The sequence below is a fragment of the Cuniculiplasma thermophilum genome (genome assembly GCF_052315355.1).
Taxonomy (GTDB): domain Archaea; phylum Thermoplasmatota; class Thermoplasmata; order Thermoplasmatales; family Thermoplasmataceae; genus Cuniculiplasma.
Genome location: NZ_JBLSDF010000013.1, coordinates 1 through 43,497, shown reverse-complemented (window position 1 = coordinate 43,497; position 43,497 = coordinate 1). Strand labels below are relative to the sequence as shown.

The window sequence follows — 43,497 nt, the reverse complement described above, 5'->3', positions numbered from 1 at the left end:
TGCCTCCCTTGCAAATGCAAGTGGATCATTCACAAAATATTGCCTGTACTTTTCCCTAAGAACTGTGTCGTAAAGGTCACTCACACAGTAGCATGGCTATCCCATGAATAAATGTTATTGTTCCCTTATCTGTTCAGGGAATGGGTTTTTAGAAATCCTCTGAAATCTATCAATACTTAACAATGGATATCTTTTCTCGCCCAAAATTTTGAGACCCTATAAATTTATAAAGCAGACTAAATAAACGATGTAATGTGGCATCCCTAAGCAATAAAAATAGTTAAATTCGCATTGGCATATGTGCTTTTACTTATTGAAATATATCAAGGCACGAGTGCAGCTATTTTGCCAGTTTCCTGTGGAAAAAAGTCTGAATTCAGCATTTCGAGCTACCTGTGGGTAAAAATTAACGGGTGTTAGGAAATGTCACGTCTTAGATTTTGTTGAACTCATTACCTATACTCGTCATCCATCAGTATTCCCCTGAGCAATTTGCCAACCAGGTAGATAGAAATATAGGATGCTGTAAAGACAAATGCTCCCACTACAATTACTGCAAAAATCTCAAGACCAAGCTGATGCAAAGCTGTGATTCCACCATCAAACAGTATACCATTGGGAAGGTTGGGTGATCCAGATGCATTTGCAAATGAGGTTTGAGTGAAGAAACCGATCATGAAAAGACCAAAGATACCACCAACCATATGGCCAGGGAGAACTCCTATTGGGTCACTGTACCATTTTGCCCTCGACAAAATTTTTTCTGCATATACAAATAGGGGCCCGCTGATTAAACCAAGAATTACTGCACTTCCTGGACTTACATATCCTGCAAGAGGAGTTATAACTATAAGTCCCATCAATACACCATTCACACCGTAAGTCAGTCCTGGGTCCTGTTTTGAAATCAGGTATTTTGTTCCCATGGTTGAAACCATCGCAGATGAAGCTGCCAGGAATGTTGTAATCACCACTATGACCGTCTCGGTGGTGAATCCAAGTTCACTTCCAGGGTTGAATCCAAACCATCCTACCCAGAGAAGAATGACTGCAAGAGCCAGCCAGCCAGAGTTAACGCTTGGATGCTCTCTTTTCGTTTCTGTCAACCCCTTTTTCTTTTCTTCCTGCCATATCCTAACCAGTATGGCCAGCGCTGCAAATCCCGCAGCCCCATGAACCACCAGGCCACCTGCAAAGTCACGCACTCCCATCATGTATAGCCATCCAGTCGGATTCCATATCCATGCGGCAGGAATTGTGTATATAAATATGAAGTACGCAACTGAGAATAAAACGAAGGCTGACATCTTAATCTTTCTAAGAACTACAACGCCAACCAGTGCAAGGGTTACTGAAGCGAAGGCTGTCTCAAATAAAAAGTAGGTGCCCGTGGATAGACCTGTGTTGAAGTAGTTTTTTCCAGTTAGCCAGAAGACTCCTGTGAGTCCACCAGAAAGATTTGCGGAAAAGAGACCAAGGAAAACATTGCTATAGAAAGGATTTCCAATCACACCGTCAATGGTGGGTGCAAAGGCGATGTTAAATCCAATCAGGCCCATGAAGAACAGAGATAGCCCTGTTATTATGAGAGTTTTATACAAACTTCTGTCAATCTTGTGATTGAGTTCTCCAATTTCAAGGAAACCCACAGAAATAGTCATTGTAAATACAAGCAAGGCGGCGAGTAATACCCACATATCATTGATTAAATTAGGCTGCATTAGAAGCACCTAAGTGAGGTATGGGCAAACTGTATTTTAATACTAGTTGCATATATATAGTTATCCAGTTTATAATTACACAAATTTAAAATTAATATTGAGCTGATACTTTATATAGTTTCTAATTTCAGATCTTAATTGGAATCATTGATGTAAATTTCATAAACACGTCGTCATAAAGGGCCAGAGTAATGAAGTGGAATCGAAGATCTTTGCCTTGTTTCAGATCTTTAAATAAAACACTAGAACATTGAAAATGTTAGTAATTGATTATAAATTATATGAATAAATTTATAATAATATAGATCTTATAAAGGATTATGGTTTACTATTTGTAATGAGATATACTAATTAAACCAAACTGACTGATTATATGAGAGTGTATCTTGAATCATCGAACATGTTCACATTGATTCTCACGCTTTTTCATTCTTTCTCCTATGCATTTTATTTGTTGAGGAAATTACAAAAGTGCCGGATAGATTCATGAAGAGAGAATCTTTTTTCCGCAAAAAAATTGAAATAGTATCGCAAAGTCTTAATCGATGTCAAATTGGTACACATTGAAAAATGCAGTTTATAGTAATGACAGGAGCATTATCAATTCGAAGACTTGAGTGTTCTAAAATCAGTCATACAAAAAGAACCCTCTAAGCACATTTAAAATAGCAATTTAAAGGACAAAAAGATATTTTGAATATGGTTCTACAGGTTTTTCAATCATACTGGAGAGGATGGGAATTTCTCCTTTGCCTCTTCGATTGTATGTACGACCTTCTTCTTGAAGGAATCAAATTCTTTGGGGCTCTTCGGATAATGGGCATAAAGATCATTCATCTCCTTCATCTTTTTGACTGTGTAAACCAGATTGGTGAATGCAGACATATTCTTCATACCCTTTATGACCATTTTTGCCTTTTCAGTCAGAGAGAGCTCAGGTACCATTCCAAGAGTAAGGTCAGAAGCCTCCTTTCTTGTAAGAAAAGTCTTCATTCCGTAATTTAATATGTCGTTGTTTAAGGATTGAAGATATATCCTGAACACTTCCATTCCTGCAGTCCTCGAACCGTACACTTCATTGAAATCAAGATTGTAGCTCCAGAGCCCTGAAACAGATGTATCATTATTGTGAATTGCCTTTGCAGCGTTCTTACCTGCAAGTATTCCAGAGAGAAGTGCAGGGCCGATTCCTCCCGCACTTATTGGATTTGGCATTGTCATACTGTCTCCCGCACCCATGTAGTTATCATAAACAAGGCTCTCCATCTGTCTCCTTACGGGCACAGACCATATGCCCTTCCCGTTATTGTCCTTCTCATCTATCTTGAGGCTTTTGAATACTGGAAGCCATTTCACGTAGTTATCAATCAGAGTCTGGAGATTGTCGTTCTTTCCAAATTTCTTGTTTCTTATGTCCAGACTTCTCTTCTGAACTCCCAATCCTATATTCACCTTGTTATTGCTTTTGGGGAATACCCACCCATAACCGCCAGGTGCGATCTCGTTATTAAGGTGAATCAGAGCATACTGGCTGTCAAAGAAATTTGAATCTTCGTGATCGAGTTCGTACTGGTAGATGTACCTTCCAGTGCTTTCAATATCGTCAATATCAACCATCCTGTCAATAAAGTTGTTCTCCGGAAGTTTTCTTCTGATAACTGTTGATACTCCAAGGGAATCAATTACAAGTTTGGATCGGAACTGAACCTTCTTTCCATCCTGATCTCTGCCCTCTATTCCGACAATTTTCTTCTCTTCCATCACTGGACCGTCAACCTCAAAGTTGTGCATATAGTCCACTTTCTGTGATAGTGCATATTTGAGTAATTTTCTTTCAAACTCAGGCCTATCAAGTGAATAACCTACACCATCAAATGGATACTTTGTCTTAAGATCGGGTGAAAGGGCAAGAACACCAGTAACTTTCAGATCAAGTTCTGGTTTTCCGAACTTTAGCCCTGTGTTCTTTTCAACAAAATCTATATGGGAACCTGCTACGGCGTCTCCGCATGTCCATCCCCAGACTGTTTTTCTTCCAACATTAATTTCGTCGTTTCTGTCTACCATAAGAACTGATGCCCCATCACGGGAGGCAATAGCTGCGGCAAGCATACCTGCAAGACCTGCACCAGCAACAATCACGTCATAATCCTTTGAACCACTCATGATAACACTTTCAAACTGTATAATTGATATGATTTAAAGATTTTTCATACCATTTTTCACTACAAATAGATTGTCAAACCCTTTTGCCCTCAAAATAGCCTCTGAACCATTCGGAATATGATGAATCCGGTATATCTCCATGTAAAATGATGATCTCCGGTGTCTCATAAGGGTGATTTTTCTTAAGGAATTCGATCACCTGTCCTTCATTTTCTGTTTTTATCAAAAGTATGATCTCATCATCAATGTTCAATTCCCCCTTCCAAATGTAAACGGATTTTACGTTTCTGACCATATTGACACACGGGGAATATCCTGAACTTACAAGTGCCCTGGACAATTTTTCACCATCATCCGGATTGGAAACGGTTGTCATGACTATTTTCATAAATAAGGGATCACAACTACTGCCTTAATTCCTTTCTCATCCTTGTGAATATATCTGTAGGGTCCCTTCCAGGGGAGGCCACACCATTGAATATTATGGATGTGTCTTCCATAATAAATCTCGGGAATATCATTTCTACTCCGCAGGAATATGCCTCAAAAAATGCAGTGGAAAATTTCTGATCTGTTATTTTGTTAGGATAAAAGTAATCGGCTCTTCCACGGAATAAGAGAAATACAACTCCTGTATTTCTCCCATCCTTTTTCAAATATGATAATTCCATGAGATGCTTGGCGCCCCTTATGGATGGGGCATCAGGAAATATAACGTAATTGTCAATCTGCATGGTGCATCCCTTGATCTCCACAAATCCATTCTCTATGGAAAAGTCAAAGCGCGAATCTTCATATTTGACCTCTCTCCCGGTAGGTTCAACTATGAATTTTTCCCCTATTTGATTGTGGAATCTTGTGTCAAGGAGTATGATTTCATCGTTCTTCAGTGCAGCAGTTATGGAATAATTTGTTCTATCTCCATGGGTCTTTCTTATCAGCACTTCTGATCCGGGATATATTAATTCTCTCAGCCTTCCTGGATCGTGGAGATGAACGTCCAGTTCCTTACCTTCCATCCTTACCTGAACCAGAAACCTGTTCTTTCTCTTAATCACCGTGGCTGGAATCATTCTCTCTCTTATTTTTAATACTTCCTCACCAATTTCCGGATACATGAAAAGAGACAAATATATCTACAACAGCATCCCGTCATCATAATTTAACATGCTGTTAACATATGCAGGTTTCAGGGACATTAGCTTCATGTTGCTCTTCATTTACGATTTATAAGGGCCACATAAAATTATAAGTCCTCAAACATTTTCATTTTATGGAAACCGTAGATTCCATAATGACTGTGGATCCTGTAACATTCAAGATTCCAAGTAATGTGTCCGATCTTGTAGCAAATCTGATTAAATACAAGATAACCGGAATGCCAGTGGTGGATGGTAATGGAAGATATGCAGGTATAGTGACAAGAAGGGATGTGTTTGCAAAGCCTGAGGAGACACAGGCAGCCCTCCTGGTGAGAAAGCAGACACCTGTTGAAAAAAATACATCTATCATGGACGCTGCCCGTCTCATGGCCAAAGAGAGAAGAAGGCATCTTGCGGTTATAGATGATGATAATAAGGTTGTGGGAATACTCACACCTCAGGATTTTCTTAAGATAGTAGAAAGGGAATATGGCTCAATTCTGGTAAAGAATGTGATGAAAAATATATCCTTCCCTATCTGGGAGATGACTCCCCTTCCCGTTGTTTACAGATCGATGAGAATGACAGGTATATTCACCTATCCAATAACTGATTCACAGGGAAACTTCAGAGGCCTTGTAACTGACAGAGACCTGTTTGACAAGGTTCAGGTAGGTACGATCAGGAGCGACAGTTCCCAGACCCTCGATGAAGATGATCCATGGTCATGGGATGGCGTAAGGAATGTGGTATCCTATTTTATCGAAAAGAATCATCTCAAGATACCGGAGGAACCCGTAAAATCCATTACCATATACAATCCAGTAATTGCAAATGCAAACGAAAAATTATCTCTGGCCGCCAGGCGTATGAGGGATGGAAATTTTAACCAGCTTCCCGTGACATCAAACAGAAATGGACTTGAAGGAATACTCCTGGATCTTGACATAATGTCAGTTTTTGGAGATAATATAAAATAAGGTGGAAAGTATCCCTTCTGAAAAGGTAGAAGCATGGGTGAACTGGACGAAATAATTGAAATATCAAAGAGAAGGGGTTTTTTCTGGCCATCATTTTCAATTTATGGAGGGGTTGCAGGATTAAACGACTACGGTCCTCTTGGTTCAATCTTAAAGGACAGGATATACAGGGAATGGAAAAGCGTCTATGCGGGAATAGGCGGAATTGAGATCGATACACCTTCTGTTACTCCTGAGAATGTACTGAAGGCATCAGGGCATGTCGATCGTTTCCTGGATCTTGCAGTAGGATGCAAAAATTGCAAGACAAAGTTCAAAGTGGAAAGTCTACTGTCAGATAAGGGAGTTGAAAATGTACCAGAAAGTGTGGAATCTGCAAGGGAGATGATTGAGAAGATTAAGATAAGATGCCCAAGATGCGGAGGAGATCTGGGTGAACCTTTTGAATTCCATCTGATGTTTCCCATAGATTCCAATGGAGAGCGCTACTATTTGCGTCCTGAAACTGCACAGGGAATATTTGTTAATTTCAAGTTGCTTCTAAATTATAACAGGGGAAAACTTCCAATGATTGTCTATCAACAGGGTAAAGGGTACAGGAATGAGATATCCCCAAGGCAGGGCCTGATAAGGCAGAAGGAATTCAACATGGCAGAGGTTGAGGTCTTTCTTGATCCGGAGGTCAGTGGAGCCTTTACTCCCGATTCTCAGGAGAAATTAACTCTCCTGGACAGAGATGGAAAAACCCATGTGAAGAGCCTTGTGGAGGCTGTGAAAGACGGGACCATAATGTCAGAGGATCATGCCTATTTTCTCCAGAAAACATTTGAGTTTGCATTAAGGATTGGAATAGACAGAGATCGTTTGAGATTCAGGCAGCACAGGAAGGATGAACTGGCTCATTATTCAAAAGACTGCTGGGATCTGGAATTCAGAATAGACAATTCATGGGTTGAGATTACGGGTATTTCAGACAGAGGTACCTTTGACCTCGGAAATCACCAGAAGTCCTCCGGCGAGAATCTATCCTTTGAGGGTGAAAAATTAGCAAGAGTTATAGAGCCTGCCTCTGGAATTGACAGAATGTTCATGGCTGTCTTAATATCCTCCATGAAGAAGAGAGAAAACGGATACAACGATTTGAGTATGCCTGACTACATGGCCCCATATCCAGTGGCAGTACTTCCCTTACAGAAGAAAGACGGACTTCCAGAGAAGGCAAGGGAATTTTTCTCAATGCTTAAGTCAATAGAACCATACGCATATTATGATGAAAGTGGGGCCATAGGAAGAAGATATGCGAGGCAGGATGAGATAGGTACCCCGTACTGTATTACCATAGACTACGATACTCTTGAAAAGGGTGTTGTAACCATAAGGGAAAGGGATTCTACAGAGCAGATAACCGGCGTTCCATACAAGGATCTACTTACACATTCACCATTCCTGGCAAATCCAATCCTGAAAAAGGTAAAAAAATAAATCATTTACAAGCAAAGAACACTTTCCAACAAACTTCACATAACTTTCAATACAATTGAAATTAAATTATCACTTTTTCAGGAATCCTTGTCTCAAAAAATTTATCTAAAATTGAAATTACCCCATGTAACCTGATTCAATATGAAAACAGATTTATTGTCATGTTTCTGTATTCCTGAGACCTTAACCTGTTTCATATCTCGGATGATTTGGTAATAATGCAGATAACCCATGAAACAGAGCAGAATTTATTCCATTCCTGTTATTCCTTGAATGCCATCAACTGAAATTTCAAGGGTTTCCCAGATTTGATTGTATTATTCATTCATGGTAATCACGCCAGAGACATCCACTTCCTAAAATAACACCGGCGAATCTAAAAATTGATCATTTGTTTTCTTTGAAGGGCATTTCAGAATTTTGTCTCATCTCTGAACTTCCTATTTAACGCTTGATCTAAAGCAAATTGTTAACTGCATCCTTCTATACGGACTCAGAATTTATGCTGCTGATGACAGGAAGACTAAACATTCCAATAAGTCATACAATCATTATCTAAATTGAGATACATGAAAATCCACAGGATGCATCATGCCCCGGATTATATCCACTCCCTTGAGGAGATAGGAAAAAGAAGCTAAGGGCAAACGAAACGACCATAAAGAACAAACTGAAATTGGCAAATATCCTGCTCTTAAGTCCTTTCTCCATCATACTAAGAAAGGACAATTATGTTCCATTTTTATTGAATATTCCTATGATTATGATGTGTCAGCAGATTAAAGATTAACCTTAGCCTTTATTGTTTTGAGTCTAATTAATGTGCACAGGACTTATGCATTCATACTAGAAAACTGGGTCAGCAAAAATATGCACACTCAAATCCACTAGGAAAGAAGATATAAAAAAGGGACATAATTAATGTATTTTTTAGAAGCAAAAATGAACGATCAAAATGAAATGTTTCAAAATTCAATATCCCGTCAGAAGTTATAGTTTCTATTTATTATATTAAGCACATTCCTTCTGGCGTCAACTTCCTTCAACTTTAAAAGTGCCTTTCTTGCTTCCGCAGGATGATTCCTAAAATGTATCTGGGAAGAATACACATACCTGATTATTCCCTGCGTGTCAATTACATAAGTTACTCTCTGGTTCAGGTATTGAAGAGATCTTGCCTTGACATCGTACATCTTCCATATTTTTTCATCAGGATCGGAGATCAGATGAAATGGAAGATTTCTCTTCTTTCTGAATTCAACATGACTCTCAACTGAATCAACACTAACGCCTAGAACAGTTGCATCAAGTAATTTGAACTCATCAAATTCATCTCTGAATTCGCAGGCCTCCCTTTTGCAGCCAAAGGAATCATCCTTTGGATAAAAATAGAGAATAATGTAATCTCTGCCTATTAAGTTCTTAAATTCCATCTTTTCTCCTGTTTCAATATATGCTGAAAAAAGGGGTGCTTCCCTTCCTACCTCAAGTGTCATTAATGTTCTATTGAAATATTGGCAATAAATAGGTGTCAGAAATTTTTTTACAAATCTAATTTATAAATGGAATAATTATATGATAGGAATTTTAAAACATCATCAAATATAACTATTTCTTTGACTCACTTTCAATTTTCAACAGAGCTTCTTTCGCAATTTCAGGATGTTTCATGTAATTCATCTGGGAATTGTAAACTTCCCTGATGATACCCTCCTTGTCAATAACATAGGTCACCCTTTCACTAATTAGGCCAGCTTTAACATCGTATGCTCTGTATATTTTTCGATCTCTGTCGGATATTATGGTGAACGGAAGGTTTCTTTTCTCCTTAAATTTCCTGTGAGATTCAACATCCGCAGAGTTAACACCTATTATAACAGCATTTAGCTTGTTGAACTCATCAAATTCATCCCTGAATTTGCAGGCCTCCCTTGTGCATCCCGGAGAATTATCCTTTGGGTAGAAATAAAGAATAACATTACTCTTGCCAAGATAATCCTTGAGATTCACTTCCTTTCCATCATCTCCCATACCAGAAAAAAGCGGTGCCTTGTCATTAACCTTAAGTGTCATGAATATGCATCTTTTTGTCCCTATTAAACAATTGTGATGAATTTTGGTATATGTATAGCCATAATTCTCCTTGAAAAATAAAAAATATTAATTAATTCATCATCGTGACTCCTGCCATATGATATGATCAAGGTGCTGTAATAAGGCATATAGTTCATATTCCACAAGGTTAAAATATAGTTTATTAATCTCTGTTTGCGACGGCCATAGTGGCGAGGTAACACCCGGTCTCATTCCGAACCCGACGGTAAAGCTCGCTACGTTTCAAGTCTGTACTGTGTTCCGCGAGGGCACGGGAACCTTGGATCGCTGTCGCTTTTTACAGTTTCTTATGTGTCTTAGAAGGTCACTTATTGTAACATTAATATATGAGGTTAATTCTACGGTAAATTGGTCTGTTATTACATGGATATTAGCATTGTCATTCCCACAATGAATGAGGAACATACGATCGGGCAGGTCATTCAGTCATTGAAATATCTGGATCCAATTGAGATTATTGTTGTTGACACGGACTCCAGGGACAGGACAAGAGAGATTGCAACTTCTCTTGGAGCAATCGTGATCGATGAACCGAGAAGAGGATATGGTATTGCATACAAAACAGGCATAGCAAGAGCAAAAGGTTCTCTCATAGCATGTCTGGACGGTGACGGTACCTATCCTGCCAATATAATAAAGCCCTTGATTGAGATTATGGACATCAACGGTGTGGATTTCATTTCATGCGACAGGATGACTCTTAGATCACAGAACACATACACAAATCTTCATCTTATCGGAAATAAGGTTCTTAATTTTGTTATATCAACACTATACGGATACAGACTTTTCGATTCCCAGAGTGGAATGTGGATTTTCAAAAAAACCCTCTATGATAAGATGAAAAATCTTAGTGATGGAATGTCCTTTTCCCAGGATATAAAGATAGAAGCATTCCGTCACGGAACACTCATAGAGGTACCCATAAGGTATGGAATCAGGATAACGAAACCGAAGTTGAACACCTGGAAGGATGGTTTCTCAAATCTGTTCGAACTATTTGTCAAATACGTGAGAAAATAAATTGTTAGTGTAAATTAATCATCCATGCCATATTTTTAATATATTTTCCAAAGATTAAAATATACATATTACCTATTCCATTGAAAACTATGTCAGATGGTAGTTCTGTCAATGTCATTGTTAATGGGAAGGCAGATTTTAAGAATCCAGTTGTTATTGGTGGTTTTGTAGGTCAAACACCTCTGGGCGTTACGACCACAAGTTACATCGTTGAAAGTTGCCAGATGCACCAGATTGCAATGGTAAAATCACATCATATACCTCCAGTAACAGTATTTGTAGGAGGCAAGATGAGGAATCCATTCAGAATATATTCAAACAAGGATGGAAGTGTAATGGTTATTCAGGCCGAAGTTCCTGTGGATGATGAGGGTCTTTATGAGATTTCAGAGGCACTTTTCAGCTGGATAAAACAGTTCAAGCCCAGAGAATTTGTAGTAATCGACGGCGTTCCTGTGCAGGATATCCCGGAGAAGAGACAGGCCTTTCTTGTGGCTGGCCCTGAAAGAATAAGGGAACTGGCTAAAAAGGAAATACCAACAGCTGAGGCAGCATTAATTGCAGGATTTGGCGGGGCTCTGCTCAACGAAAGTCTCATGTCAGGAAATAATGCTATCGCATTGCTCACACATGTGTCAGTTCAGATACCGGATCCAGATGCTGTACTTGCAATCATTGACGCACTAAATTCCATATATGGACTGGGAATTCAGACAGAAATACTTGAGAAGAGTGTTGAAAAGATTCACGAGCAGATAAAGCAGATAGCAGAGGAGTATAAAGCGTCACAATCTCCTGATTCTGATAGCGTAGATCCAATGTACAGATAGGTGGAGGTAGCGGTTTATGATTAAGGTTGGGATTAACGGATATGGGACCATAGGAAGGAGAGTTGCAGATGCTGTGAGGCAACAGAAGGATATGAGTGTGATAGGCATTGTAAAGACCAAGCCGGATTATGTGGCTGAAAACGCCTCAACCATCTTCAAGATATATGCAGACAGTCCTGAAAACGTTAAAAAATTCAATGAAGCGGGGATTGAATGTGAAGGTGACGTGCAATCTCTTCTTGATAATGTTGATGTAATAGTGGATGCCACTCCTGAAGGTATGGGTGAAAAGAATATGGAGATGTACAAAAAATCCAAGGTAAAGGCCATATTCCAGGGAGGTGAAAAGGCCAGTATAGCACAGGCAAGTTTCAATGCCTACAGCAACTTTACAGATTCGTGGGGAAAGGATTATGTACGTGTAGTTTCATGCAATACAACTGGCCTGGCAAGAACGGTATCTGCAATTGACAAGAAATTTGGGGTGATGAGGGTTGAGGCAACGCTCATAAGGCGAGCTACTGATCCAAATGATAGTAAGAAGGGGCCCATAAATGCCATTGAACCATCCCTCAAGTTTCCATCCCATCACGGTCCTGACCTGAAAACGGTTATGAAGATACCTGAGGTGGATACAGTTGCAATAAAGGTGCCAACTACACTGATGCACGTGCACACTGTAAATGTGAAGACTGAAAAGGATGTGTCTCAGGATGATCTGAATGGTCTGTTCAAGCCCTACAGGAGAATAATTGAGGTATCAGGGAAATCGGGAGTAGTGTCTACAGCACAGATAATGGATCTTGCAAGGGAAATGGGAAGAAAGAGGGGCGATCTCTTCGAGATTGCAGTATGGAAAGAATCCATGTATGCATCGGGGAATAACATAAGATACATACAGGCTGTAAATCAGGAGAGCGATGTTGTTCCTGAGAATGTTGATGCAATAAGGGCAATGATGCAGGCCTACGACATGGAGAAATCCACAGAAGAGACCGACAGGGCCATGAATATTCAGGGGAGAATTTAAAATGGAAAAGCCGGAGAAGCAGAAGAAGGAGAAGGAATTAAAGGAAAGTGAATCCGAAGAAGAGAAGCAGAGGATAGAAGATATCCCGGGTGTTGGAGAGGCTACGGCAGAGAAATTAAGGGAGAGCGGGTACGACGATGTTATGGCCATAGCAGTGGCCGCACCAAAGGATCTTGCTGATCTTACAGGCATCGGCGAGGGCGCAGCTGCCAAGATCATAGGGGCAGCCAGAAAACTTGCGGATGTTGGTAATTTTGAAACTGGTGAACAGATATTCCAGAGAAGAAAGGACGTACTGAAGTTGAGTACGGGAAGCCAGAATCTTAACAATCTGCTGGGTGGCGGACTTGAAACTCAGTCTATAACAGAATTTTTCGGTGAGTTTGGTTCCGGGAAGACTCAGATCATGCATCAGCTTGCAGTCATAGCAACCATGCCACCTGAGAAGGGAGGTTTCAATTCAGATGTTATGATTATCGATACTGAGAATACATTCAGGCCGGAAAGGATAATCCAAATGGCAAGAGCCAGGGAACTGGACTCAGACGAGGTACTTCAAAGAATTCACGTGGCGAGGGCTTACAACTCTCATCACCAGATTTTACTTGGGGAGAAAGCCGGTGAAATGGCAAAGGACTACCATGCAAGGTTGCTGATTGTGGATTCACTCACATCCCATTTCAGATCGGAATATATGGGAAGGGGCTCCCTTTCTGAAAGGCAGCAGCTTCTGAACAGGCATATGCACGATCTCCTGAGGTTTGGTACTCTTCAGAATGCAGTGATAGCTGTAACAAACCAGGTTTCTGCGAGACCTGACGTTTTCTTTGGAGATCCGATGGCCCCAATAGGGGGAAACATCGTTGGCCACACTGCAACATTCAGAGTATATCTCAGAAAGGGAAAGGCAGGAAAAAGAATTGCGAGGCTTATAGATTCCCCCTATCTCCCTGAGGGGGAAACTGTAATACAAATATCAGAGGAAGGTGTATCGGATGGAACATAGAGGTGAAAAAATGTGGGATCTTATAAAGGAAGCCTTCGGAAAATACCCATCACAGGTTAAGGTTGCAAAATACCTTATAAATTATGGTTTTTCCGTGAAGGAAAAGTTTGACAATGAGTATGGTATGTTTGCAGGTGCGGTCGAAGTAAGGCCAAGTTCACTTGCTGGGGCAATTGGTGTTGACAAGCGTGTTGTAATGCAGGTCATGAGAAAGATTATTGAGGATCCAAAACTCTTTGAATTCTTCTCTCTGCTTGGACCAATAGCAGATATGAGCAGGGCAAGTTCAAAGATACTTGATCTTGGTGTTGTTGAGATAACTCCAGAGGATGCCTCTGAGCCTGGCATAATTGCAAGCATTATCAACATCATATCTTCAAATGGCATTGGAATAAGGCAGGTTATTGTCAAGGATCCTATCATATGTGAGGAGCCCAAGGCAAGAGTGGTTACAGACAAACCAATACCACCAGAGCTCTTCACAGAGATGAAGAAGGTCAAGGGAATAAGGGGAATCACACTGCTCTGAGGTGTTCGGGATGGCCCTTGTAAATAGAAAGGCACAAAGGAATTTGCAGGACGACGATCAGGGTGTTATAGAGTTCATCAATCTAGCAGAATACAAGGTTGCGAGGGAGAATGAGACAAGAGGCATGCGATCCCTGAAGGTCGTGGAACTGGAGAGGCCTGAAAATATTTCAAGAGGCGCTAACTTCGTTTACACTGGAAACATTGTAATCTTTGACGCAAGCAATGCCCCGACCGATCAGATGAATATAGTAAACATTGAAAGAGCCATAAAGACACTGGCCGACGAAACAGGGGGCCAGCATGCAAAGCTAGGCCAATCCTACTATATTGTGACTCCAAGAGACATATACCTGGATAAGAAAAAGGTAAGAGACGATTTCTGAATCTGTAGATTTTAAATATTCTTCATAATTTAAAGAGTTTATTTATCATTGTTTAATGGCGATATTATGGCCATATGCATAAGATATTCAATAGTAACCAAAAAAATACCGGTAGATATTAAGGCCTGTCCATCAGTATGATTCATTGGATCGAGTAGATTTATCTTATTCACCTATGTTTCCCATCTAAATTTATAAACAGAATTCAATGGATGAAAAAATTTTAAAGTAAAATCTAAAAGAGGATGTTTCAATTTAAACCCACTCCTATGATAAACACCTTTCACCAACCTTCTCCCTACATCCTTTTTCCACTTTTCTTGTATTTCAGAAGTTCTTAAGTCTACAATTTATGCAGCAAGTAAAGCCTTGGGTTTGGATTATCTCATAAAAATCTTTTGTTTTAGTCGCTGCAATCAAAATATGAATGTCACCATTCAGATTCAACTACCCTATCTTCCAGATCAGAGAATATTTCATCCCTTAAACCGAGACATAATTCAAGGAACATACACATACGCTAGATCAACTTCAAGATGCCGTTCTAATCAACAAGAACATTGTCAAACCTCATCAGAATTCTTCATGGATCCTTACATGATCTTTCAGTCATGTAAAGGACTCTTGACGTGTCATGAGTTTATCTGATAATATTATGAAAGTGAAGAGTAAACATCTGTGATATAATTCCTTTGAGAAGAAATTCATCATTTATTCCGGAACAGAATCACTTCATGGGCGAGATCATGTATGACAGTAAGCCTTTGAAATAGGGGCAACCCGAAGATAATGTTTACCATTATGAAGATCAAATTCAAGAGAGTGATGAATAAAAGGTTATCCTATTAGGGTTGAAGATAATAAGAAAGGCAAAAAACAGTAGAATGAAAAAGAGATGAACTTTGGAAAGATGTATTCTCTATGAGATCTCAATGAGGAACCCTATAGAATATACAGATTAGACAAGCAGTGTGAATATGTGGAATATGAATTTAATATTTCAAAGAATGATCTTGTGGCTGATCATATGCTATTCACCGGCATGTATCCCAATCTGCTTACAATGTATATGCACTTCCAGATACTTAACGGGATACATGAGAAATACAGTGTTAGGGATTTTATCCACATACCGTAAAGGACCAAAATCTATGAAACGGAGAAATTAGAGATTACCAGCAAGGTACCAAAAAAGTCAAGGGAACTTGTAGAAAAACTTGGTGTCGATCTGGACGTATCATGTAAAACTCGATGAGTTAAGTTTTAAGTCTGACTGGATATGAGAGCGTGGGAAAGATCCGTGGTAAAAGAATACCCATGTAGATCAGAGAAAATTTTAATATTATGCGTGAATTTTAGTTATATGACCAAAAACCATTTAAGCCAAAGGCAGAAAATGGTTATAGCAATTTTAAGTGCAACAATGATTATATTGATACCCTTTGCATGGTTTGATGTATATTCTTCTCATGGTTCTATGGAAAATCTCACCATAGGGCCAAAAATAAATATAGCTTTTCCAAAGAATCTTAATTTCAATGGAAATACAAATATAACGGAGAACGTTCAGATCATGGGAGCAAATCCATCTTATTTTCCATCCCAAAACAATTTAATAGTTGCCAATTACTCACTTCCCTCACAGGGATATGTTACGCTTTTTAATATGACTCTCTTCCCTAAAAACCATAAGAATTCATTTTCGGGCTTCCTAAATTTCAACAGATTCTCTCCAATTGTAATTGGGTGGCAGAGATATTACCAGGAAGAAGGATATTCTCTGGGAACCAGAGGTCAGGAGGTATCATTGCAGGTTGAGGCAACTCTATCCATACTCTCCAATGGAAATCTTTCTGTATACTCCTATTATAACAATATGCCCTTCAACCCGCTTTCTCCTTCCTTAAGCGTAGTGAATTTTGTTAACGGACTTTCTAATTCCAACAACAATCTGAATCAGTGGGTCAATAACACAGGAGTCGATCTGCCATCCTACTCCGTGATTTCATATATACCCTATTCCTTCAATTTAACCCCATCTTATAACATGGCAAAACCAACCTATGTTACAAACATAAATGAATCTGTCCAGAACGATAATGCATATGCAAAAGCATCTCCCAATCGAATTGCACCTCCACCATGTTACATTGGAACCAAATACATAGGAACGAGCGTAAATGTTATTCACGGCCCATTTCCTCTGCTCAGTATTCATGATAATGCGACCTCTAATATGACAACTAATCCATTGTACATCTCAGGTAGTTTGGCGACTTCCAGAGTGACTCTTTGCATTACATCCGATCAGACAGGTGTAACTGCGGGAGGAAGTATAACGGATCAGATGTCGACAAACCCGTCATGGGGAGGAGATGGTGCATTCATAAACGATGGGGGAATTGCCCAATGGCACGCTTATCCTCTAAACTCTGAATATTTTCTACCAAATGGAACTATAATGGGAACTGGAATAAATGAAACAACCTCCATGATATACATTTCAAACGCGACCTTTACTGTGACACATTACAATATATATTACTCATGGAAGAATAGTCAGGGTCAATGCTTAGATAAATACCTTGGCAATACAACCTCAATAGCCCTGACATCTATATACTCACAGGACGGAAATTTTGAGATGGGGTATGGATATGTTCCCATAGAATATTTTTATATAATGCAAAATGCCACAAATGGTGAAGTGAAGACCAATCTTGGTTCCCTTGCGCCCGGAGCAGAAATAAGTGGAGGAACCATAATGGGAAAGACAACGGGTTATTCCACTGCGGCCTCCGAGATGACAAAGGTAACTTCAGCATTGAAGACCTTTGCAGCAGGACTTGGTGTTGCCCTTGCATTCATTACTCTCGCATCGGCATTAAATGGTGCTGATGGAGATGCATCGGAACCTGCAATTGTAGATGTGGCACTTGCAACACTTGATTCTGTTCTGGAACTCTCCGTTACTTTACTTACAGATTTCTCATCCATTTCTTTCTCCACAAATTCATCTTTTGTGGCTAACTTATATGCCATAACCAGTGGAGATCGTTACTCAGGTTACTCATACAGCCTTGTTGATTACCAATCTTTCAATCAAATCACCTTCAATGCTAACGGAGGAATGTACTCTTTTTATGGCCCTTCCAATTTTGTGGTGGCATCGTAAAAATTTTTCGTTCTTCCCTCTTTCATTTATGTAATTTTCCCTATTATTTGAATATATTATGCCATGGACGAATGTCATCTTTAGATCCTATGTACTGGTCACGTCCATAATTTTGGTCAGCATTGTCTCATAGTATTTCATTGGTCCCGAACCTCTTCAGCAAATCTCCTGTGGCATTTTCCAATTCCCATTGTTGTGGAAATGCGTGTACCTTCTCTTTGTGGATTTTACCTGTTTTGAGACAGAAAACATATCCTTATTATGTTCAAATGTGTTAGAGAGGAATCAAAATGATTAATTTCAGTTTCTGGAAAAAAATTATCTATTAATGAATCTATCTCTTTGCTATGAAAAGAAAATTTGCAGCTGTAATGATAGTGATCAGCATAGTTGTCATTTCATTATCCTCCTATGCTTCAATTCAGCTTCAGACCATTAATCCTTCAACAGGTGTTTTTCAAACGATCCATGGGGCCAACATAAGCTCAGGGACATATATAATTCCGGGTTTAGATCAGAAGGTAACCGTTGACATCGATACCAGTGGTATGGCTCATATTCATGCATCCAGCCTTCACGATCTCTTCTATGCTCAGGGTTATTATTCAGCCTCTATGAGGCTCTTCCAGATGGAACTTCAGTCATCAATTGCGGCAGGTAATGTAAGCCAGTTTGTTGGAGCAGCCGGCATTCCGTCGGACCTTTCCCTCAGGACAGTCGGTCTTAACACTGATGCCATGATACTGGTTCAGTACATGAAGCAAAATTATCCCCAATACTACTCATATTTGGAGGATTATGCATCAGGTGTGAATGCATACATAAATCAGACCGGAGGCTCAACCCATCTTGGTTTCAAGCTCCTTGGGGTTTCACCATTCAGGTGGACCGTCTTTGATTCTCTGGTCTGGCAGGAGTATATGGCCTGGTCACTTGCAACTGGATCATGTTCTGTACTTCAGAGCGACATTTTCTACAATGCCATGGGCTTTCAGAACTATTCAACCATATACCCATATTATCCTTACTTCACACAGAACATAACAATGGTTCCGGGAAGCGGTACAGTGAATGGATACAATCTGACAGATCAGGGAATTTCCCCGGAATATTTCTGGCATCTGAACTTCTTTCAAAGCTGGGCAACAGGCATATCAAAGTCAACCCTCAATTCCCTGCAGTCACTCCTTGAAAAGGCCTATGAAAATATTAAGGATCCATTTTCCCTCCCAGGTTCACACGACTTTGGTTCATCTATAGGAAGCAACAGCTGGATAGTTACGGCCAATTATTCATCAGATGGTGTGCCAATGATGGCAAATGATCCACATCTTCCACTTCTTGCCCCATCCCTGTGGATACCCTTACAGCTCGTTGCACCTGGAATGAACGTAACGGGTTGGGGTCTTGCAGGTCTTCCAGGCATACTCATTGGCCACACTGCAACCACATCCTTCGGTCTCACAACGCCTGAGGGGAATTCTGCCAACGATTACCTTGAAATTCTCAGAGGAAACGATTACCTGTACAATGGTTCATATTATCCTATGACTGAGCAAAACATCACACTGGCTGGAGAACATTTTACCCTGTACAGTACAAACAACGGACCTCTAATAGGCAGAGAGGGGAACTTCGGTATAAGTATGAACTGGGATGCAAGGTATCCATCTCTGGATGCCATTGCCGAGATAATGCTCGATCAGGCCACAAATTACAGCCAGATGTTAAATGCATTGAAATACTGGGGTCCGGCTCCACCCCAGAACTTCGCCCTTGTATCTCTTCACCATGCGGGATACATAACTGCAGGGGGTTATCCGCTTATAAATGAAACACTTCCAAATGGGAAGAGCGTAAAGGTGGTTGGTTCAGTATCTCTTCTGAATGGTTCAATGCCAGAATATGAACCGCAGGGCTATGTGCCATTCAAATACCTTCCACAGGCTGTCAATCCAAAGAGAGGATACATGTTTGCACCAAATCAACCTACGGTTGGAGAAAACTACCCCTATCCTTTCGTTGGATCATACTGGACCACAGGAGGAAGAGCCGAGACAATTTCTCACTATCTTGCAAGCCACAGGAAAATGAACATTACGGACATGATGCAATTGCAGTCAAATGTGACCGATTACTGGGCTGGGCAGTTCACGCCAGTTCTTTTGAAGGCTCTGGTTGGTATGACCAATCTTAACTATTCTGAGATAACAGCAATAAACCTTCTTTCCACATGGAATTTTACCTACACCCAAAACATGACAGCTCCAACTGTATACTACTATTTCACTGCGGCCCTCTACAATCTCAGTTTTTATAAGATATATTCAGAGCATGACCTGAGAGCCTATGAACCCAATCCCTACATAAACACGGCCATATATCTTGCGGAAAATGATCCAAATTCATCATGGTTTAATGGCAACTTTACTGCTCTCGCCAGGGAGGCATTTGTTCTGGCAGTGGGTTTTATGGATCATAATCTGGGGAATACAACAAACTGGCAATGGGGCAGAATACACAAACTGGAGATATGCAGTCTCACTGAGTTATCCCAGTTATCCATCGGACCAATTCCCATATGGGGTGGAAGGCATACTGTAAGCGTTGGATACACACCAAGAGTTCTTGAATTTCCAATACCATATGTACTCAATGGTTCTTCCCTTAGAACCATAGCAAGACCGGGTACGGGAACATTTTTCGGTGTTTTTCCAGGTGGGCCCAGTGAAAATGTACTCAGCTATTGGTTTGACAATCAGCTCGGAAGGTGGCTCAATCATCAGTATTATCCCATGACGGGCCTTCCAACGGAGGTGGTACTTACATATGAACCATAAGAATGAAATCCTGGTGTTGATCTCAATTATTTCTGCCATTTTCATAGCATTTTTCGTAAGTTATGCAATACTGGCCATAATTCCTGGTGTTTTTCTATTCAGTCAGAGGATAAAATATGGTGCTCTAATAGGTTTTCTGGAATCATTTCTCTCCTTCATGGGTATATATCTTGAATATCCACTGGGGTACGTCTCAAGACTATCCACCATAATAGGTGGGATAATTGGATTTCCATCTTTCTTAATAGTGATCCTTTATCCATTAATTGCAGGTATCATAACTCTCTTTTCTGCGATTCTATTTATTTCCATTGGTTCCATGTTTCTCAATCAAGGAAAGGAGAAGATAAGCAATAAGGGGAACTAAAGGGATCGATTTTTTAAAATTTTCATTTTTACATTTCACTTTTCAAATTTATATATTCAACCAGTTAGAATTCTGTGAGAATCAATTTTGCGCAACTTTACTTTCCAAAATATTCCCTGTGATGTAAGTATCTAGAAATTTCTGTAAAGTGAAAATATGGCATGTTAGATAAAATATTTTAATTGATTTTAATAGGCGCAAAAATGAAACTTATGACACTTATTACACTTATTGTACTTATTCTCCTAATGGGGTTGCCCACTCAGATTCAATTCTCCCACAGTGTGGCAGGAGCCAATGCAATGGTTGAGAACCAATATATCATCAAGGAGATTAATTCAACAGCCTGCGATTATTCAATCACATGGAAGAATAGTTCGCAATTCAGTGTTCAGGCAGGAGATTATTATAATGTTTCTGGGGTTTCCATAAATTCACAAAATGATCAGTATAATCTCAGTCTTTGCTGGAAGCCTTTTTCCGTGTATTCTCTTTCGGAAATGGAAATAAAATCATATCATCTTCACTCCTTTTTTGTCCTCTATTTTGGAGTAAAGGACCATATGTATATTTTTAGTAACAGTTCTGGAAGTTTAAATGTCACGAAATTTCAGGAAGGGTCCCATATAACAATGGGGATATACTGGGATGGGTCCAAACCATATGTGGTTATAGAAAATAATGCAGGGCAATTCCTGTTCAGGCCACCGGTCATTGAGACAAAGGTCAACTGTTCATCTCTGTTACTTACGGGAAATTACTATTTTATGAATGTGTCTCTTTTAAGACCAGTGCAGTTAAACTCTCTGAATTCCCTAAATCTTCTTAATAAGTTCAGGGAGCTTGATCAGATAAATACCAATTCAATTCAATTTGCCGGGTCAAATAGGGTGCATCCCCTCTATGATCGAACTTTATCCATCTTCATAATGCCTTCCCAGGACGGAAACATATACGCCTTCAATCCTTGGAATCACAGAATTGAGGAAATATACAATCGCAGTACTATTTTCAACAATGTTTTCAGCTACCAGAACTATGCATATATGATATCTTCAAGTCAAAATTCTATGCAATTATTGAAAATCAACGAGAGTAATCTCAACATCACTTCTTCCACTTATAACATGACTGGTACATATTTTGTATCCATGTATCACAATTATCCGCACATATTTTTTAGATACTATTTTGAAAATTTATCATCTGGAAAAATTACAGATATTGATTTTTCAAACATACAGCCAAATGGTTCCTTTTTCGAGGTTTCATCAGTAAATTCAATTAATTATTTTGTGTATAACAATAGTATTCTTCATAAATTGATTTTAAAAGGAAATGAAGTTACAAATGAAATTAATTTCACTCACATTGATTCCATTATCCAGATTGGTTACAGCAATGGGGGACCAGTTATGGAGGTAAAATTCAATTCAACTCAAATCTTCATGATTGCGAATTCAAAGGAGATCATCTTTAAAAATGCAACCATGTATGAAGGTGGCTTATACATGGAGAATAACATTTCTCAAACCCTACTTCTTAATGGTTCCAGTTTCTCCATACTTCCAATCCCAATGAACGGTTTTTCAGGGAGCCTTTCCCACGGAATTGTCTGGTCAGAAAACTCCTTTTATCTCTACGGCAATTTTATCCAAAGGGGTCTAATTAACTTATCATGGAAAAATGAGACAATCAGATATTCAGGTTTCCTTAATTTTACGGTCCAGAGCAATACATCCTATACCATAGATCTTGATATTTCACAACTGGGTCAGTATTACAGTGATTCCGGAGCGTTCTTTTTGAATGTATCGAGGGCCATGACTGGAAAATATGTATTTGAGGTCACTGCAGAAAATCTGGAAGGTTTGGTCTTTTCTGATTCTGGGTATTTTTACATTGACAACTCTATCCCAAATATATCCTTCAACCGATCTCTATCCCATGGTGTCTATGGTGGTGAATCCATATCCATATTGGCACGGGATTTGGCGGGAGTAAGAGAAATGGGCATCCATATGAATGGAAAATGGAGCATGGTAAACGGTTCTTCATTGAACTTTACCATACCTGATCTATTTAAGGGAAACACCCTTAATTTTACCATATCTGTTAAGGACGTGTTCAATTACACCACAAATTATTCAATAAGTGTAAGTTATTATGGTGAAAGAGGCTTCACATTTGGCGTAAATATTCATAATGGGGAGATTATTAATCATAACCTCTTCAATTTTAGAATATATTCCAAGGGCGGAAACATATCATATTTCCTCATAACGTTCCAGAACAATACCTCTGATAGGAAACAATCATTCAAAACAACCGGAAGCATTGACGTGAACCTTTCAAATGGAGAGTATTATTACTGTATTTCTGCGATTTTTAAGGCTGGAAACAGCCAATATATGGGAAATGGAACCATAATTGTAAATTCTGAGCATCCAGTGATCAGGATCACCGGTCTTCAGAAAAAGTATTTCAGTCATATTCAGGATTCAACCAATAGATCCTTCAATGTAACACTTAATTCATCAATGAATGGAATTTGGAATGTACGAATAGTAGATCCAAAGGGGCAATGGATTTCAATGGAATCATCCAATCGAACCTTTGTCATTCCTGTAAATGAAATATACAATTTTACTTCAAACAGTGGTTTATACACAATATATGGCAATTTCACTTCCTTTAACGGTTTTAAATCCAATAGTACCTCTTATTTCATTATGGACAATATACTCCCAGATACTGGTACTTCTTTTTACATATACACAAATCAGAGCCTTATTAACATATCAAAATGTTTGGTTTTACCGACTGGCTATGATATTTTGCTCACCAATTCTGGTAATATACTGAGAAATTACTCGTTTAGAATGAAGGATCAGGGGAATTATACATTGAGTATGAAAATTATTAACAAGGCCATGGCATATGAGACATACAATATAACAATCGTCTACTCCACTGAAAAGCCCTCTTTTAGAGTAAATGGTTTAAAAAATAACATATATAACAGGACTCAGCTCCAAGTAAATGTTTCCTCATCAGGGATTCCTATTAAGAAAATATATGTAAACACAAGTTTGAATTATAGAATCAGTTCAAATGAAATCACTTTCTTCTTCCAAAGGGATGGGTCATACAAATTCACAATAAATGTCCAGAATCTTTGCGGGAATTATAACAATGAAACATATCATATTAACATCTTTTCATTCCCATATATAACCAATATGAAAATCAGGTATCGTGAGAATTTCCAAAACTTTCACGGTGTGGTTTACATATATGGCTACCACCTGAAACAATTAAATGTTTCGTGGATAATAAACGGAAAATTTGATTCGAACAGAAGCACAGTGAATCTAACCCTTCCACCCGGTATAGATGAATTATGTGTCGTGGTTCATTTTAAGGGAGGTTCAAAATATGAGAATTTAAGTATATTCTCAATTCCTGAATATGGCTTCCTTTTAGGTATTTCCTCAGCCATAATTATAATAATATACAGGTATGTCCCATTCAGATTTAGCCAGATTGAACTTGGCCAGTTGATTATGAATAGTGACGGAATTACTGTGAGAAAGTTAAACAGAATTATAAAGAGGAAGCATTTCAGTAAAAGACGATTCAAAATAGTAATGGAAAAATTGAAAAATTCAGGTTATATAAGAACCGGAAAGGACCTAAATGGGGACGATTGCATTAAGATTGTGAAACTTAAGAAAAAGTGATATATTGGATTTCAAATACCCTTCCGTTACAATGATCAGCAAAAAACTGGCAATATCCATATTCTTGGCCATGATTGTAGTGGGAATTTCCCTGGCAGTTAGCCCAATGCAGGTTCAAAGCGAAAGCACCGGAGCCAAGATTCCGGTTGCAATTAATGATGTGTCAAAATTGCAAAATATCACTGCACCCCCAGCAAGCCTTCCAGTAATCACATATTACTATGGAACTAGCGGGCAGCATTATACAATAACTTCAACAGACTGGACAACAATCCTTTCCAATGTCTTTGACAACAGGACCATAATTACCTACGGCTTTGCGAACAATACAACCCAGGCCCTAATTCTCCTGGACATAACATACACCGGGCTCAATCCCTACGGTGTAGAATACATAGGGGCCCTTTCACACGTAGGTATTCTTAATAAAACCAATGAAATTAAAGCATTCTGGATGACAGCAAACCAATCATCCCAGATACCCGGCCTTACGAACTGGCAGGCCTTGAACGAAGGGGCATACCCCGGGTTTTCATGGTCAAAACCGCAGGTTGTTCCTTACAGTGTTTCAGATGAATATGCCGTGATTCTCATAGTTATAGCAGCCTCTGTCTTTGTCATGTATTTTGTCTTTAACAGAAGGAAATAGACATCAGGAGATTTTTTCAATTTTTAATAATAAGATTTTTTATAAAATATGATATGAGGTAAGTAATCTGACCTTATGGATAAGCAAAGAATTGTACTCGGAATAACAGGTGCATCTGGAAGTGTACTTGCACAGCGTTTTCTGGAAACAGCCAGGGCCGAGGTTCATCTGGTGATTTCAGGAAATTCATCACAGGTTATTGAATATGAAACGGGAAAAAGCGTTGAGTATTTTCAGAAGATGGCATCCTATGTATACGATGATCATGACGTGGCAGCCAGAATAAGTTCAGGAAGTTTTCTATACGATGCAATGGTAATAATGCCATGTTCCATGAATACGCTTGCAAAGGTATCGGCGGGAATATCCGATTCTCTTATTACCAGGGCTGCAGCGGTTGCCCTGAAGGAGAGGAGAAGGTTGATAGTCGTACCCAGGGAAATGCCCCTGAGCCTTATAGCTTTGGAAAATATGGAACGTTTAACAAGATCCGGTGCAATTGTTGCTCCTGCAATGCCTGCCTTTTATACAAGGCCTAAAACAATAGATGATATGGTGGACTTTGTTGTGGGACGCATAATGGATCTCTGCGGAATCGAGAATGAACTTGTAAAGAGGTGGAAAGAGGAAGAAAGAGACTGAATTTTACGCAGATAATATGCTGGGAAGACTTGCCAGGTATCTTCGTATCCTTGGATTTTCAGTAGTATACGAACAGGATGGGATAGATGACGGCAGAATAGTGGAAGTTTGCCGGGATAATTCTTACACTCTGATAACCCGTGATAGACTCCTATCCAGGCGTTATCATCCATCCATTCTTATCACTTCCACAGAAATAGGATCGCAGATTATTGAATTTACAAGAGTATACAGGCCTGACAGGAATAGGTTATTTATGAGATGCACAGTGTGCAATGGAATACTTGCACCGATTAAACTGGAACAGGATGATTATAGAAGCAAATTGAATCCTTATAAGTGCAGTGTTTGTGGAAAACTTTACTGGTCAGGGACTCATACAACAAACATCATTGAATATCTTGAAGGGCTTGGGGTATGGAATGAAGATAAATGATGAAGAGAATGGATGGAAATCCCTGAAGACAGAGTCCATGGATGACCTCTGGTATCTGAAAAACATACTCAGCAAAGAAATGCTTGTAAAAAAGACGGTCATGCGAAGGGAAGAAAAGAAAGATGATATGGAGAGAAGTAAGGAATCCAAAAGAAAGCCAGTCACAGTTACTATTCAGCCGGAATCTGTTGACTTTCAACCATTTACAGACCGGCTCAGGATTACTGGAATAATAAGGGAAGGGCCTGAAGGTCTCGCAGGGCAGCATCAGTCACTTGTCATATCGGCGGATGATGACGTTGAAATATGGATGGAATCATGGGACAGGCTTACTGAAGATCTTTTAAAGGAATCGCTCATTAAAAGTTCCTCTGGTGCCATTTTTGTGAGTATGGATGACGAAAGTGCTTCGGTTTACACTCTCAGGGATTACGGACTTTATCTTAATGGGAAAATCGACTCTGGAAAATCGGGAAAAGCTTACAACGTAAACTATTCCATGAATGCATACTTTGAAGAGATTGAGAAATTTTTAATGGGAATAAACGGGGATTTCCCTGTAATAATAACAGGTGCAGGGTTTGAAGGGGAATATTTTTTGAAATATCTTCAGGAGAAAAAGTTTCCTAAAAAAGTATTTCAGTTCCCCTCTTCAAATTCAGAGGATGGGGCCATATACGAAATAATTGGAAAGGAGCAGGTGAGGCGCATTCTTGGAAATTCACGCCTTTCCAGAGAAAGAGAGGCCATGGAGCAATTTTTAAAGGAACTCGGGAAAAACGGAAACTGTGCCTATGGTCATGACGAGATAAAAAAATATGCTGAAACAGGGGCAATAAGCAAACTTATTGTTCTGGAAAATCTGATCAGGGAAAGAAATGTTGTTCAAATTATGGAACTGGCCAGATCATCAGGTTCTGAGATTATTATAGCCAGCGACTCGGGACAGTATGGAGAGATGCTCAGGGGTTTCGGAGGTTATGTTGCCCTGACAAGATACCGCCTGTAACATTTAATTGATCACGTAAAAACAAAATACTAATAGAAACACTTAATATGTCTATTAGGTATTACATAGGTATGGATGCATTGTACTATCTGTTGATATTCATAATAATAATCATACTGTTGATTATATTATCAGGCTTGCACATTTTAAAGGAATGGCAAAGAGCGCCGGTACTGACCCTTGGAAGATTTTCTGGTATCAAGGGCCCGGGAATAATCTATGTGACGCCTATAATAAGTAAGATCCCTGTGATCATTTCCACAAGAATACAGGCCGTTGCATTCAAGACAGAGGCAACATTTACAAATGATAACGTTCCTGTGAACTGTGATTCTGTTATGTATTACCAGGTGATTGATCCGCAAAAGGCTGTACTTAACATTGAGAATTTCATCAATGCCACAAGCCTTTCTGCACAGACAACACTGAGGGAAGTTATTGGAAAATACTCCTTTGATGAAATACTTTCAGAAAGGGAGAAGGTTGGAGAAGCTGCCAGAGAGATCATCGATGAGAAGACAGAGCACTGGGGAATAAAGGTTTCATCAGTGGAGATAAGGGATGTGATTGTTCCTCAATCCCTGCAGGAGGCCATGTCCAGACAGGCTTCAGCAGAGAGGGAGAGAAGATCAAGGGTAACTCTGGCTCTGGCTGAGGTTGAGGCTGCTCAGAAAATGGTTGAGGCTTCAAAGCAATATCTCGATAATCCGGGAGCATTGCAGTTGAGGTGGATGAACATCCTTTATGAAATAGGTCTTGAGGGTAAGGGAACCTTAATGATGATCCCTACAAACACACTCACAGCAGGTGTGGCAGATCTTGGAATAGCAGAATTTGCAAAAAACCAGATGAACAATACTAATATGAACCAGGCTTCCGGTTCTGATAAGTGAGTTCAACAATATCCAATATTTTGTCCCTGTCCAGTTGTTCTATTCTGAGATCATCATAGGGTGTTCCGGGTAGGGAATTACCTATTTTTTTTCTTCTGTTTGAAAAAAGCATTCTTAATATGTTATCAATATACTGTTCTGGAACATCCCTGATCCTCCTTGCAGGTCTCAGTGTGACAATTGCACTGTTTACATCAGGTTTAGGATGAAAACAGTTTCTGGACACTATTTTTTCCAAATTTGCATCGAAGTGGATATATGTGAACAGGGATAATCTTGAATAATCCTTGCTGTTATTATTGGCCATCATTCTTCTTGCAAACTCTTCCTGCACCATCAGCACTGCCTTTTGGAATTCTATTGAAGCCATTTTCTCAAGAATGGGAGAGGATATGTGGTAGGGTATATTGCCAATTATTTTCGAACATCTTTTAAGATCATATTTTAAAAAATCGCCGTGAATTACCTGAAGTCTTCCAGATGAAACGAATCCACTGAACTTTGCCTTAATATAATCACTGAACCTGTGATCTGATTCTATACAGATAATGTTAGCTCCAGACTCCAGAAGTTTTTCAGTGAGGAAGCCCTCACCAGGACCTATTTCAACAATATCCTCATCTGGTTTCGGGTCGAGGATGTTTACCTCCATATCCCTTATATTCCTGTCCTTGAGAAAGACCTGTCCATATTTTTTTGTATACTGTTTCATCCCTTAACAAAGAGTTTGTATTTTTCATCCTTGTTCTCAAGTTCCTGAACAATCCTGTTTGCAATCATCTTTTCTGGATGATGGATCGTTTTAACCCTCTCTGTGAGATCTTCAAATGAATCAAATGGCTTCTTCTTTCTCTCTTCAATTATGGCCCACATTGTCTTGTTTCCAAGTCCCTGCAATAATTCCAGGCTGTGCATTCTGGGGCTTATGGATTCCGCAGTATTGAAGAATTGAATAAACCTTTTTTCATTGTTCTTTACTATGAGTTCAAGGGTGAAGGGTAGTTCACTCATAGCTGAACTTGTGAGTTCATCATAGCCAATTCTTCTTTTTACTGTACTTATCTTATCCCTCTTGGCCTGTTCCTTTCCAATGTATATCCTGTCTCCTATGGTGATTACCGCATTTTCCTTGGGTATGACCTCGAGAATTTTGAATTCGGTCTCACCGATTATGAGAGCAAGTGGGGTTTTATGGTAGTTTCGGTCATTCGGTCTACCCTGTTTTAAAATATCCAGAACATATGCATAATCATCCATAGAATCATCTCCTTATACAGAAGCAATATACTCTAATATATTATTTAATACCTTTTCATCTGGCGCGAGTTTATATGTATTCAAAACAGATCTTAATTGCTCCAGATCTTTTGGTAACAGGTCTACAATCTTTACGGCAACCTCTTCTGAAAAGTTGCCCATTTTCATTATTTCCTTTACAGCTTTTTTTGCCGATTCGGCATCAAGTCTCGTAAAACTACTTACGTAGTTGTACTCCTTGGCCGTTATATCATCAATCGCCTCTTCACGTGCCGTCTTTTCACTCAGGTGCCTGTGCAAAATATCCTGAGCCTCAGAGAAGGTGATGTACTTAATCTTCATACTTCAATCCTTCTCAAATGAACTGGGTCTGCAAGTATTGTCTTCTTAACACTTCCGACTTTTATTCCCAAAAGATAGCACCTTCCCTGTTGCCCTTCGATTACTCCTGTATAACCTTGAAAACTGTGGCTGGGCATTCCGGAATGTATGGAAGGCTCAATATTCACTGCAACATAGTCTCCAACCTCAAACTTCTGCATGAAGCTGTTGACTCTTGGCATACCTCTTTCCTTAAGCCTTTTAGTCATTTTATATCTTGAACCGGCTCTGGGGCCGTGCGACATTTTAACCATTGTTTTCACCTTTCTATTTCTATTACATCAAGCTCCCTTATTTTAATCTTCTGACCTACAAGATCAGAGAGGCTTGGATTGGTTCTACCGTCATCCCCTGAAACAAGTTCCTTTATATACGTTCCCGCCTCTGCTTCAATCACTATTACGGGCGGTTCTTCACTTTCAAGGTACAGGCTTTTTATGACTCTCTGTCTAACCAGATCAGATCTGGAAGCACTTACTCGTAATGGTGTTCTTTGATAAATAACTTTTCCGTTAAGTTGTTCTATGGCTCTTTTCAATTCTTCCATATCAATTTTCTTTCCATCAATTGACTCCAGAAGGGCTCTGTATTTTTTAACATAACGCTCGTCCTTAATTCTTACAATTTCATCCTTCTTTGCAAACCTAAGATTGTCAACTTCTATTCCTCTGTTTTCACTGTTGATTCTTTCCTTCAGAATCCTAAGATCGATTCTTCTTTTCTTTGGGTTGGCAATTTCCAATATGAACTCCCTTCCATTTCCCAGCATCCTCACGTCCACGTCCTCCCTTCCAGCACCGTGAAGAAAATAGTTTGTACCACCAGCCATTTCCATTGCCACATTTCCCATAATTGACTCGACAGTATCCTTAATCTCTGAATACTTTATCCATCTTGTCTGGGGCATGTCTCTCCTTAATTTCCTGTAGGTTCCATACACATACAGGGACTTGATCTGAAATTCAATGCTCATATATGTTAAGTCGATTTTAATCATTATATCTGGGTCTGCCTTGTCGAAATCCTTCCCTAATACGGTTCCAAGCATCTTCCCAATTTCCCTGTTTATCTCCTTTTTTATGCTTTCTCCCTTATCACCATATTTTGCCTGCAGTAATTTTTCTTTCTCCAGTATATCCCTGGATAATGTGGTTCCTATTAGAAAAGAATTATACTCGTACTCTTCAAGCCTCTTTACAATCTCATTGGCATAATCCTGTATTTCAGAAAAAATACCTGCGCATATAATACAATCTTTTTCAGGTACCCTTAATACTTCGTATCCAAAGGATTCAAGAGAATACTCTATATAACTACCCCTCTCAATATTGGATAGACCATGGCCAACAGAGGCAAATAACCTACCCCTGCACCTATTGCAGAGTCTCTCCTGAGATAGTTCCTGGAGGTTATCCAGGGGCATATCAATTCACCTTGAATCTACTTCTTTTTCTATGTTGGGCCTCTCCTTAAGAAACACCCTGGAACCACATTCGCATTCGATTTCATTGGTTCCTATGGACTTCTCAAGGATCCTGCCGCATCTTATACACTTATAGTCCACGTTCCACCATTTCCTCTATAATTCTCTGTGAATATTCCGGAGTGTATGATCCCCCTGCAAACTTGTATCCGCAATGCTTGCAATTCCAGATTCCAGATGCAACTCTTACAACCTTAAGTTGTTTGCATTTTGGGCACTCATACCTTGCTTTTTTCTGTCTGTAAATTTCAGACCAAACTTTTCTGACAGTTACTCCGTATCTCGGACCAAATCTTCCCGCCGGACCTACCTTTAATGTTCTCTTTGCCGTTTAGTTCACCCCATTACTTTTTTGCGAATTTCGTTTCCAACTCTCTCCGATATGTCAACCGCCTTTTTAATCTCTTCAATTTTAAATGATCCCACATTACCCTTTTGCATAGCCCTTATGTTCCCATCTTCGGTCATGGTAACAGTAATTCTTGCATCTGCCATCTGTTCCTCTTCCAGATCGGGATCGCACAGTATTTCATCACCTATTTTAACCATTGTTACAGAAACAGGATGTGTTCTGACAGGTAGTGGTATATCGTCACCATCTGGCGTGATCTTATATGTTGCATTCTTCAGGGCGGTAAGGCATCCAAGAGTGCAGGCATCGATAAGGTTTCCATCGTAATCGATCACATCAATATCTATGAAAACTATCATCACCTTCTTTCCGGGTTCTATGCATAGTTTTTCAAGATCGATCATCTTGCTCTCCCTTATACCTCTGTCTACCACCCTTGCAATCTCAATGGATTCTTCGTTTGGTGGTCCCGGCTCGAAGGTTGGAAATGCCATGGGTAGCATTTCAACATTTGTTGTCATAACTCCCATATTAGGTGTGTCCGGGAAGGGTTCACCTGACTCTATTTTCACACCAACAACGACCTTTGTCTTTCCAAGCCTTACAAGAGCAGATCCCTGGGCCCTGGGAACATAGTTCGGTTCAATAACTATCTCTCTGAATTCGTCAAGTTTTCTGCCATCTCCTCTGAGGCCCTCCTTCAATTTCTTTGAGATAAATCCCTTCTTAATTTCTGAAAGGACTCCCGTCGCATCTTTCGGCAATTCACTCACCCCCTTCATTCTGGGTTGCTGTATACTTCTCAGAGAGTGCCTTTCTCTGAATTTCGTTTATTCTCTTTGTTGCCTTGAGAATCATATCCATCCCCTTGTAAAGTTCTTCCTTGGTGAGTTCTCCATCCATCTGAATAAGGACAACCTCATCGGTTTTGGAAAGAACGGCCATTGGAAGATCTGCACTTCCAAAGTTATCCTCCTCCTTAGAAAGATCCAGAACTATTCTACCCTCGACTTTTCCTGCCGTGCATCCTACAACTAAATCCCTCATGGGGACCCCTGCATTTGCCAGGGCAACTGAGGCCGCAGTCAGGCTTGCAATCCTCGTACCTGCATCTGCCTGAATGACCTCAATGAAAACATCTATCTGTGTTCTTGGAAATTGTTCCAGCATAACTGCAGCACTCAGAGCCTCAGAAATTACTTTGGATATTTCCACGGATCTCCTGTCAGGACCAGGTCTTTTCCTCTCGTCCACTGAGAATGCTGCCATGTTGTATCTTGCCTTTATGACAGCCTTTTCAATATCCTGGGTGTGTTTCGGATAAGCTTCTCTTGGGCCATAAACTGCAACCAGTATCTTATTGCCTCCCCACTCAATGAATGCACTTCCATCTGCCCTTTCAAGGACATCAGTTGTAATCTTTATGGGGCGAAGTTCTTCATCTCCCCTGCCATCAAGTCTTAAACCATTTTCATCAATTAATTTCACGTTACTGGGCGTTCCCATCTGTTTCACCTTTTACTTTTTTCAAATATTCAACCATTCTGTCGGTCAATCCAGTTGTATGTGCTTCTCTTTCTATCATTCTTATTGCTTCATCTGCGATTAACACGTCTTCCGGTGCTCCATCTATCCAAATTACTCCATTCTGGCCTATCACGATTCTGGTTGATGTAGCATCTTTTATCATGTTGACCATTGAACCTGTTTTTCCTATTATCCTGGGTACCTTTGGAGCAGGAACATACATTATATGTCCACCTTCAAGTTTTCTCAGTCCCTGTCCAGGCTCCTTCAGGGTTATCCAGCTCTCCTTTACTTCATTGACGTTCATTACCTTCGCATATACGTAATCGCCTGCATTGAGATATTTCTTTATCTCCCCTGAATATGTCTTCCATGGCGTATCATTCATATGTAACATTGTCAGGTAAGGAGATCGGATGTCAACCGTCCACATGGATGGCCCAATCTCTATTACCTTTCCAATAACCTTGTCATTCCTTCTTGGAAAATAAGAACCGTGAAATGGAACGACGTCAATATATTCTTCACCTTTCTGAAGAGTTCCGAAATACTGAGATCTAGGAGTGCCCTGAGAATCACGAAAGACTCCGTTCCTTGGCTTCAAACCTTCAGTATCAACGGTATCTCCTGGAAATATTATCTTCTTAATTTCAACCGTTTGAATCACTTCCCCATCTACTGGAAACAATCAATCCGTTTTATACGGATAATTCTACTTTCCACTCTCTCTTACATGTAGTGGAATAGATTTTCATTATATATTACTTATGAAAGCGATTTAAAATTTGTCTTAAAAATTATCTGTTCCTGTTAAATTGTCCTGCTATATCAGAATATGGATTGTTAATTCAGAAATTTTAATTATAGATTTCCCACTATCATTTTAACCTATATCTTTTTTATCTCAATCTCATCTTTGGCCTTTCTGCTAAGGTTAGAAATTATTTCTCCATAGAGTCCAGCTGAAACTTCAATAACACAGATCCAGTTTCCATCTTTTGTCCACTCTTCCTTCAGTATTGTTCCCGATCTTGCTATTTCTCCATATATTCTTCCATAGGCATCACCCTTTAACCTTATAGCCAGTTTCACCTTTTCCATCCTTATGGGTATGAGTGGTTTTATCTCTTTAAGAACCATATTTACCTGTTCATTTACGGGTTTGAATGGATCAATATGAATCTTGGCTTCTTCCATCGCTGCCTCTATTCTTGCTGGTGGATTTGGTGCATTAGTCTGCGGATTTATGCCCTCCTTTGATATGATCTCAATCACCATCCTCTTTTTCATTTCCTGCATCTTATGTCTCTGTTCAGTGGTTAGCTGAATCTGACCCTTTTTTACAATCTCCTCTGCTATTTTTTTAATGTCATCTGTCTTGAATACTTCCTTGATGGATTCTTCGCCCGCTTTTTCTCCCTTCCTGGCATCTTTGAATACCTGATCACTGGCCAGATCCTTCTCAATGTCCACATCTCCATTTCTTATCTTTTCAACAGCATCAGGGTCGACCAAAATTTCAAATTTATGACCGGAATGCTCCAATCTTGCAACTATAGCATCGTCCAGCTTAACCATGACAGAAAGAGTAACTTTACAAAAATAAACCTTTGGTTATGAACTTAACATAAAGTCATTGGAAAAATTCATTTTAAGCATTTTAACAAAGGATAACTATAATTCAATCAAAATCTAATAGACGATCAGAGGTTATTGCTCTGATAAAATTACTAAGAAACATACCTTTAAATTCATATGGCTTTTTTATTACAGAGGGAATTAAGATAATAAAGAAATATGAGAACAAAATACATCTGTTATGTTTTGTTCCAAATGCGGTGCATTAATTGTGCCGGGAAAGGATAAGAATATATGCCCCGTCTGCGGACATGAAGAAAAGAAGGGAAAGAAGGAGGAGGGAAAGATAATTACAAAGAGTACAGAGAAAGACGTGATTGTTATAAACGAATCTTCCCACGTAGAACCCCTGGATTCAGAAGCTACATGTCCTAAATGTGGACACAGAGGTGCATATTTCGTCCTTAAGCAGACGAGATCAGCTGATGAGCCTGAAACAGCCATGTATACATGTGAAAAATGTGGTCACAGGTGGAGAGAATACTGAGGTGATTGCGACATGGTTTTGGAATCTCTGTCATCATCCCTGAGGGAAACATTCAGAAAGATTGCAGGCTCAAGCTACATCGACAAGGATGTAATAAGGGAGATGATAAAGGAGATTCAAAGAGCACTGTTGAAATCTGACGTTAATGTAAAATTAACCGTAGAACTGACAAGAAGGATACAGGAAAGGGCGGAAAATGAAAAGCCACCAGCCGGAATGCCCCCTCAGGATTATATATTGAAGATAGTATATGAAGAGCTGCTGGGCATTCTTGGCCAGGGTTCGCAGTTGAAATTACAGCCTCAAAAGATCATGCTTCTTGGTCTCTATGCTAACGGTAAGACGACAACAGCCGGAAAGCTTGCAAAATTTTTTGCAAAAAAGGGCCTGAATAGTGGTTTAATAGCCTGCGACGTTCACAGGCCTGCAGCATATGAGCAATTGAAAACAATTGCGGATCAATCAGGTTCGAAATTTTTCGGCATAAAAGGGGAAAAGGATCCCATTAAGATATACAGAAAAGGTGCAGAAGAGTTAAAGGACGTTCCCGTTAAAATAATTGATACCAGTGGTAGGGATTCACTGGATGAGCAATTACTTGAGGAAGTAAGGAAGTTAAAAAAAGAGGTTGAACCGGACGAAATACTCCTTGTGATGGATGCCACCATTGGGCAGCAGGCAGGACCACAGGCCAAAGCTTTGAAGGAAGCAGCAGGAATAACAGGTGTAATCATAACCAAGATGGATGGAACAGGAAAGGGTGGAGGAGCTCTGAGTGCAGTGGCCGAAACCGGTGCTCCTGTTTATATGATAGGAACGGGAGAACATCTCGACGATTTTGAGATTTTTAATCCAAAGAAATTTCTATCACGCTTACTGGGAATGGGAGATGCAGAAGCCCTTCTGGAGGTAGCTCAGGAAGCCGATGTGGATGAAGAAAAGGCAGAGGAGACCCTGACAAAGATAATGAACGGTAAATTCAACCTGATGGATATGTACGACATCTGGGAGAAATTTGCAAAACCATCCATAATGAAGAGGCTCTTCGATTCCCTTCCAATGGGAAAGATTCCACAGTCAAAGGCCGGGCTTCTGGATGTGGATAGTGCCCAGGCAAAAATTCAGAAATACAGGGTAATTCTTGATTCAATGACATACAGGGAACTTGAGAATCCGGATATAATAAACGCCAAGGTAATTAGAAGAGTTGCCAGAGGATCAGGGACGGAAGAGCAGGACGTAAGGAATCTGATGAAGGAATTTAAGGCAATGAAGGAAAACGCCAAGATGATGAAGGGAAACAGAGCACTGAAGAAGATGCTTAAAAACCAGATGAAAGGCTCCGATCTTCTCAGCGGCATCGATCTTGAAGGGAACTGAGCCTAAACTAAAGACCGACAGGCAATTTTTCCTTAATATAGTCAACAGGATCCAGGTCCTCGTTATCCCACGATTCCTCTTTGCCTTTCCAACTTTCAAACAATCCATTCTCGTCTTCATCATTTTTTCCATTCAACAGACTTCTTATGGACTGTATGGAAAGTTCTATCACATCCCTGACGGGAGTTCCAAGGATTCTGGTTGTGCCCATCATATTTCCAAGAAGAGCCATCCCCTTTCTGGTACTCGGAAAACAGCTGTGGAGATATCCTGAATAGTTAAAGTGAGATACTGTGCCCCTTGGATCTTCGTAAGAAGCATCAATGGCAAGAATCTCCTTCATATTTCCCTTTTGTGCTTCCACCTTATATGCCCCTTCCCTTTGAATTTCAACTGAGAACCTTGAATCGAGTGCCCTTGGTGAGAGTGACCTGGAATAGGATGATGAGTACCCGTGGACTTTGCAATTTTTATCATGAACCACATATTCACTATTTATATTACCATCACCAAGGGCAATCATTCTGCTCCTGAATTCCTCATCTCTTCCTTCCACGCTTGCCTTAACAACGAATCCTGAATTATCATCCCTTACAGCTCCAACACTGGACTTTATTCTTATTTCTGCACCGCGGCTTGCCAGATCAGCACACATATGCCTTATGAGTTTTTCACGGTCCATGGAAACAATCTCATTTCCCTTCTCTATGAGATAGTCGTCTTCAAAACTTTCTGTTTTCAATGTGAAAACCCCAAATTTCCCGTTTGCAAACTTTTCATACTTTGAAAAATACTTATCATAGGTCTGTGAAGAGATGAACATTGAACCGGATGGTGGATAGGATACATCTATGGACTTTTCGATCATTAAAACGTTCATACCCTTAGACAGAGCTTCCATACCGGCGTACAGTGAAGACAATCCACATCCTGTTATGATAAGATCATATTCCTTCATAATTACAGTAGTGACATATTAATATTCTATATTTTTCTATCACTGTTAGATGAAACGTTCGGAGAGTTATTTCAAAAAAAATATCACCACAATGATAAAGTTGATGCAGAAACAGTCACCTGAACACCATTTTGAATTCAGGGACCCATTCTGGGTCCTCATTACGACCATTCTGTCTCACAGGACAAAGGATGAAGTCACGGACAGGGCTGCCAGGTCCCTGGAGGAAAAGTATCATGACTGCAATGGTCTTTCAGAGGCATCCTATAATGATGTTCTTTCCATAATAGATAAGGTTGGTTTCAAGACAGTGAAGGCAGAAAGGGTGATCAATGCGGCTAAAATACTTAGGGAACAGTATAATTGCAAAGTGCCAGAGGACATAGATCTTATGATGAAAATTCCAGGGGTAGGAAGAAAGACCGCAAACGTTGTTCTTTCAGACGCCTTTGGAATTCCGGCCATTGCAGTAGACACACATGTTCAGAGGATATGTTATAGAACGGGTATAAGCAATTCACAGGATCCGGAAGAGACCGAAATCATATTGCAGAGAATCGTTCCGAAGGAATTATGGGTTGGCCTTAATCCAATGATGGTGGAATTTGGGAAGAATATATGCAGGCCTGTTGGTCCAAAATGTCAGATATGCAATATAAGGGATTATTGCAACTTTGGAGAAAAATCATTAAAAGACAGGAAAAAATAAGGTAAAATAAATTGGAATTTACAATGAATGTGTCAGATTATCCTTCCTGCCACCATCGATCACGAGAACCTGGCCGTTCATGAATGAAGATTTTTCCGATATGAGGTATGAAACCAGATCAGCCACATCCTCAGGTTGTCCTGTTCTGCATACGGTTGACCGTTCTATGAAACTCTTCTCCATTGTCTCGATCTCAGAAAGTGATTTCCCGCCGATCGTGAGATCTGTCTTTATCCAACCAGGGGCAACTGCGTTGAACCTTATTTTGTATTTTTCCATCTCCAGGGCCATTCTCTTTGTAAACATTATGACAGCGGCCTTTGAAATGGAATAGGCAGTAGTGTTCAGTGCAGAAGTCCCAACTCCTGCGTTTGATGCTATATTGACAACCGATGCCCTGTTTGATCTCTTGAGATCAGGTAGAAACTCCATGGTTGTGTATATGGTACCCTTGAGGTTTGTGTTCATTATAGCATCAAACTTTTTCTCGTCAAACTCCTCAAAGGGAAAAAGATACCAGATACCTGCATTATTTACTATACCATCAAGACCTCCAATCTCCTCATGTATCTTTTCAGCCATTTTTCTAACTTCATCCCGGTTCGAAATATCTGCCCTGTAAGTTCTGATGTTACTGCTCACAGAATTATTAAAATCAGGCACAGTCTTATTGTAATTTGCAGCAACTATTGCCCCTTCCCTCGCAAGTGTTGAAGTAATTTCCTTCCCAATGCCTTTTCCTGCACCTGTTACCAGAACCCTCATTCCATCAATCTTCAGATCCATATTATGAAATGGTCTCATTAATTAAATCTATTTTGAACCTGCCTTCTTCAACTTTCTTATGGAGGCATTTGCTCTATAGGATGAATATGCAACCAGCGCAATAACACCTAAAACAAAGATATTCAGATAGGAATTCCCGATAGTAGCCAATGCCTGATAGATGTAATTTAGACCATAAGTTTCCACGATCTGTACCTCATTTTTTCTAATAAATGAAACGTAAATGGTTATATTTTTACCCTTTAGGGTGAACGTTCCTTCGCTCTTATTTACGAAGACGTTAGGTGGCCCCTGAATTGTGTAATTGTGTGTTCCGTTCACGGCATATATATTTATTCCCAATGAAGTGGGCGCATTGATTCCATTCACAGACCAGCTTCCTGATACTCCAGTAGAATTCAATATAAACTGAACCAGATAGAGATATGGGTGCAGATTCAATCTGTATTCGTTTGAGGATCCATTTATGGTGAAGGTAAAACCATTTAACTTGTATGTTCTGTTCAAGAGATGTGCGTTCAGCTTATAAGTTCCGTTTACAAGATACATTATATAGAGTCCACTACCCTCTCCCATTGACACATTGGAGAGACCTGTCCGCAAAAGACTAAATGGAACAGGGCTCTCTGTAATGTTCATCAAAAAATTCATTCCTGAAGGATTGTTTAGTGAAAAGGAAACCTGATACCTTACCACTGGGAAAGCCAAATATAAGGATATGTTGAATCCATTTAAAAGACCAGACCCGGTTTGAAATGCAAATATTTTATTTTCACTTGCTGCAGAGTATATGAAACTTCCATCTGGAAGGCAAAGATCTATGTAACTCAGGTTGGAAGATCCGTTAAAATAACCTGCCCCTGTGGTTACATTGAGATACCATTGGGTGCCATTTAAGAGATCAATTTCGGAAAAATTAACAGCGTAAGAATCTTCAGGGGTAAGATTAATGGTGAGATTTTCTCCATTAACGAATATATTTCCGACGTCTGGGTAGAGCATAATGTGGTATCCGAAATAGCATATTTGGAAATGATATGTGCCGTTTGGAAGTATGAATGTAAAATTTCTACCAGAGAGGTTTCCTGTCTCCCTAAATCCAGATGAATTATGCAAATCCACGGACCATTTTGCTTGAAGCACCTCCTTTGATGAAAATATGATGTAGAACGATGGAACAAAGTCAAGATAATATCTTATTGAAGAACCATCAACTTTTAATACAGTTTCAAGTACCTTTGGCCTGTAATTGCTGTTGAAGTTAAAGAATTTTATAAAATAGGTTCCATTTGTAACTTTTACTGTAAGAAGATGCTCACTATCATTATCTTCATACAATGTGGTATTGTTCAAACAGATTCCCCAATATCCTGTGTTTACTGTGGTATTCTTCACAACAGTAATATTATATAGATAAGGTATGAAGGCAATGTTTAAGGATATATTATTCCCATTAATGGTGAAGTTCCCGCCACTGTTGTAGAACTTCTTTTCAGTGGTTGAACCCTGATAAATATAGGTTCCGTTAGGGAGATAAGTTTTTGCAGAACTATTATTTCCCGACAGATTAAAATTATATTTTGTGCCAAGGGATCCGTTAATAAACCATTGATGTACCACATAGGGAAAGATGATGTTAAATTTCACCACATAGGCCCTTACAAATTGAATCAAAATGTTCACTGATGAACCGTTTATTGTAAATTTACCGGAGGAATTAAAGGAAAACCAGAGATTAGAAGAAGCCTTAAGGTGGTAAATGTAGGTTCCATTCAGTAACCTTAAGGAAAAAATGTTGCTGTTAATTGTATAATTGAGATTGGTAATGTTTTGTGAAGTTATTTCTAGATTCCATGATAAATTGGCAGGAAGGCCATTTTCAAAAAAGGTTGCATTATAGTAATAGGGCATAAAATCAATATGGATTACTATACCCTGATAGTCAACATCTATGGTTTCAGGTATTGTGTAATATGTCCTTGTTTGTGATGTGGCTCTAAGGGTGTAGTTACCATAGGTAAGCAGAAGGTCAGTTTCATTACTGGTTGTGGATATGTTCTCATCTATATTTGTTCCATTTAAATGAAGCGTCCACTCCATACCTGAAGGCAATCCTTCCTCTACAAAATATACGTATGTTGATTTCAATTGAAGATAGTAGGATACAGGCTTTCCTGGAACTAAACTGTCACCAATCATAAGTATACTTCCACTCCTCTTTGAAAAGGTGGCATCGTTAATTATTCCGTAGTAGGAACCCATGTCGTGATATGTACCCCTATTCAATATCAGGAGTGTTGTATACGAATCTTCGTATATTCCAATTAAGCTAGAATTGGATGGACCTGCGCTAACAAAGGTGACTGTGTAATTTGGAAATGAATTAAGTAACACAGTACTGTTTGTAACAGGATCATACTGGTAAATATCATCTCTATATCCGTAAGTGAAATTACCAGCAACATATGCTGCTTCATTTAGGCAATTAATACCCTGTGAATTCAAAATATCTGCGTTATTTAAATTTTTAAAAGTTCCATTGTTAGCATTAAAAAGATATGAATATCCTCCAGCTGCCCCACCTATGAGTATCATATATTTCCCGCCGGATGCAGTTATAATATCTGTTCCAGATAGAGAAAGCTCAGAGGAAATATTCTCAGAAGAAGTGCTGTTAAATTTCTGAATATACAGTCTCGAGTAATTTCTTTCCTGATTATATATGACGTAGGTAAAGTTTCCAAAGTTTTGCATTCCCACAATGTTATTTTCACTACCAAACTGGTTAACTGGTGCAATAATCCTTCCAGAAAGATTAGTCAAGGAATTGTTCACTGGGTCATAGGAAAATATGTATAGACCGGCAGGAGGGTCAAAGTAATTTCCACCAAGAAGGAGCGAACCATCATCTGGTAATACGAATCTACAATAACCGCCACTCGGAGAGCTTTCCTTCACCATATTATAATTGCCCACACTGCCATTCAAACTTATCAGGCCCGAACCGCCTACAATATAAAAATTACCGTCATAATAGGTCTCCTGTGATGTCCAGTCCAGATAGGAGGATAATTGGCTTGAATAGTTCTCTATATTGTAGTCGGAAAGGTTATAATTTAACATACCGGAATAGGATGAAAATGAAATTATTTTTGAATTCCCATATTCCAATGGATTTGTCTGCAAGGCAACATTTGATGCATGAGAAGGCATAACCACTTCAGGTTCTCCAGTCATACCATTAACCATAGGGATAAGTGAAGATACCATCAAGGAAACAATCAAAAAAGAAACTACCTTACTACGGTTATGCATATACATTTATTCATTATTATCCTTTATATTAGTTTTATTGTAAAATCCAAACAGTAAGTTGATAAATGCGAGCTGGAAGTTTCCTTTCACAAGAGATTGAATTTAGGTGGGTGAAATCTTTCTAATATTTGAAAAGTTACAGCAAATACAATAACCAATCCTAATCAACAAAATTGTGGCGAACATTCTGTATATTCATAATCTTACCACATCATCGAGGTTTTGAAATATCGGAAGAATGTATTTGTAAATGAACTATCGTTCATCTTCTAAAGACAAAAATAAGAGGGTCATAGTGTTTTCTTGTGGGCTCATGGATAAATCTGTAGATTACCGCACCTGAAATATATGGAATTCCTCAGGTGCTCCTCATTTCTGAATCCATAAGTCATCCCTTCTGTAAGCCATATCTTTGAACCAACCCATTATGCCCTTGCAACATCCTTCATTCCATCTATGATGGAATGCATTCCACAACTCACCTATACTTTCCTTCATGGAATATGCCTTTCCCGTCAGGAGATATGATTTCCTAAGTTCCTCACATCTTTCCCGGTATTTCTCCGGCAGATTCCCTGGTGAGTATAGTCTTCCAGAGTGATTTAAGTTCCAGCAATGTTGAATAGATCTGGCATTCGTCCGTTGAATTCTATATAAAAGCATTAGTTGAAATTAACCATATAAAAGTCGGAAGAACCATAATATATATACAATGCCATATTCATATGATTATGACACCTGTAAAGGGTATGAATAAGGAAAGAAAGAAGTTCATATTCCCAATCCTTGCTGCGGCGATAGTGATTGCTTCATCAGCTTTCATAATTTATCACTATGATATATCAGACCATCATACAACAGAAGGATTGCCCGTTCAAATAAGAGTCATCCTTAAAGATATCCCCCATTTTAATTCACCATATACAACATATCCTGATTCAGGATTCACATACAATCTTTCAAACGCAAGTCTCACCCTGCTTGCCTTTGATCCCGAGTGGATCACAACTGGAGGAAACTTCGGAAGTAAGAATATAACGTACAATCTTTCAGATAATCCT

At 39.4% G+C, this 43,497-nt stretch carries 40 protein-coding genes, 1 rRNA gene and 2 pseudogenes; 23 read left to right on the top strand and 20 right to left on the bottom strand.

The window, feature by feature from the left end; all coding sequences use genetic code 11:
* Positions 1 to 452: 452 nt before the first annotated feature.
* From ACNF42_RS03455 to sfsA, 4 genes are all read right to left on the bottom strand, one after another.
* The gene (locus tag ACNF42_RS03455) at positions 453 to 1,721 is read right to left on the bottom strand and encodes an ammonium transporter (protein ID WP_443339030.1); all 1,269 of its coding nucleotides are present in this window, start codon (positions 1,719 to 1,721) and stop codon (positions 453 to 455) included.
* Positions 1,722 to 2,441: 720 nt separating this feature from the next.
* Positions 2,442 to 3,887: an NAD(P)/FAD-dependent oxidoreductase gene (locus ACNF42_RS03450; protein ID WP_443339028.1), complete on the bottom strand. Its 1,446-nt coding sequence runs from the start codon at positions 3,885 to 3,887 to the stop codon at positions 2,442 to 2,444.
* Positions 3,888 to 3,960: 73 nt separating this feature from the next.
* Entirely contained in the window at positions 3,961 to 4,275 is a 315-nt protein-coding gene (gene cutA / locus ACNF42_RS03445; protein ID WP_443339026.1) for a divalent-cation tolerance protein CutA, read from the bottom strand.
* A gap of 16 nt (positions 4,276 to 4,291) precedes the next feature.
* Positions 4,292 to 5,017: a DNA/RNA nuclease SfsA gene (gene sfsA / locus ACNF42_RS03440; protein ID WP_443339023.1), complete on the bottom strand. Its 726-nt coding sequence runs from the start codon at positions 5,015 to 5,017 to the stop codon at positions 4,292 to 4,294.
* A gap of 143 nt (positions 5,018 to 5,160) precedes the next feature.
* Between sfsA and ACNF42_RS03435 the strand changes: the two genes are divergently transcribed.
* Together ACNF42_RS03435 and glyS are read left to right on the top strand one after the other, a co-directional pair.
* Positions 5,161 to 6,009, top strand: coding sequence for a CBS domain-containing protein (locus ACNF42_RS03435; RefSeq protein WP_443339020.1), 849 nt, complete (start codon positions 5,161 to 5,163; stop codon positions 6,007 to 6,009).
* Between the two features lie 33 nt (positions 6,010 to 6,042).
* Complete coding sequence (gene glyS, locus ACNF42_RS03430; protein ID WP_443339017.1) at positions 6,043 to 7,491, top strand: glycine--tRNA ligase; 1,449 nt, start codon at positions 6,043 to 6,045, stop codon at positions 7,489 to 7,491.
* Positions 7,492 to 8,474: 983 nt separating this feature from the next.
* Here the strand turns inward: glyS and ACNF42_RS03425 are convergent.
* Together ACNF42_RS03425 and ACNF42_RS03420 are read right to left on the bottom strand one after the other, a co-directional pair.
* Positions 8,475 to 8,987 carry a peroxiredoxin gene (locus ACNF42_RS03425; protein ID WP_443339015.1) on the bottom strand — a complete coding sequence of 171 codons (513 nt, stop codon included), beginning with the start codon at positions 8,985 to 8,987 and terminating at the stop codon, positions 8,475 to 8,477.
* A gap of 112 nt (positions 8,988 to 9,099) precedes the next feature.
* Entirely contained in the window at positions 9,100 to 9,564 is a 465-nt protein-coding gene (locus ACNF42_RS03420) for a peroxiredoxin (RefSeq protein ID WP_443339013.1), read from the bottom strand.
* 196 nt (positions 9,565 to 9,760) lie between these two features.
* Here ACNF42_RS03420 and rrf point away from each other — a divergent pair.
* The 17 genes and pseudogenes from rrf (at position 9,761) to ACNF42_RS03335 (ending at position 28,163) form a co-directional block, all read left to right on the top strand.
* Positions 9,761 to 9,882: ribosomal RNA gene (rrf, locus tag ACNF42_RS03415) — 5S ribosomal RNA — on the top strand.
* A gap of 72 nt (positions 9,883 to 9,954) precedes the next feature.
* Positions 9,955 to 10,629, top strand: coding sequence for a glycosyltransferase family 2 protein (locus ACNF42_RS03410; RefSeq protein ID WP_443339011.1), 675 nt, complete (start codon positions 9,955 to 9,957; stop codon positions 10,627 to 10,629).
* Between the two features lie 89 nt (positions 10,630 to 10,718).
* Positions 10,719 to 11,459 (top strand): proteasome assembly chaperone family protein, encoded by a 741-nt coding sequence (locus tag ACNF42_RS03405; protein ID WP_443339009.1) that lies wholly within the window; start codon positions 10,719 to 10,721, stop codon positions 11,457 to 11,459.
* A 16-nt stretch (positions 11,460 to 11,475) separates the two neighbouring features.
* The gene (locus ACNF42_RS03400) at positions 11,476 to 12,489 is read left to right on the top strand and encodes a type II glyceraldehyde-3-phosphate dehydrogenase (RefSeq protein ID WP_443339007.1); all 1,014 of its coding nucleotides are present in this window, start codon (positions 11,476 to 11,478) and stop codon (positions 12,487 to 12,489) included.
* Between the two features lies 1 nt (position 12,490).
* Positions 12,491 to 13,495: a DNA repair and recombination protein RadA gene (gene radA / locus ACNF42_RS03395; RefSeq protein WP_443339004.1), complete on the top strand. Its 1,005-nt coding sequence runs from the start codon at positions 12,491 to 12,493 to the stop codon at positions 13,493 to 13,495.
* A gap of 10 nt (positions 13,496 to 13,505) precedes the next feature.
* The gene (gene trpY, locus ACNF42_RS03390; protein ID WP_443339002.1) at positions 13,506 to 14,024 is read left to right on the top strand and encodes a TrpY family transcription regulator; all 519 of its coding nucleotides are present in this window, start codon (positions 13,506 to 13,508) and stop codon (positions 14,022 to 14,024) included.
* Between the two features lie 10 nt (positions 14,025 to 14,034).
* Positions 14,035 to 14,409: a cell division protein SepF gene (locus tag ACNF42_RS03385; protein ID WP_443339000.1), complete on the top strand. Its 375-nt coding sequence runs from the start codon at positions 14,035 to 14,037 to the stop codon at positions 14,407 to 14,409.
* A gap of 979 nt (positions 14,410 to 15,388) precedes the next feature.
* Positions 15,389 to 15,547 (top strand): hypothetical protein, encoded by a 159-nt coding sequence (locus ACNF42_RS03380; protein WP_443338999.1) that lies wholly within the window; start codon positions 15,389 to 15,391, stop codon positions 15,545 to 15,547.
* A gap of 225 nt (positions 15,548 to 15,772) precedes the next feature.
* Positions 15,773 to 17,584: a hypothetical protein gene (locus ACNF42_RS03375; RefSeq protein WP_443338997.1), complete on the top strand. Its 1,812-nt coding sequence runs from the start codon at positions 15,773 to 15,775 to the stop codon at positions 17,582 to 17,584.
* A 347-nt stretch (positions 17,585 to 17,931) separates the two neighbouring features.
* Positions 17,932 to 20,424, top strand: coding sequence for a penicillin acylase family protein (locus tag ACNF42_RS03370; protein ID WP_443338995.1), 2,493 nt, complete (start codon positions 17,932 to 17,934; stop codon positions 20,422 to 20,424).
* Positions 20,414 to 20,791: a hypothetical protein gene (locus tag ACNF42_RS03365; protein WP_443338993.1), complete on the top strand. Its 378-nt coding sequence runs from the start codon at positions 20,414 to 20,416 to the stop codon at positions 20,789 to 20,791. The genes ACNF42_RS03370 and ACNF42_RS03365 overlap by 11 nt, the downstream gene beginning before the upstream one ends.
* 203 nt (positions 20,792 to 20,994) lie before the next feature.
* Positions 20,995 to 24,534, top strand: a complete 3,540-nt coding sequence (locus ACNF42_RS03360; RefSeq protein WP_443338990.1) for a hypothetical protein — start codon at positions 20,995 to 20,997, stop codon at positions 24,532 to 24,534.
* Between the two features lie 31 nt (positions 24,535 to 24,565).
* Positions 24,566 to 25,183: a hypothetical protein gene (locus tag ACNF42_RS03355; protein WP_443338987.1), complete on the top strand. Its 618-nt coding sequence runs from the start codon at positions 24,566 to 24,568 to the stop codon at positions 25,181 to 25,183.
* 75 nt (positions 25,184 to 25,258) lie between these two features.
* Positions 25,259 to 25,825 carry a UbiX family flavin prenyltransferase gene (locus ACNF42_RS03350; protein ID WP_443338985.1) on the top strand — a complete coding sequence of 189 codons (567 nt, stop codon included), beginning with the start codon at positions 25,259 to 25,261 and terminating at the stop codon, positions 25,823 to 25,825.
* A gap of 10 nt (positions 25,826 to 25,835) precedes the next feature.
* Positions 25,836 to 26,261: pseudogene (locus ACNF42_RS03345) on the top strand (Mut7-C RNAse domain-containing protein); the annotation flags it as partial.
* Positions 26,248 to 27,270: an mRNA surveillance protein pelota gene (locus ACNF42_RS03340; RefSeq protein WP_443338983.1), complete on the top strand. Its 1,023-nt coding sequence runs from the start codon at positions 26,248 to 26,250 to the stop codon at positions 27,268 to 27,270. The pseudogene ACNF42_RS03345 and the gene ACNF42_RS03340, both read left to right, overlap by 14 nt.
* A 71-nt stretch (positions 27,271 to 27,341) precedes the next feature.
* Positions 27,342 to 28,163, top strand: a complete 822-nt coding sequence (locus ACNF42_RS03335; RefSeq protein ID WP_443338980.1) for an SPFH domain-containing protein — start codon at positions 27,342 to 27,344, stop codon at positions 28,161 to 28,163.
* On the opposite strand, the gene rsmA is transcribed toward ACNF42_RS03335, so the two are convergent.
* From rsmA to ACNF42_RS03280, 11 genes and pseudogenes are all read right to left on the bottom strand, one after another.
* Positions 28,129 to 28,875 (bottom strand): 16S rRNA (adenine(1518)-N(6)/adenine(1519)-N(6))-dimethyltransferase RsmA, encoded by a 747-nt coding sequence (gene rsmA, locus ACNF42_RS03330; RefSeq protein ID WP_443338977.1) that lies wholly within the window; start codon positions 28,873 to 28,875, stop codon positions 28,129 to 28,131. The two genes, ACNF42_RS03335 and rsmA, sit on opposite strands and share 35 nt — an antisense overlap.
* A complete protein-coding gene (locus ACNF42_RS03325; RefSeq protein WP_443338975.1) occupies positions 28,872 to 29,420 on the bottom strand; it encodes a DUF655 domain-containing protein in 549 nt (182 codons plus the stop codon). Before ACNF42_RS03325 ends, rsmA begins: the two co-directional genes overlap by 4 nt.
* 12 nt (positions 29,421 to 29,432) lie before the next feature.
* Positions 29,433 to 29,762: a hypothetical protein gene (locus ACNF42_RS03320; protein WP_443338973.1), complete on the bottom strand. Its 330-nt coding sequence runs from the start codon at positions 29,760 to 29,762 to the stop codon at positions 29,433 to 29,435.
* The gene (locus ACNF42_RS03315; protein WP_443338971.1) at positions 29,759 to 30,055 is read right to left on the bottom strand and encodes a 50S ribosomal protein L21e; all 297 of its coding nucleotides are present in this window, start codon (positions 30,053 to 30,055) and stop codon (positions 29,759 to 29,761) included. Before ACNF42_RS03315 ends, ACNF42_RS03320 begins: the two co-directional genes overlap by 4 nt.
* Before the next feature lie 5 nt (positions 30,056 to 30,060).
* Entirely contained in the window at positions 30,061 to 31,224 is a 1,164-nt protein-coding gene (locus tag ACNF42_RS03310) for a tRNA pseudouridine(54/55) synthase Pus10 (RefSeq protein WP_443338969.1), read from the bottom strand.
* A gap of 6 nt (positions 31,225 to 31,230) precedes the next feature.
* The gene (locus ACNF42_RS03305; protein ID WP_443338967.1) at positions 31,231 to 31,365 is read right to left on the bottom strand and encodes a TFIIB-type zinc ribbon-containing protein; all 135 of its coding nucleotides are present in this window, start codon (positions 31,363 to 31,365) and stop codon (positions 31,231 to 31,233) included.
* Positions 31,355 to 31,612, bottom strand: a pseudogene (locus ACNF42_RS03300) (50S ribosomal protein L37ae); the annotation flags it as partial. The pseudogene ACNF42_RS03300 and the gene ACNF42_RS03305, both read right to left, overlap by 11 nt.
* Positions 31,613 to 31,620: 8 nt before the next feature.
* Entirely contained in the window at positions 31,621 to 32,400 is a 780-nt protein-coding gene (gene rrp42, locus ACNF42_RS03295; protein ID WP_443338965.1) for an exosome complex protein Rrp42, read from the bottom strand.
* Position 32,401: 1 nt separating this feature from the next.
* The gene (gene rrp41 / locus ACNF42_RS03290; protein WP_443338963.1) at positions 32,402 to 33,142 is read right to left on the bottom strand and encodes an exosome complex exonuclease Rrp41; all 741 of its coding nucleotides are present in this window, start codon (positions 33,140 to 33,142) and stop codon (positions 32,402 to 32,404) included.
* Positions 33,126 to 33,851: an exosome complex RNA-binding protein Rrp4 gene (gene rrp4, locus ACNF42_RS03285; RefSeq protein ID WP_443338961.1), complete on the bottom strand. Its 726-nt coding sequence runs from the start codon at positions 33,849 to 33,851 to the stop codon at positions 33,126 to 33,128. Before rrp4 ends, rrp41 begins: the two co-directional genes overlap by 17 nt.
* 200 nt (positions 33,852 to 34,051) lie before the next feature.
* Complete coding sequence (locus tag ACNF42_RS03280; RefSeq protein WP_443338958.1) at positions 34,052 to 34,741, bottom strand: ribosome assembly factor SBDS; 690 nt, start codon at positions 34,739 to 34,741, stop codon at positions 34,052 to 34,054.
* A 241-nt stretch (positions 34,742 to 34,982) separates the two neighbouring features.
* Between ACNF42_RS03280 and ACNF42_RS03275 the strand changes: the two genes are divergently transcribed.
* Together ACNF42_RS03275 and ACNF42_RS03270 are read left to right on the top strand one after the other, a co-directional pair.
* The gene (locus ACNF42_RS03275) at positions 34,983 to 35,288 is read left to right on the top strand and encodes a transcription factor S (protein WP_443338955.1); all 306 of its coding nucleotides are present in this window, start codon (positions 34,983 to 34,985) and stop codon (positions 35,286 to 35,288) included.
* Between the two features lie 12 nt (positions 35,289 to 35,300).
* Complete coding sequence (locus ACNF42_RS03270; RefSeq protein WP_443338953.1) at positions 35,301 to 36,668, top strand: signal recognition particle protein Srp54; 1,368 nt, start codon at positions 35,301 to 35,303, stop codon at positions 36,666 to 36,668.
* Positions 36,669 to 36,675: 7 nt separating this feature from the next.
* Here ACNF42_RS03270 and ACNF42_RS03265 read toward each other — a convergent pair whose 3' ends face one another.
* Positions 36,676 to 37,626, bottom strand: a complete 951-nt coding sequence (locus ACNF42_RS03265; RefSeq protein WP_443338950.1) for an NAD(P)/FAD-dependent oxidoreductase — start codon at positions 37,624 to 37,626, stop codon at positions 36,676 to 36,678.
* A gap of 49 nt (positions 37,627 to 37,675) precedes the next feature.
* Here ACNF42_RS03265 and ACNF42_RS03260 point away from each other — a divergent pair, with 49 nt between their 5' ends.
* Entirely contained in the window at positions 37,676 to 38,335 is a 660-nt protein-coding gene (locus tag ACNF42_RS03260) for an endonuclease III domain-containing protein (RefSeq protein WP_443338947.1), read from the top strand.
* An 18-nt stretch (positions 38,336 to 38,353) separates the two neighbouring features.
* Here the strand turns inward: ACNF42_RS03260 and ACNF42_RS03255 are convergent, their stop codons facing one another.
* Positions 38,354 to 39,121 carry an SDR family oxidoreductase gene (locus tag ACNF42_RS03255; protein WP_443338945.1) on the bottom strand — a complete coding sequence of 256 codons (768 nt, stop codon included), beginning with the start codon at positions 39,119 to 39,121 and terminating at the stop codon, positions 38,354 to 38,356.
* A 27-nt stretch (positions 39,122 to 39,148) separates the two neighbouring features.
* Positions 39,149 to 42,406, bottom strand: a complete 3,258-nt coding sequence (locus ACNF42_RS03250; protein WP_443338942.1) for a hypothetical protein — start codon at positions 42,404 to 42,406, stop codon at positions 39,149 to 39,151.
* Between the two features lie 761 nt (positions 42,407 to 43,167).
* Here ACNF42_RS03250 and ACNF42_RS03245 point away from each other — a divergent pair.
* Positions 43,168 to 43,497, top strand: a 330-nt coding sequence (locus ACNF42_RS03245) for a hypothetical protein (RefSeq protein WP_443338940.1), incomplete at its 3' end; no start/stop codon positions are given.

Bases quoted from the DNA above. Each gene is read 5' to 3' on its own strand.
- ACNF42_RS03455 (WP_443339030.1), bottom strand. From the start codon at position 1,721: ATGCAGCCTAATTTAATCAATGATATGTGGGTATTACTCGCCGCCTTG.
- ACNF42_RS03450 (WP_443339028.1), bottom strand. From the start codon at position 3,887: ATGAGTGGTTCAAAGGATTATGACGTGATTGTTGCTGGTGCAGGTCTT.
- cutA (WP_443339026.1), bottom strand. From the start codon at position 4,275: ATGAAAATAGTCATGACAACCGTTTCCAATCCGGATGATGGTGAAAAA.
- ACNF42_RS03435 (WP_443339020.1), top strand. From the start codon at position 5,161: ATGGAAACCGTAGATTCCATAATGACTGTGGATCCTGTAACATTCAAG.
- glyS (WP_443339017.1), top strand. From the start codon at position 6,043: ATGGGTGAACTGGACGAAATAATTGAAATATCAAAGAGAAGGGGTTTT.
- ACNF42_RS03425 (WP_443339015.1), bottom strand. From the start codon at position 8,987: ATGACACTTGAGGTAGGAAGGGAAGCACCCCTTTTTTCAGCATATATT.
- ACNF42_RS03420 (WP_443339013.1), bottom strand. From the start codon at position 9,564: ATGACACTTAAGGTTAATGACAAGGCACCGCTTTTTTCTGGTATGGGA.
- ACNF42_RS03405 (WP_443339009.1), top strand. From the start codon at position 10,719: ATGTCAGATGGTAGTTCTGTCAATGTCATTGTTAATGGGAAGGCAGAT.
- ACNF42_RS03400 (WP_443339007.1), top strand. From the start codon at position 11,476: ATGATTAAGGTTGGGATTAACGGATATGGGACCATAGGAAGGAGAGTT.
- radA (WP_443339004.1), top strand. From the start codon at position 12,491: ATGGAAAAGCCGGAGAAGCAGAAGAAGGAGAAGGAATTAAAGGAAAGT.
- trpY (WP_443339002.1), top strand. From the start codon at position 13,506: ATGTGGGATCTTATAAAGGAAGCCTTCGGAAAATACCCATCACAGGTT.
- ACNF42_RS03385 (WP_443339000.1), top strand. From the start codon at position 14,035: ATGGCCCTTGTAAATAGAAAGGCACAAAGGAATTTGCAGGACGACGAT.
- ACNF42_RS03375 (WP_443338997.1), top strand. From the start codon at position 15,773: ATGACCAAAAACCATTTAAGCCAAAGGCAGAAAATGGTTATAGCAATT.
- ACNF42_RS03370 (WP_443338995.1), top strand. From the start codon at position 17,932: ATGAAAAGAAAATTTGCAGCTGTAATGATAGTGATCAGCATAGTTGTC.
- ACNF42_RS03365 (WP_443338993.1), top strand. From the start codon at position 20,414: ATGAACCATAAGAATGAAATCCTGGTGTTGATCTCAATTATTTCTGCC.
- ACNF42_RS03360 (WP_443338990.1), top strand. From the start codon at position 20,995: ATGAAACTTATGACACTTATTACACTTATTGTACTTATTCTCCTAATG.
- ACNF42_RS03355 (WP_443338987.1), top strand. From the start codon at position 24,566: ATGATCAGCAAAAAACTGGCAATATCCATATTCTTGGCCATGATTGTA.
- ACNF42_RS03350 (WP_443338985.1), top strand. From the start codon at position 25,259: ATGGATAAGCAAAGAATTGTACTCGGAATAACAGGTGCATCTGGAAGT.
- ACNF42_RS03340 (WP_443338983.1), top strand. From the start codon at position 26,248: ATGAAGATAAATGATGAAGAGAATGGATGGAAATCCCTGAAGACAGAG.
- ACNF42_RS03335 (WP_443338980.1), top strand. From the start codon at position 27,342: ATGGATGCATTGTACTATCTGTTGATATTCATAATAATAATCATACTG.
- rsmA (WP_443338977.1), bottom strand. From the start codon at position 28,875: ATGAAACAGTATACAAAAAAATATGGACAGGTCTTTCTCAAGGACAGG.
- ACNF42_RS03325 (WP_443338975.1), bottom strand. From the start codon at position 29,420: ATGGATGATTATGCATATGTTCTGGATATTTTAAAACAGGGTAGACCG.
- ACNF42_RS03320 (WP_443338973.1), bottom strand. From the start codon at position 29,762: ATGAAGATTAAGTACATCACCTTCTCTGAGGCTCAGGATATTTTGCAC.
- ACNF42_RS03315 (WP_443338971.1), bottom strand. From the start codon at position 30,055: ATGGTTAAAATGTCGCACGGCCCCAGAGCCGGTTCAAGATATAAAATG.
- ACNF42_RS03310 (WP_443338969.1), bottom strand. From the start codon at position 31,224: ATGCCCCTGGATAACCTCCAGGAACTATCTCAGGAGAGACTCTGCAAT.
- rrp41 (WP_443338963.1), bottom strand. From the start codon at position 33,142: ATGGGAACGCCCAGTAACGTGAAATTAATTGATGAAAATGGTTTAAGA.
- ACNF42_RS03280 (WP_443338958.1), bottom strand. From the start codon at position 34,741: ATGGTTAAGCTGGACGATGCTATAGTTGCAAGATTGGAGCATTCCGGT.
- ACNF42_RS03275 (WP_443338955.1), top strand. From the start codon at position 34,983: ATGTTTTGTTCCAAATGCGGTGCATTAATTGTGCCGGGAAAGGATAAG.
- ACNF42_RS03270 (WP_443338953.1), top strand. From the start codon at position 35,301: ATGGTTTTGGAATCTCTGTCATCATCCCTGAGGGAAACATTCAGAAAG.
- ACNF42_RS03265 (WP_443338950.1), bottom strand. From the start codon at position 37,626: ATGAAGGAATATGATCTTATCATAACAGGATGTGGATTGTCTTCACTG.
- ACNF42_RS03260 (WP_443338947.1), top strand. From the start codon at position 37,676: ATGAAACGTTCGGAGAGTTATTTCAAAAAAAATATCACCACAATGATA.
- ACNF42_RS03255 (WP_443338945.1), bottom strand. From the start codon at position 39,121: ATGGATCTGAAGATTGATGGAATGAGGGTTCTGGTAACAGGTGCAGGA.